57 protein-coding genes and 3 pseudogenes (2 of these 60 cut by a window edge) are annotated in these 55,536 nt (G+C 60.7%); 34 read left to right on the top strand and 26 right to left on the bottom strand.

What is annotated here, in order from left to right:
• A protein-coding gene (locus CQ13_RS17785) for an MBL fold metallo-hydrolase (protein WP_156433731.1) crosses the window boundary here: on the top strand, positions 1-821 show its 3' portion. 328 nt of this gene lie to the left of the window's left edge; 821 of the gene's 1,149 nt are visible here — the last part of the coding sequence; its start codon lies off the left edge, out of view; it ends in the stop codon at positions 819-821.
• A 166-nt stretch (positions 822-987) separates the two neighbouring features.
• Here CQ13_RS17785 and CQ13_RS17780 read toward each other — a convergent pair whose 3' ends face one another.
• The gene (locus CQ13_RS17780; RefSeq protein WP_057844138.1) at positions 988-1,572 is read right to left on the bottom strand and encodes a VOC family protein; all 585 of its coding nucleotides are present in this window, start codon (positions 1,570-1,572) and stop codon (positions 988-990) included.
• A gap of 138 nt (positions 1,573-1,710) precedes the next feature.
• On the opposite strand from CQ13_RS17780, the gene CQ13_RS17775 reads away from it, so the two are divergent.
• The 3 genes from CQ13_RS17775 (at position 1,711) to CQ13_RS17765 (ending at position 4,996) form a co-directional block, all read left to right on the top strand.
• Positions 1,711-2,625, top strand: a complete 915-nt coding sequence (locus CQ13_RS17775; protein WP_057844137.1) for a LysR family transcriptional regulator — start codon at positions 1,711-1,713, stop codon at positions 2,623-2,625.
• Between the two features lie 227 nt (positions 2,626-2,852).
• Positions 2,853-4,214, top strand: a complete 1,362-nt coding sequence (locus tag CQ13_RS17770) for an IS1182 family transposase (RefSeq protein WP_057844136.1) — start codon at positions 2,853-2,855, stop codon at positions 4,212-4,214.
• Between the two features lie 296 nt (positions 4,215-4,510).
• A complete protein-coding gene (locus CQ13_RS17765) occupies positions 4,511-4,996 on the top strand; it encodes an ATP-dependent DNA ligase (RefSeq protein WP_245309214.1) in 486 nt (161 codons plus the stop codon).
• A 552-nt stretch (positions 4,997-5,548) separates the two neighbouring features.
• On the opposite strand, the gene CQ13_RS17760 is transcribed toward CQ13_RS17765, so the two are convergent.
• Both CQ13_RS17760 and CQ13_RS17750 read right to left on the bottom strand, forming a co-directional pair.
• Positions 5,549-5,746: a hypothetical protein gene (locus CQ13_RS17760; RefSeq protein ID WP_057844135.1), complete on the bottom strand. Its 198-nt coding sequence runs from the start codon at positions 5,744-5,746 to the stop codon at positions 5,549-5,551.
• 827 nt (positions 5,747-6,573) lie between these two features.
• On the bottom strand, positions 6,574-6,756 hold the full coding sequence (locus CQ13_RS17750; RefSeq protein WP_057844133.1) for a hypothetical protein: 183 nt from the start codon (positions 6,754-6,756) through the stop codon (positions 6,574-6,576).
• Positions 6,757-7,429: 673 nt separating this feature from the next.
• Between CQ13_RS17750 and CQ13_RS17745 the strand changes: the two genes are divergently transcribed.
• A complete protein-coding gene (locus CQ13_RS17745) occupies positions 7,430-8,857 on the top strand; it encodes a type 2 periplasmic-binding domain-containing protein (protein WP_057844132.1) in 1,428 nt (475 codons plus the stop codon).
• 538 nt (positions 8,858-9,395) lie between these two features.
• Here CQ13_RS17745 and CQ13_RS47150 read toward each other — a convergent pair.
• The 4 genes and pseudogenes from CQ13_RS47150 to CQ13_RS47145 form a co-directional block, all read right to left on the bottom strand.
• Positions 9,396-9,887 carry a helix-turn-helix domain-containing protein gene (locus CQ13_RS47150; protein ID WP_430649694.1) on the bottom strand — a complete coding sequence of 164 codons (492 nt, stop codon included), beginning with the start codon at positions 9,885-9,887 and terminating at the stop codon, positions 9,396-9,398.
• A gap of 261 nt (positions 9,888-10,148) precedes the next feature.
• Positions 10,149-11,645 carry a site-specific integrase gene (locus CQ13_RS17740; RefSeq protein WP_057844131.1) on the bottom strand — a complete coding sequence of 499 codons (1,497 nt, stop codon included), beginning with the start codon at positions 11,643-11,645 and terminating at the stop codon, positions 10,149-10,151.
• A 281-nt stretch (positions 11,646-11,926) separates the two neighbouring features.
• Positions 11,927-12,373, bottom strand: a complete 447-nt coding sequence (locus CQ13_RS17730; RefSeq protein WP_057844130.1) for a hypothetical protein — start codon at positions 12,371-12,373, stop codon at positions 11,927-11,929.
• A pseudogene (locus tag CQ13_RS47145) lies at positions 12,345-12,778 on the bottom strand (SOS response-associated peptidase family protein); the annotation flags it as partial. The pseudogene CQ13_RS47145 and the gene CQ13_RS17730, both read right to left, overlap by 29 nt.
• A 164-nt stretch (positions 12,779-12,942) precedes the next feature.
• On the opposite strand from CQ13_RS47145, the gene CQ13_RS17725 reads away from it, so the two are divergent.
• Positions 12,943-13,404: a hypothetical protein gene (locus CQ13_RS17725; RefSeq protein WP_197427362.1), complete on the top strand. Its 462-nt coding sequence runs from the start codon at positions 12,943-12,945 to the stop codon at positions 13,402-13,404.
• A 572-nt stretch (positions 13,405-13,976) separates the two neighbouring features.
• Positions 13,977-14,324, top strand: coding sequence for an H-NS histone family protein (locus tag CQ13_RS17720; protein WP_245309213.1), 348 nt, complete (start codon positions 13,977-13,979; stop codon positions 14,322-14,324).
• A 106-nt stretch (positions 14,325-14,430) separates the two neighbouring features.
• On the opposite strand, the gene CQ13_RS17715 is transcribed toward CQ13_RS17720, so the two are convergent.
• The 3 genes from CQ13_RS17715 to CQ13_RS17710 form a co-directional block, all read right to left on the bottom strand.
• Entirely contained in the window at positions 14,431-14,658 is a 228-nt protein-coding gene (locus CQ13_RS17715) for a hypothetical protein (protein WP_057844149.1), read from the bottom strand.
• A 76-nt stretch (positions 14,659-14,734) separates the two neighbouring features.
• Positions 14,735-15,019 carry a hypothetical protein gene (locus tag CQ13_RS43100; protein WP_156433728.1) on the bottom strand — a complete coding sequence of 95 codons (285 nt, stop codon included), beginning with the start codon at positions 15,017-15,019 and terminating at the stop codon, positions 14,735-14,737.
• A 525-nt stretch (positions 15,020-15,544) separates the two neighbouring features.
• Complete coding sequence (locus CQ13_RS17710) at positions 15,545-15,829, bottom strand: hypothetical protein (protein ID WP_057844129.1); 285 nt, start codon at positions 15,827-15,829, stop codon at positions 15,545-15,547.
• A gap of 469 nt (positions 15,830-16,298) precedes the next feature.
• On the opposite strand from CQ13_RS17710, the gene CQ13_RS17705 reads away from it, so the two are divergent.
• On the top strand, positions 16,299-17,453 hold the full coding sequence (locus CQ13_RS17705; RefSeq protein ID WP_057844128.1) for a S1C family serine protease: 1,155 nt from the start codon (positions 16,299-16,301) through the stop codon (positions 17,451-17,453).
• Between the two features lie 74 nt (positions 17,454-17,527).
• Entirely contained in the window at positions 17,528-17,977 is a 450-nt protein-coding gene (locus CQ13_RS17700) for a hypothetical protein (protein ID WP_057844127.1), read from the top strand.
• A gap of 486 nt (positions 17,978-18,463) precedes the next feature.
• Here CQ13_RS17700 and CQ13_RS17695 read toward each other — a convergent pair whose 3' ends face one another.
• The 5 genes from CQ13_RS17695 to pdxR all read right to left on the bottom strand — a co-directional run bounded on the left by CQ13_RS17695 (position 18,464) and on the right by pdxR (position 22,383).
• On the bottom strand, positions 18,464-18,811 hold the full coding sequence (locus CQ13_RS17695; RefSeq protein ID WP_057844126.1) for an HVO_A0114 family putative DNA-binding protein: 348 nt from the start codon (positions 18,809-18,811) through the stop codon (positions 18,464-18,466).
• Positions 18,812-18,814: 3 nt separating this feature from the next.
• Positions 18,815-19,093 (bottom strand): toxin-antitoxin system TumE family protein, encoded by a 279-nt coding sequence (locus CQ13_RS17690; protein WP_057844125.1) that lies wholly within the window; start codon positions 19,091-19,093, stop codon positions 18,815-18,817.
• A gap of 586 nt (positions 19,094-19,679) precedes the next feature.
• Positions 19,680-20,309, bottom strand: a complete 630-nt coding sequence (locus CQ13_RS17685) for a LysE family translocator (protein WP_057844124.1) — start codon at positions 20,307-20,309, stop codon at positions 19,680-19,682.
• Positions 20,306-20,554 (bottom strand): DUF1127 domain-containing protein, encoded by a 249-nt coding sequence (locus CQ13_RS46450; protein ID WP_082637527.1) that lies wholly within the window; start codon positions 20,552-20,554, stop codon positions 20,306-20,308. The genes CQ13_RS17685 and CQ13_RS46450 overlap by 4 nt, the downstream gene beginning before the upstream one ends.
• 380 nt (positions 20,555-20,934) lie before the next feature.
• A complete protein-coding gene (pdxR, locus tag CQ13_RS17680) occupies positions 20,935-22,383 on the bottom strand; it encodes a MocR-like pyridoxine biosynthesis transcription factor PdxR (RefSeq protein ID WP_057844123.1) in 1,449 nt (482 codons plus the stop codon).
• Between the two features lie 270 nt (positions 22,384-22,653).
• Between pdxR and greA the strand changes: the two genes are divergently transcribed.
• Positions 22,654-23,160, top strand: a complete 507-nt coding sequence (gene greA / locus CQ13_RS17675) for a transcription elongation factor GreA (protein ID WP_057844122.1) — start codon at positions 22,654-22,656, stop codon at positions 23,158-23,160.
• A 59-nt stretch (positions 23,161-23,219) separates the two neighbouring features.
• Here the strand turns inward: greA and CQ13_RS46810 are convergent, their stop codons facing one another.
• Positions 23,220-24,554, bottom strand: a complete 1,335-nt coding sequence (locus CQ13_RS46810) for a phosphoribosyltransferase family protein (RefSeq protein WP_347337045.1) — start codon at positions 24,552-24,554, stop codon at positions 23,220-23,222.
• Positions 24,555-25,059: 505 nt separating this feature from the next.
• Between CQ13_RS46810 and CQ13_RS17660 the strand changes: the two genes are divergently transcribed.
• Positions 25,060-25,524 (top strand): YbhB/YbcL family Raf kinase inhibitor-like protein, encoded by a 465-nt coding sequence (locus CQ13_RS17660; protein WP_057844121.1) that lies wholly within the window; start codon positions 25,060-25,062, stop codon positions 25,522-25,524.
• A gap of 207 nt (positions 25,525-25,731) precedes the next feature.
• Here the strand turns inward: CQ13_RS17660 and CQ13_RS17655 are convergent, their stop codons facing one another.
• A complete protein-coding gene (locus CQ13_RS17655) occupies positions 25,732-26,172 on the bottom strand; it encodes a CBS domain-containing protein (protein WP_057844147.1) in 441 nt (146 codons plus the stop codon).
• Between the two features lie 136 nt (positions 26,173-26,308).
• On the opposite strand from CQ13_RS17655, the pseudogene CQ13_RS47135 reads away from it, so the two are divergent.
• Together CQ13_RS47135 and CQ13_RS17650 are read left to right on the top strand one after the other, a co-directional pair.
• A pseudogene (locus tag CQ13_RS47135) lies at positions 26,309-26,479 on the top strand (SDR family NAD(P)-dependent oxidoreductase); the annotation flags it as partial.
• A gap of 43 nt (positions 26,480-26,522) precedes the next feature.
• Complete coding sequence (locus CQ13_RS17650) at positions 26,523-27,191, top strand: SDR family NAD(P)-dependent oxidoreductase (protein ID WP_197427360.1); 669 nt, start codon at positions 26,523-26,525, stop codon at positions 27,189-27,191.
• Between the two features lie 45 nt (positions 27,192-27,236).
• On the opposite strand, the gene CQ13_RS45680 is transcribed toward CQ13_RS17650, so the two are convergent.
• Positions 27,237-27,425, bottom strand: a complete 189-nt coding sequence (locus CQ13_RS45680; protein ID WP_057844146.1) for a hypothetical protein — start codon at positions 27,423-27,425, stop codon at positions 27,237-27,239.
• 183 nt (positions 27,426-27,608) lie between these two features.
• A complete protein-coding gene (locus CQ13_RS17640; RefSeq protein WP_057844120.1) occupies positions 27,609-28,097 on the bottom strand; it encodes an Lrp/AsnC family transcriptional regulator in 489 nt (162 codons plus the stop codon).
• A gap of 127 nt (positions 28,098-28,224) precedes the next feature.
• Between CQ13_RS17640 and ald the strand changes: the two genes are divergently transcribed.
• Positions 28,225-29,340, top strand: coding sequence for an alanine dehydrogenase (ald, locus tag CQ13_RS17635; RefSeq protein WP_057844145.1), 1,116 nt, complete (start codon positions 28,225-28,227; stop codon positions 29,338-29,340).
• A gap of 36 nt (positions 29,341-29,376) precedes the next feature.
• On the opposite strand, the gene CQ13_RS17630 is transcribed toward ald, so the two are convergent.
• On the bottom strand, positions 29,377-30,201 hold the full coding sequence (locus CQ13_RS17630; RefSeq protein WP_057844119.1) for an SDR family NAD(P)-dependent oxidoreductase: 825 nt from the start codon (positions 30,199-30,201) through the stop codon (positions 29,377-29,379).
• Between the two features lie 28 nt (positions 30,202-30,229).
• On the bottom strand, positions 30,230-31,066 hold the full coding sequence (locus tag CQ13_RS17625; RefSeq protein WP_057844118.1) for a MurR/RpiR family transcriptional regulator: 837 nt from the start codon (positions 31,064-31,066) through the stop codon (positions 30,230-30,232).
• A 134-nt stretch (positions 31,067-31,200) separates the two neighbouring features.
• Between CQ13_RS17625 and CQ13_RS17620 the strand changes: the two genes are divergently transcribed.
• The 7 genes from CQ13_RS17620 to CQ13_RS17590 all read left to right on the top strand — a co-directional run bounded on the left by CQ13_RS17620 (position 31,201) and on the right by CQ13_RS17590 (position 38,158).
• Positions 31,201-32,496 (top strand): ABC transporter substrate-binding protein, encoded by a 1,296-nt coding sequence (locus CQ13_RS17620; protein ID WP_082637525.1) that lies wholly within the window; start codon positions 31,201-31,203, stop codon positions 32,494-32,496.
• Positions 32,497-32,567: 71 nt separating this feature from the next.
• Positions 32,568-33,488: a branched-chain amino acid ABC transporter permease gene (locus CQ13_RS17615; protein WP_057844117.1), complete on the top strand. Its 921-nt coding sequence runs from the start codon at positions 32,568-32,570 to the stop codon at positions 33,486-33,488.
• A 2-nt stretch (positions 33,489-33,490) separates the two neighbouring features.
• Positions 33,491-34,534 (top strand): branched-chain amino acid ABC transporter permease, encoded by a 1,044-nt coding sequence (locus CQ13_RS17610; protein ID WP_057844116.1) that lies wholly within the window; start codon positions 33,491-33,493, stop codon positions 34,532-34,534.
• The gene (locus CQ13_RS17605; RefSeq protein ID WP_057844115.1) at positions 34,525-35,268 is read left to right on the top strand and encodes an ABC transporter ATP-binding protein; all 744 of its coding nucleotides are present in this window, start codon (positions 34,525-34,527) and stop codon (positions 35,266-35,268) included. The genes CQ13_RS17610 and CQ13_RS17605 overlap by 10 nt, the downstream gene beginning before the upstream one ends.
• Complete coding sequence (locus tag CQ13_RS17600) at positions 35,265-35,966, top strand: ABC transporter ATP-binding protein (RefSeq protein WP_057844114.1); 702 nt, start codon at positions 35,265-35,267, stop codon at positions 35,964-35,966. The genes CQ13_RS17605 and CQ13_RS17600 overlap by 4 nt, the downstream gene beginning before the upstream one ends.
• A complete protein-coding gene (locus CQ13_RS17595; protein ID WP_057844113.1) occupies positions 35,966-36,625 on the top strand; it encodes an ATP-binding cassette domain-containing protein in 660 nt (219 codons plus the stop codon). Before CQ13_RS17600 ends, CQ13_RS17595 begins: the two co-directional genes overlap by 1 nt.
• A gap of 96 nt (positions 36,626-36,721) precedes the next feature.
• Positions 36,722-38,158, top strand: a complete 1,437-nt coding sequence (locus tag CQ13_RS17590) for an NAD-dependent succinate-semialdehyde dehydrogenase (RefSeq protein WP_057844112.1) — start codon at positions 36,722-36,724, stop codon at positions 38,156-38,158.
• Positions 38,159-38,228: 70 nt separating this feature from the next.
• On the opposite strand, the gene CQ13_RS17585 is transcribed toward CQ13_RS17590, so the two are convergent.
• Together CQ13_RS17585 and CQ13_RS17580 are read right to left on the bottom strand one after the other, a co-directional pair.
• Positions 38,229-39,941 (bottom strand): bifunctional protein-serine/threonine kinase/phosphatase, encoded by a 1,713-nt coding sequence (locus CQ13_RS17585; RefSeq protein WP_057844111.1) that lies wholly within the window; start codon positions 39,939-39,941, stop codon positions 38,229-38,231.
• A 33-nt stretch (positions 39,942-39,974) separates the two neighbouring features.
• Entirely contained in the window at positions 39,975-41,234 is a 1,260-nt protein-coding gene (locus CQ13_RS17580; RefSeq protein ID WP_057844110.1) for an MFS transporter, read from the bottom strand.
• 652 nt (positions 41,235-41,886) lie between these two features.
• Between CQ13_RS17580 and nirB the strand changes: the two genes are divergently transcribed.
• Genes nirB through CQ13_RS17565 form a run of 3 tightly spaced genes read left to right on the top strand, consistent with a single transcriptional unit; the run spans position 41,887 to position 47,348 of the window.
• Positions 41,887-44,346: a nitrite reductase large subunit NirB gene (nirB, locus tag CQ13_RS17575; protein ID WP_057844109.1), complete on the top strand. Its 2,460-nt coding sequence runs from the start codon at positions 41,887-41,889 to the stop codon at positions 44,344-44,346.
• Positions 44,343-44,678, top strand: coding sequence for a nitrite reductase small subunit NirD (nirD, locus tag CQ13_RS17570; protein ID WP_028349497.1), 336 nt, complete (start codon positions 44,343-44,345; stop codon positions 44,676-44,678). The genes nirB and nirD overlap by 4 nt, the downstream gene beginning before the upstream one ends.
• A 12-nt stretch (positions 44,679-44,690) precedes the next feature.
• On the top strand, positions 44,691-47,348 hold the full coding sequence (locus CQ13_RS17565) for a nitrate reductase (RefSeq protein WP_057844108.1): 2,658 nt from the start codon (positions 44,691-44,693) through the stop codon (positions 47,346-47,348).
• Positions 47,349-47,431: 83 nt separating this feature from the next.
• Here the strand turns inward: CQ13_RS17565 and CQ13_RS17560 are convergent, their stop codons facing one another.
• Positions 47,432-48,286 (bottom strand): hypothetical protein, encoded by an 855-nt coding sequence (locus CQ13_RS17560; RefSeq protein ID WP_057844107.1) that lies wholly within the window; start codon positions 48,284-48,286, stop codon positions 47,432-47,434.
• A 227-nt stretch (positions 48,287-48,513) separates the two neighbouring features.
• Here CQ13_RS17560 and CQ13_RS43095 point away from each other — a divergent pair, with 227 nt between their 5' ends.
• Complete coding sequence (locus CQ13_RS43095; RefSeq protein WP_156433727.1) at positions 48,514-48,654, top strand: hypothetical protein; 141 nt, start codon at positions 48,514-48,516, stop codon at positions 48,652-48,654.
• Positions 48,655-48,702: 48 nt separating this feature from the next.
• Here CQ13_RS43095 and CQ13_RS17555 read toward each other — a convergent pair whose 3' ends face one another.
• Positions 48,703-49,341, bottom strand: coding sequence for a TetR/AcrR family transcriptional regulator (locus CQ13_RS17555; protein WP_057844106.1), 639 nt, complete (start codon positions 49,339-49,341; stop codon positions 48,703-48,705).
• A gap of 151 nt (positions 49,342-49,492) precedes the next feature.
• On the opposite strand from CQ13_RS17555, the gene CQ13_RS17550 reads away from it, so the two are divergent.
• From CQ13_RS17550 to CQ13_RS17535, 4 genes are all read left to right on the top strand, one after another.
• Positions 49,493-49,702: a ferredoxin gene (locus tag CQ13_RS17550; protein ID WP_057844105.1), complete on the top strand. Its 210-nt coding sequence runs from the start codon at positions 49,493-49,495 to the stop codon at positions 49,700-49,702.
• A 60-nt stretch (positions 49,703-49,762) separates the two neighbouring features.
• Positions 49,763-50,980 carry a cytochrome P450 gene (locus tag CQ13_RS17545; protein ID WP_057844104.1) on the top strand — a complete coding sequence of 406 codons (1,218 nt, stop codon included), beginning with the start codon at positions 49,763-49,765 and terminating at the stop codon, positions 50,978-50,980.
• A gap of 133 nt (positions 50,981-51,113) precedes the next feature.
• Positions 51,114-51,647, top strand: a complete 534-nt coding sequence (locus CQ13_RS17540; protein ID WP_057844143.1) for a VOC family protein — start codon at positions 51,114-51,116, stop codon at positions 51,645-51,647.
• A 94-nt stretch (positions 51,648-51,741) separates the two neighbouring features.
• On the top strand, positions 51,742-52,302 hold the full coding sequence (locus tag CQ13_RS17535; RefSeq protein ID WP_057844103.1) for a carboxymuconolactone decarboxylase family protein: 561 nt from the start codon (positions 51,742-51,744) through the stop codon (positions 52,300-52,302).
• 9 nt (positions 52,303-52,311) lie between these two features.
• Here CQ13_RS17535 and CQ13_RS17530 read toward each other — a convergent pair.
• Positions 52,312-52,650, bottom strand: a pseudogene (locus CQ13_RS17530) (FCD domain-containing protein); the annotation flags it as partial.
• A gap of 171 nt (positions 52,651-52,821) precedes the next feature.
• Here CQ13_RS17530 and CQ13_RS17525 point away from each other — a divergent pair.
• The 5 genes from CQ13_RS17525 to CQ13_RS17505 form a co-directional block, all read left to right on the top strand.
• Positions 52,822-53,793 carry a cytochrome P450 gene (locus tag CQ13_RS17525; protein ID WP_245309209.1) on the top strand — a complete coding sequence of 324 codons (972 nt, stop codon included), beginning with the start codon at positions 52,822-52,824 and terminating at the stop codon, positions 53,791-53,793.
• Between the two features lie 53 nt (positions 53,794-53,846).
• Entirely contained in the window at positions 53,847-54,311 is a 465-nt protein-coding gene (locus tag CQ13_RS17520) for an SRPBCC family protein (protein WP_057844100.1), read from the top strand.
• 4 nt (positions 54,312-54,315) lie between these two features.
• On the top strand, positions 54,316-54,546 hold the full coding sequence (locus tag CQ13_RS17515) for a ferredoxin (RefSeq protein ID WP_057844099.1): 231 nt from the start codon (positions 54,316-54,318) through the stop codon (positions 54,544-54,546).
• Between the two features lie 73 nt (positions 54,547-54,619).
• Positions 54,620-55,045 carry a DOPA 4,5-dioxygenase family protein gene (locus tag CQ13_RS17510; protein WP_057844098.1) on the top strand — a complete coding sequence of 142 codons (426 nt, stop codon included), beginning with the start codon at positions 54,620-54,622 and terminating at the stop codon, positions 55,043-55,045.
• Positions 55,046-55,299: 254 nt separating this feature from the next.
• A protein-coding gene (locus CQ13_RS17505; protein WP_057844097.1) for a DUF2778 domain-containing protein crosses the window boundary here: on the top strand, positions 55,300-55,536 show its 5' end (the start). It continues 699 nt past the right edge of the window; the window shows 237 of its 936 coding nt (coding positions 1-237); it begins with the start codon at positions 55,300-55,302; its stop codon lies beyond the right edge, outside the window.

Below are 55,536 nucleotides of genomic sequence, written 5' to 3'. Positions count from 1 at the left end.
ACCGCTTCGGCCCGAGCATATTGGTCGAGGCAGCCGACAAGAAATTTCTCTTCGATGCTGGCCGTGGCGCGATACAGCGTATCGCGCAAATCAAAGTCAGATGGCAGGACGTCGATGGGGTCTTTTTTACCCATCTTCACTCCGACCATGTCGTTGGATTTCCGGATGTCTGGCTAACTGGTTGGCTAGTTGGGGCTGGCCGAAACCGGCCGCTGGATGTGTGGGGACCACCAGGAACCGGAAATATGGTGTCTCACCTGGTACAAGCGTTTGAGTTTGATATCCGCTTCAGAATTTCGGACGATAAGGCGCGCCCCGAGGGTGCGGTGATCAACACCCACGAAATCAACTCCGGCGTTGTCTTCGAACAGAATGGCCTGAAGATAACGGCGATCAAAGTCGACCATGCACCGGTCGAACCAGCCTACGGGTATCGTATCGACTATGAAGGCCGCTCGGTTGTTTTGTCTGGAGATACCCGGACGTCGGAAGACCTCGTACGCGCGGCCCAGGGCGTAGATTTACTGGTGCACGAGGTCGCGTCCCCAGAGAGCTTTCAACGTGCGGGGGTCAATCCGGAGCGGGCAAAGTCAATAGTCGCACATCATGTTACTCCTGAACAGGCAGGAGAAGTTTTTGAAAGAACAAAACCGCGGCTGGCAGTTTACTCACACATAGTTTTACCCACCGCCACCGCCGATGATCTAGTGCCGCCAACGCGCAAAACTTACAGTGGCCCATTGGAAGTCGGGGAAGATCTGATGGTGATCGAAGTAGGTAAGGACGTTATCGTGCGGCGGCCATCCCTTCCTAAGCAGTAGAGGCTTTCAAGTCGTCGCGGCGTTCGCCGAAAACGAAACACGTCCGCTCCGGGTCATTCGCGTCGTTTCGACTATCGAACGGCGACTTCTGGTTCAACCCGATAAGCGGACACTCCGCCCGCCGGCCGGCATGTCGCAAAGGTGCCGGCGGACGTGACGGCAGGAGTTAGCGATGTTCGCTTGGCAATGGATCGTGGACACCCGACGTAGCTTTGCTTTGGGCTTGGTCCGAGCGAAAGATGAGGTCGTTAATCGGCTTGTCCTGTGCAAGTCGCGTCGCCAGAGCATCCGGATCGAAAGGCTCGCCGATTGGATTGGCGGCGAAGGCAGGCCCTCTCATGAATCTGTTGGCTTCCTCTGCCTCCAACAGATCTACCTGGAACTCCAGCCCGTTGTGGTCCGGATCACGATAATAGAGCGATAACGTCGGCCCATGACGGACCGGGCGCGACGGCATGATGCCCTGGCTTTTCAGCCTGGCATAGGTGTCCATCAGTTCGTTGAGGTTGTGCCAGGCGTAGCCGAGGTGATTGAGGCCGGTTGCCGTCGCAGGCCGTTCGTCCGCGCCCTCTCTTGCAGGACCGAGGTTAACGAAGGCGAAGCGGTGGTGCTCGTCGTCATAGGTCAGGAAGGCCAATCGGTTGTCGCGGTGCTGCACTCGCGCCTCGAACACCCTTGCGTACCAGTCGATCATCTCCTCGAAACGGTGGGTGTTTAAGACGACGTGAGCGAACTTGCTTGGTGCGACCATGGATCACTCCCCTAGCTGGCCCGAGGAGGGCTGCGACATAGATTGCGAAGAACAGGCTTTCGCTACTGGCAAAAACATACTGCCGCAGATCGAAATGAGGTATGATATATTATTGCTAAAAGCTATATCGGCAGTGATATGACATTGGAAATCAGACACTTCCGCTACTTCGTGGCCGTGGCCGAGGAAGGTCACATCACACGGGCGGCCGAGAAGCTCGGCATGCAGCAGCCGCCGCTCAGTCAACGTATCCGCCTCATCGAGGACAAGCTTGGTGCACGCCTCTTCCTGAGACGTGCGCGCGGTGTTGAGTTGACTCGAGAGGGACGAGTTTTCCTAGAAATTGCGCGGTCGCTGCTCAGCCAGCACGAGGGTGCCTTTGAGGCGGTACGACGCGCTGCGCGGGGGCAAACCGGGCGTCTCTGCGTTGGCGCCACACCAACAAGCGTGTTTCATCCCATCGTGCCACTGTCAATTCGCTCCTTCCGTGACGAATTTCCGCAGGTCAGGCTAACCTTGGAGGAGCGATTGCCAGCTGATCTGATCAAGGGCCTGCGGGACGAAAGCATCGATGTGGCCTTCTTGCGGGCGGAGAGGTACGAGGAAGGTTGGCTTTCCGTCAGACGTTTGCTGACTGAGCCGATGATCGTCGCGCTGCCCACCGGACACAGGCTTGCTTGCGTCACAAAAGCCATAGCGTTGCGGGATCTGGAGCGGGAAAGCTTCATCATCTTCGCTCGCCAGACAGGTCCGGCGTTCTTCGAAGCAACAAACGCCGCGTGCCGACAGGCCGGCTTTTCTCCCACGATTGGACAGGAGGCCCCCCGGATTACGTCAGCGCTGAATTTGGTAGCCGCAGGGTTTGGCATATGCGTGGTGCCCTTCTCTGTCAGCCGAATGGACATGGAGGGGATCGTTTTCCGTCAGCTAAAGGGCCCTGTACGGCCGACGGCGCCAATCAATATTGTTTCGCGCCGCAACGATTCAGCGGCCGTCGTCCGCAATTTCCTGATCCGGGTGCAGAAAGCGAAGGCTGCCGCAAATCAGAAATGAGTGTTGGAGATCGAAAGGTGACATTCGCCAAAATCAGCGATGTCCGCTACGGGGTCATTCTCGCAAGTCAGCGCTCGCGTCGACGAAGTCCGCTCCGCCCCTGTGAACGGACATTATCAGGCTGGTGGCTTTGGTCCGAAAAGTGCCGATTGTGTTGAAAAACTCTCCTATTGAAGCGGAAGGAGTTCGCTGATTCATTGGGTCTCGTGGGCGGGAGACCGGAAGCGATGATGGGTCCGCGGCAGGTTGATCAGGCGGCGCTGTTCTACGAGTTCTCACTTGAGCGACACGTTCCGGCCGCCCACTTGCTAAGATCGATCGACCGTTTCGTCGATTTGTCGGATGTTCGGAGCCACTTGGCGCCATTTTACAGCTCTACTGGCCGGCCTTCGATTGATCCCGAACTGCTGGTCCGGATGTTGCTGGTTGGCTATTGCTACGGCATTCGTTCCGAACGTCGGTTGTGCGAGGAGGTTCACCTGAACCTCGCTTACCGCTGGTTCTGTCGGCTCGGGCTCGACGGCGAGGTGCCAGAGCACTCGACCTTCTCCAAGAATAGGCATGGCCGCTTCCGCGATTGCGATCTGCTGCGCAAGCTGTTCGAGACTGTGGTCCGACGCTGCATGTCAGAAGGGTTGGTGGATGGGACGGCCTTCGCTGTCGATGCCAGCCTGATTGCTGCCGATTCCAACAAGCAGCGCTCTGCCGCCGGGTCTGATGATGTTGACTGGGAGGCCATTGCCAGGACGCGCCGATCCGTCCGGGAATATCTCGATACCCTGGATGAAGCTGCCTGGGGCGCAGCCAGCGAGACGATACCGAAGTTCATCTCCAAGTCGGATCCGGCCGCACAATGGACCGGCGCTCACAAAGGGCATGCGTTCTTTGCCTACGCCGACAACTACCTGATCGACCTGAAGGCGGCGATCATCGTCGATGTCGAGGCGACGCGAGCTATCCGGCAGGCCGAGGTCGGTGCGGCACGCACCATGATTGAGCGCACTGAAGATTGCCTCGGGCTCTGTCCCGAACGCCTGGCCGCTGACAGTGCCTACGGGTCAGCCGAGATGCTGGGGTGGCTGGTCAACGAGCGCGCGATCGAGCCGCACATTCCGGTGTTCGACAAGTCGGCCCGCGACGATGGGACGTTCTCGCGCGGGGACTTTAGCTACAATCAGGAAGCCGATGTCTACGTCTGTCCAGCCGGCAAGGTGCTGACCTCCACCGGCACTCTGGTGAATGATGGAGCAACGCTGCTCTATCGCGCCAGCAAACACGACTGCGACGCCTGCGAGCTTAAGCCGCGTTGTTGTCCGAAGATGCCCGCCCGCAAGGTCCCGCGTTCAATTTACGAGAACGCCCGAGACGTTGCGCGCGACATCGCCAAGACCGAGACCTATGTGACGTCGCGGCGTGAACGTAAGAAGATCGAAATGCTGTTCGCACATCTCAAGCGCATCCTACGTCTCGATCGGCTCAGGCTGAGAGGTCCATTTGGTGCTCAAGACGAGTTCCTGCTGGCTGCCACCGCCCAGAACCTCCGAAAGCTGGCAAAGCTGGTCCCGCTATCCGCCCCGATGCCGGCCTGATAGCAAACAAGCTCCCGCGCGCCTGTCTCCTCGCGCCACCCAGAACAGCTAAGGCGCCGACTTCTTCAACACAATCGGCCCAAGGCGGACATGGTCAATAACGCGGCGGATGTCAGCTTCTTGGCTCAAAAGCGGACATGCGATAGTGGTCGATCGATCGCCGCGCGGTCGAAGGCTCGCCCAGCCTCGGTAGTGGCACGTGCCATCACGTCCCCAGATTGTTCCGAATTTTCCCGACCAAGTAAAATGCTCGCCGTTGCCCTCCAAAGGGCGGCGGGCTTTTGTGAGTTTCCTGAGTGTCAAAGCATATTGAGATGCCGGGGTTCATTAAACCCCAGCTTGCCACCCTGAAGACCAAGGCGCCGAAGGGCGACCAGTGGCTCCATGAAATCAAGTATGACGGCTACCGTGTGCAGGTTCACGTAACCAGTGGACGGAGGAAGGTGTACACCCGCACCGGGCTGGACTGGACTAAACGGTTCTCCATCATTGCTGGCGCTCTCGACATTCCCGGCCAAGCGATAATCGATGGAGAAGTTGTCGTAGTCCACGAAGGCCGCACAAGCTTTTCCGAACTTCAAGCCGAACTCGCCGCGGGTAGACAGGATCGACTGGTCTTCTACGCATTCGATCTCCTCTGGCGGAACGGCGATCTTCGCAGGCTGCCGCAGATCGAACGCAAAAAACTTCTGTTAGACCTCCTCGGCGAAAACGATATCGAGTTGCCTAAAGCTATTATAACGCACTTTGCCTGCGATTGGCGCATAGGACGGCGCTCGTAGTCAGCTATTTTTCGGCCCTTAACGCAAAGCGTCGTAACCTCCGCTCCTGGCAGTTCAATCCGGCCGTCGTTTACGCGTCTACACGGGGCGTAGCTCGGGATCTGGCACCTTTGAGACATGCCGACCGGCTCCTGGATTGTCCGCTTATTGGGGGAAGACCGGAAGGGACCGGCGCACGGTCAAAGTGACGCGATGGTGAGAGGGACGGGGTGTCGAGCGCACGCATCTATGCTGGCTTTCGCTGAGGGGCAGATACCGACCAACGTATGACCAGGCGGTGCCGGGCCATCAGTGGTTGTAGCTAATAGTCCCGCAGAGCGGCATAACGCCCGCCGGCTTTTCTCTTTTGAGGATGCGAGGACATTCAGCATTCATGCGAGGAAGGAGAATGGGAAACCGTCGTTGCGAGCCACGTCAGTCCAATGCGAGCTTTCGCAACCGCCAGCACCCTAGTTAGGGCCGGATGGCAGGTGCAGATCACCGACGAGTACGGCAGGATATTTCAGCCTAACAGGTTCGAGGAGCTACTCAGATTTGACCGAAAGCCTCCGATCAGATTTTGAGCTTCCGCGCTGCTTCGGCGTCGCGAGCCAATCGCTCCGCCTTTAACCGCTCGTGGTTTGCATGGAACGCCTTTTGGGTGCGTTCATACTCGGCCATCGCTACCTTGATGTCCGCCTCCTTGAAGGCTTTTCGTGCCTTATGCAAGGCCGCGGTGGGCACCTGACGTTCGTATGTGTAATCCCTCATTTCCTCTCCTTTTGCGTTTGCTTACTACGCAATTTTTTGTCGGTGGGTCGAAAGTCGCATCGGAGTTTCCCGGGAGCTCGAGGCCTAATTTGCCCTTTTGTGTTTACACTTAACTACGTCGGCGAGTGCAAATCGCCTTGAAGCCAGCGTCCAAGAGCCTTGGACTTCATAGGATCTTCATACGCGGCCAGGGCCGTAGCTACGTGATTGCAGACAGCACATTCAAACGTATGCAAATCGACGCCTGGGCGTGCTGGCTCGATGCTGGTGAGCATCATCTCGGCCTTGCACTTCGGGCAGACGGGGCGCCCAAATGCAACCGGCGGAATGGCGGACGACATGCGTTGAGATTGGGGCATATGATGTCTCCCCTCGAATGGCGGGAGCGCAACACTCTCTGTCACCGGTGGATGCCCGTGATGCGGCGGTGATGGAGCTATATGGATCCCGATCGAACCAAATAGCCAGTTAATTCGTGTTCGGTTGCCGAATTAGTGGTTACAGAGCGATTCAAGGGTCAAAACAGGGCCAGCGCGCCATCCGCGGTGCGATCAGGACGCTAGATATTTCAGATTGGGACGGAACGATTCACCTGCGCTGGTCTTGGTCCTCAGCAATCGGCGATCCTATCTCCGAAAGCCAAGCCACCGACCGGTCGACATTTTGCCCAATGCCCGGCGGGAGGTCTCAAACGGCCTCAGATGTGCGCGCACTGAGGCTGTTTTGCTGGTTCAATGACCCATCTGCGACATTGGACAGCACTCAAGAAAGTGCACGATCTCACTTGATCGGCGGAATGGTTCGCCCAGGCGGCGATTGTCCTGAGCCTACGCGCTTATGTTCAACTGCCGCAGCACGTCAGCGATGAGTTGCTTCACGTCCTGATAGCCACCGTTGTTGAAGGTGATGCGCGTGCCTTGTCCGTCGGGCAGTGGTGTGGCGGTCACGATCCTATCCGTGTTGATGACGATGGGCTGATCGTCCGGTTGCGTGAACTGCACGAATGCCATGAAAGATCGATCCTGCCTGTTGGGCGCGCGAGCCTCGCGCGGCGCACCGAAACCTGCGACGCGCGGGCGTCAAGGTCAAGCCTGTGTGCCGAAAACGTAAAGGCGAGGCGCTTCAAATGGCTTGCTGCGTTTGTACCCGCTCCACCCGATGGGCCGCCTCGCTTGCCGGTGAGGGCTGCACTCATCTACGCGGTTGCGGAATGACCGCTGTTGGCCCTAATGCGAAGTTCGGCATGGTTTTGAAATGGTCTGCTTATCGGTGAACACCGGAAGAGGCCGGGAGATGCTCTAATCGGCGCTTTTGACCCGATTCAGACATTCGACATCGGACCAGTGACGGTGTAGCGTTCTCACACAGCCGCGCAGAGCACCTTGGCTGATTGCTGCCCAAAAAAGGCGGCGACGTACCGAAGTCCCCGCTTCCTCAAAATGGCAGCCGTCGGTCGGCACGATTTCAATCTTGAAATCGATCTTGGTTTGTATCGCAGGCGACGCCCCGCAACGCATTCCGCACGCTGCCCCCACGGTGCGGTCTCGGCCTCGCGAGGCCTGCCAGGAAATCAAATGCAGTTTTCTCATCGCTACTCATTAGAGAGGGACCAAAATGAAACCAGGGAGAGCTCTGTCAGCACTGACCGTTGCTGCATGCGGTACGTTTTTCGGTCAGTCCGCAGTGGCGGACGTCATCATTCCATACAACGAATACAGCGGCTCCCCGACAATTGGGCGGGGCAACGGCACTTCGACCGACCCAAACAATCCTGGCTATGGCGCCATGAGGATATTCATCCAGAACGTGATGGATTACACCGATGAGAACGGACCGGATGCATTGCCAACCGGACAGAAGGTCATCTTCCAACGGGATCAGAACACCGGGCGCGCCGTGAATGCGCTCCGGGCCGGCGTACAGTTTGCAAATACCAACGCTATGCCACGTCCGGTGTTTTCAGAACCGAGCTGGGGATTCATCTACAATTCGGTGCCCTTTGGAATGAATTTCGAGCAGACGCTCGAATTTCTTTACAATGCGAAGTTGGACGAAGCCGGGAGAAACGGAATCGAATTGGCGCAATCGATCCTGGATAGCCGAGGGGGGACCCAGATCGTTTTTCCAGTCGTCGGCAGCACAATGCAGGGCTCGGGTTACTTTCCGCAGCCTATTGGCAAGCCCAACTGCAATGCAGGAGACACCGATTGTGATAAAGACGGGAATGGAATTGGCTTGGCTGGTCTTTGCACGGCGGGCTGGACACTCCGATATTTGGCCCCGCCGCAAGATGTCGTGGACCGCGCATGCGACATATTGGTGAAACGAGGCCTTATCCGCGCCAAGACTCTCGTGTTTTATCCGGCTGTAGGCGGCCAATCCGTTCTGTTGCCGATGCAAAGAAGGACAATTCAGGGCTTCGAATACGTCAACCCAAATGACGACCTTCTCGATTTCTTTCCAGTCAAGAATGCAACGCCGGCCCGTCCCCTTGGTGACCCGGATGCCGGAGATCTGGATTGCGCTCCGGCGCTGGCGTTCCCAATTCCGCCCGATACCAAATCCAACTGCACGCAAAATATCGGTCAGATTGGCGCACGATTTGCACATCATCCGTCATGGCATCAGCCGTTCCTGTTATCCTGGATGCACGTCGATAAGGCGGCTTGGAATGGCCTGAACGCCGTCCAGAAAGCGGCCGTTCTCAGAGCGGCGAACGAGTCCGTGACCGAGTCCTTTAGTGCCGCCGAGTCGGTCCAGTGCAAAAAGCTGAAAGATATTCTCGATTTCAATCATGGCATCGATCAGCGGAATCTCGACGGCACCCCGCGATTGATCGCCGGCAAGCCTGTCCCTGCGGATATGACTATCACCCGGTGGCCGGACGATGCGTTGAGGGTCCTGCTTGAAGCTAGAAATGAATATATGGCCTTCCACGAAGGACCAAATAGTCCGAACGAAAAAACGGACGCGCAAAAAGACTTCTCTCTCATATCAATGCCCTGGACGAAGTACGCTGCGAGCGTCGGTGCAGCAAACAATTTTGATCCAGGTAACTTTCCGGCAAAGACCGGCCTGGTCGCAGGCGAGACGTGTAACTTGGTTAAATAGATCAAACTTTTGAGTAGTAGCATTCGGCCTTCGAGCATCACCCGCTCGAGGACCGCTCGCGTGGCCTAGATCATTTCTGACAGAATGTCCGCAAGTGGGCCCTTCTGAGACGCGCGGATCCTCCCGAATGTCCGGTTTGCGGCCCCAAGCGGACCCGACGCAGCAGTTTCTGCATGTCCGCTGCGAGGGGGTGAACGGACTTGAGTCAGACAGAGCCCGAGGTCCGACTTTGACCCAATGTGGATAAAGGCGTTTCAGAGCTGTGTCGGGAACGCGCAAATTCCCGGTGCAGACATTCTTGCCGCGACAAAGGCAAGTTCGAATTTCCATACTTCTGATTTCGATTCACAACACACGACTGGCACGGCGCTTGCGCCGAACATCGCTATTTGTGGGGCGTCCCCAGAGCTCTTCCTTCGATCCTCCTAGGTTCAGCAAACCAGCTTCCGGCTACCAGGGATCAGCCAAACCAGATTGAAGAAGCGGCCCTACTAAAGGGTCAGCGTATTCGGTGTAGATCACTGGAAAGGCGATGATGTCATACACCACAACGCAATCTATTAAGTTGCATAAATCCATCCAGTGGACTGGACTGGTGGTCTGATAGAAAAAACCTCTGAGCCGACTCCAGCATTGCGGCCGTAACGATGCAGGAATTCTTTGGAAGCCTCGGAGCCCTTGGATGTCTATCTGTCATCGAAGTCGCCTTGCCTGGCTGCCAACCTTCTTCGCCCAGGCTTCCACCTTGCGCCGGTGCGGGTTGTTCTCGGATTGTGAGCGGATGAATTGCGATCGCTGCTCGGTCGCTGGAGCTGAACTCGATCTCGTCGCGGCGGAGGAATCCGCGCCGTGTAACGCGCGTCGAATAAGTCAATGAATCGTACACCCGACACGCCGCGATTGCTTCGAGCGTTTGAAGCGTAGGATTGGCACGATTGTTCTCGATCAGGCTGACAGCCATTTGCTCTATCTTCAGCTTGGCTGCTAACTCATCCTGGGTCCAGCCCCTATCTTTGCGTAGTCGACGCACATTGCGCGCAAGCGCCTTTGCCACTTGCGAATTACGTGCGGGAAATCGTTGATCGAATCCTGACCGTGCCGTGAGTGACACGGTCAAAGGCTGATCTCATCCGGTCCATGTAATTGATCATATAATTGCGTGCCAGCCGAGCTTAACAGGACGCGACGTTAGAGAATCGACCACAGCCGCCTGCTATGGGGGGCCGAACAATGCAAAGCGCGGCGTTCGAGCCCGACCGGGCGGGTTCGTTACGGGCGAAATGCGAATGGTCTATTCCGGATAGATTCCTCCCGCGTCCAGAAAGGCCTTGAGCAAGGCGTCCGCCCATAACTCCATGGCCTTGGTCTTCTCTGGAATGCGCTGCGCTTGGAAGTACCAGCGCTTTCCGGTCTGGCCGACTCGGTCGAGCTCGTTCCTGCGGTCGCCGGCGATCTCGTGGCCGATCACGAGGGATGCAGTACCCGGCGGAAGCTCCGTCTCGTCCAGGATATGGTCACCCATCGTGGATCGGATGATGTGCATGCTGAAGGGGGGAATGCCGCGCAATACGTCGCGGTGGTTGCCCTCGCGCAGTCCGCGCATGTTGCGGATGTGGTTGGCGAGCGCCGATCCGGACACGGCGATATCTCCCGTCTCCGACTGCATCACCCGCGATGCAAATACCCATTTGCTCTCGCGCTTCCACAGGCCAGCGCGTTCGGCGGCACGCTTCCAGTCGCGCATGCAGCATCGAACGATGTGCAGCCCGAGCGGCGGGATGGGGAGGGTGAACGGGTTCTGCGTCTTCATCACGTTGGGCTGCCAGGTGGCCAGTCCCCACCCGGGCTCGGCGCGCGGATCCTTGAACTCCACGTCCTCGCGGGCAATCCACGTGCCCGAGCCGCGGCGGTGGCCAGTCAGGCTGTCCCACCACAGTCCCCAGCGCACGCCGGGCGAGATGCGCTCGTTGCCGGCGCGCGAGGCGCAGAACCTCTCGTGCTCGGCGAGCAACATGCCGAGATGTTTGACCGTGAAGTCTTTCTTCTTTCTCTTCAGCGCCTTGTCGCGTTCGATCTTCTTCTCGACCTCTTTGGCCGTGCGGCGGCGCTTTTCGGCGAGCAGCCACCACTTGCGACCCGGGAGGCCGCTTTCCCTGCGCTTGAAAGCCGACGCCCAGTTCAGCGCGGCTTGACCATAGGCTCTGAATTTCCTGTAGCCGTCGTATTTGTGAGTCCTGTGCAGTTCCTCTTGCACGGTTTCGAACCATTCCTCGTTCAGTCCGGAGAGCGGTCTGTCGGCGTGCTTGGCGACGGCGGGCCTGGCGAAGATCTGCCTGACGTCGCTCTGCGTCTCGGCGGAAGGATAGATCGGTCTGCCGGAGGAATCTTCGCGCATCTCAGAGATGTGCTTTTTGTATTCCTCGACGAGCTCACCCCAGGTCCAGCCCGACTTCTCCTCCGGTGCGTCCACCGAACTGCCCATCTTGGCCCATTCGCGCTTTGCCTTGTCGCGTGCCTCCCGCAGTCCGAGGTACTCGTCACCGGATTTGCTGGCGCGCTTGCGCCGCTCCGGAATCCTTGCCTCCTTCGCGGGAGGCAGGGCGCTCCCGATCTTGATGCTATTGGTGCGGGTCTTCACCAGCCAGGAAGCGACGTGACCTCGGACCCGGAGAACCAGATAGGGCTGCAGCTTGTCGCAGAAATCCTCGATTCCTTCCGTTCCTTTGATCGCCAGCGTGGTGGCCTCCTTGACCACGTTGGGGGTCAGGTTGAGCCGTTTCGATGCCATATGTGGATCCTTCGAAGTCACGTTTTCGACGTGATCGTACCACTTCGGTGCCAACGAAACCAAGGATTCGGAGGCGGATGCGACCCCAAGGAATGGGGTCTCCACATTTTTCGCGAAAAAATCGATCGAAAGTGCTGTACGAGGCTCCTGGAGCGTAAGAGACGGGTAATCATAATCCTGGGGTCGGGGGTTCGAGTCCCTCCCCCGCTACCATGGTTAGCCGACATAGCCATGCTCGGAAACAGGGCGGGATTTGCCGCAGAGGGCGGCGATGCGCCCCCTTATTCAATCCGCACACTCCGGTCATCCTCGGCATTTGCTTTGGTCCCTGCGCCGCCCGGTCGGCTGGGGCTGGCGTGCACGATGATCGCCGTCACCAATTCACGGATGGTCGCAAACTCCATTGGCTCGCCGCGCTTCAATTCATCGGCCAATTCTGTTACCGCGCGCTTGTAGCGATCGATGGCCTTCGGATGCAGGACGATCACGTTGTCGCCTTCCCTGGCAGTCTCAAGCCTCTCGCTGAGTATTTTGCGCTCGGCCTCCAGTTCGCGCAGTCGCGGGATGATAGGCTCGGGTGGCGCGCCCTTGGTGATCGCATCGACAGCGCGCTTAATCTCGCGCTCGATCTCGCCTAGGCGACGTTCTGTCCGCGTGCGCTCGGCGTTCGCCTGCTTCTTGAGCTGCTTGCGTTCGGCGTTATAGGCCTCGACAAACTCGGTGATCACCTCGGGGTGCGCTACTGCTGGCGCAATCCCTTGATGGCCAGCGCCTCGATGTCGTCGAGCCAAACGCGCCGCCCGTTAATGCGCGAGCCACTTTCCTTGTAGCTTGAGCATTGAATGCGCATGCCCTTGCGATCGGCGCCCGCATCCAGACATCCTGATCTTCGCCCGTCATGAGTATCACCGGCATCGCCTTGGAATGTTGGCTCGACGACTGCGTTCGGCGACGTCGTCAGGAAACCATAGACCGGGGATCGGCATGGACTTCATGCCTCGCTCCCCATTGAAGATCGTCCACATGCCTGCGAAGGCGAACAACGGTCGGTCCTCGTTGAGTGCGAACCACACCACGTCCTTCTTAGTCTCAGTGTTCGTTTTCGGTGCGTACTCGGCGAAGCTATTTGCTGGACACTCTCCGGGACCACCACGTTGACGGCATGCTGGGCATATCTGAATGCAGTTCCAATGTCTTCCACAATACATAGTGGCTAATTTGAATGGTGGACAACCTGAACATTTTCCTTGACCGTCGTGGCCCTCGATTGTCCCGCAACAGTTTGGAGTCTTGTAAAATGAGTTTTACGGATGAAGTTCTCGCATCGAAGTTTAGCGACATCGAACGCGATATCGGAGACGTGATCCAAAACGGCAATCGCGCATTACCTTCCATTCACATCATTCCAAAAGACGAACATCCGCTTCCGAAAGGCCCAATGCCCGATTACGTCTCGCACAAGGAAGGCGTCAATCAGGTAGGCAAACTCTCCGCCGAAGTCATCGTCCGCGAATATGAAGCGGCGGTAAAAGAGATCGAAGCACTCGGTGCCGAACTGAAAGACGCCGCCAAGAGGTGCGAGGAAACCGTTGCTGGTGTTCACTCAATGGTAAATGAGATCAAGGAACTGGCAGCAAGCTATCGTGAGGAGGGCAAACGCTACTTCTTGCAGATCGAGGAATGCTCGCTGATGACGTCCGAAGTTCGCACGGTCTGCGAAGAACTTAAGAAAAAAATCGCAACGACAATTGCCGCTTAAGTAGACTATTGACGGATCTTCTAAGTGGCCGCGTCATTCATTGTCGCGGTCACCAGCCAATGTTGTCCGTTGCTGTCGGACGGGCTCGGCGAGGGTTGGCTCGGATCGAGCCGAGCAAATGGCAACGCTGCAACGTCGAGCCAACGGTATTGGGGCGCGCCGGGGCGGAAACGAACTCGCTGATCCACTCATTTCGATTACTATCCGGGGATAACTTTGGTGCGAGGGACAATCCTTCGTTTCGCTGCCGACCGATTACCACGCATAATGTTGCGCCTGCGATGAGACGATCTTTTCAGAGGAAAGAGCAGTTCAGTGAGTTTCACTCGCAAACAAAGAAGTTCTTCGTATTGAATCCTCAAGTCCTTATCGGGTGTCTAAGCAGGCCTACATTGCGAGTACGTTTGGACATAGCAACTCCTGCGGAGTGCAAATACCTAGTTAAAAGCAAAACATGTGATGCATTAACTTAGGTTCCAAAACTGCAATTGCTCATTTCGACCGCAGTTTTACCTCACAAAGCTCTCACTCGCCTTTTATGCCCCTCGAAAAACAACCTTCGCACCATTTAAATGATGGAGAATCGCGCGGAACAATTAATGGAGCCGATGATGAAGCGAACTGAATTAGATCAGACGAGTACCGACGAGCTATGGTCGCTGCACGTTGAAGTCTCCGATCTTTTGCAGCAACGTATCCGCGAGGAAAAGCTGAAGCTAGAACAGCGTCTAAAGCTGCTGGAAGCTCCAGCGTCAGGGCGTCGTCGGTATCCTCCGGTTTCCGCGAAATATCGCAACCCTGATCAACCATTTGAGACGTGGTCCGGCCGTGGCAGGCAGCCGCGCTGGCTGGCCACGCAGTTGCACGCCGGTAAGCGGGTTGAGGATTTCAGGATTAAAAAGGCGGCAGGTGGACGATAATCGTCGGCGCTGTAATCGGCGCGCAGGCGGTTTGATGAATTTTTCCGGCGGATGGTGACGTGCCCCAGCTTGGGGTCGGCTGGAGACGCCAAGGTCGCACCGTACTTCAGCGATGCTTGTCAGGCTCGCCATTTGGACTGCCGTCGCTGCCGCCGTTGCCGTAGCCGTTGTTGCCCCTGGGCCCGCCGCCCGCGCCAGAATGCGCGATTGCATCGGAGGTCAGAGAGGTCGATAGCGGCAGCGTTATTACCGGAGGCGTTACCGCTGCGAACCGGCCAGCCGAAATCAAAAACTTGCGGCGATCTTCGATCTCTCCTTGTTGGCGCTCGTCCATGCTTGCCTCAAGGTCCTTGTAGAAATAATATGAGAACCGCATTTAAGATCGTACATTTGGTCCCAGCCCTGACCACTCACGTTTTGTTTCTAAATGATAGGGCTCCTCGGTCAGCTAGGAAGCTATCGAGGAACTTGCGAGAATTTTCCGGAAGCTCATCCCGTGAAACCGTTTGATTGTGAGGCAGCGAACTTTGGCTTGACGGCGACCCACGTCTAACTTCATCGATTTCTGTGTTGAAGGCTTTTTCTTTATCCGCAATCAAATGCTGAAGATAATCGAGTTCCAACGTTTTGCGACTGAGAAGTCTATCGGACCCGAGTTCCGCAATACGGTCAGTTGCCTGCGACTTGGTAGCCATGTTTTTATCCTCCCTACCTGAGAGTAAACGCGGGATCGGGAAAAAGTTGCTATTTTGTTTTCGGCGAGGATTGCCCCGCTCCCAAGGCGGATTCGAATGACTTGCCGAGCGACATAGGCCCAACCTCAAGAATGCCTGCGCATGTACACGCATATGGCATTTGTGGACGGCCATAATTCTTCGGCGTCAACTACGGGCGGCTTGCTGCAAGAGCGCCAGCCGCCCATTCATTCTCAATATATCGCGTCACGAGCAATGCGTTTTTCTCGATCGCGAAGCAGGTCTGTCGAAGCACGCAAGCAGAAGCTGACCAACAACAGCAACACCGTAAGTGAAAGTAGCATTGGCAACACATCTACCGGTCACCAAATTCTAGTAAAATGAGACTGGTCGATTGTAGCCGGAGCTTGAAGAGCGCTACTGCAATGCAGATCGATGAAGCGACGACCAATATCGTGCCGCGCGCATTGTCTATGTCTGCAATGGGTCGCCGTACAAACCCTCTATAAGACACTTGCCCACTTTTCAGGATTGAGAGAGGTAGCGTGGCAGCTCGCGCTCGAACTCGGGAAAGTAGCGGGAGATCACGGTGATGTCGAAACGCCGCAGGATCGATCCTTGGGGTTCGCGATCAAGCAGGAATCGGAACGCCGCCTCGATGCAGCCCTCGGGCGTGTGCGTGCCCATCGTCAGCCGTTCGCAAGTATCTCTTGCCATCGTGACGTGATGGCGAGTCTCGCCGTTTCCCACACTGACGGTGACCTCGAATTCAAGTGGATCGCCTTCGCCGGTTCGCTCGACCTTGATCACAGCCTGGTCTCACCGTCGTTGCACGGATTCATGCTAACACGGCACGGCGGTTCAAAGAAAGTTGCGAAGGCTCGCCGCAAGTTTCGTTTAACGCCTCTGCGAACGGATGAAAGTGGAGCCGAGCGCACGCTTCCTGATGGAACTGCGACCGCACGGAAGATCACGTTGGGAGCCATGTCTTGGGAGCGGAGCTATGTCGGATTTTCCATGTGAGATTTTCGGTGGCGAGGCGATCGATCGTCGGCGGTTTGCCGGCAATTGGGAATATCCACGGTGGGCTCGAGTGGAACTGCCGGCGCGGCAGATTGTTGGGCCCATAATTGCCGCGAGCGTCTGAGCGCCTCTCACAGGAATTGACGGCGAGCTAGCCCCAGCGTCTGACGTCGGAACCGCGGTGAGGCAATGACAAGCTATGGAAGCGGAAATGGCTCATGGAAGTGTAGCTTTGAGCTGCCGTCGGATTTCGGTCATGGGCGGCACCATCGCCGCGATCGTGGTGATCGCGAGCATTGCACAGGCACAGACCATCAATACGCGGGGTCAGACTGCTTTCGCGGGCGAGCCCTCGACGTTGATGCATCGGGTTGCCGATCGTACAGGTGGCGGTGGACCTGGCGGCTTCGCCGATCTCGCCGAAAGAGTTGAACCGGCCGTGATTGGGGTCAGCTCTAAAGCTGCTGCGAACTCCAAAGGCCTTCCCGACCGATTGTTCGGTACACCTGATCAGGGGCCTCCAAACAAGCAGATTCCAGCGCCGAACGCCCGTGATCAACTGGTCTCGTTTGGCTCTGGCTTCTTCATCTCCGCGGACGGTTATGCCGTGACGAACAGTCACGTCGTGGAAGACGGCGATACGGCCGAGATCCGCACCAATGACAATAAGACCTACTCTGCAAAAGTCATAGGAAAGGATTCATTGACTGATGTCGCCCTGATCAAAGTCGATGGGCGCAGCGACTTCAGTTATGTAAAACTCGTCGATGAACTGCCGCGCGTCGGCGATTGGGTGTTGGCTGCTGGCAGCCCGTTCGGGCTGGGAGGCACGGTCACGGCCGGCATCGTTTCAGCGCGCGAGCGCGACATCGAAACGGGCTCCGCGACTGATTTCATCCAAATCGATGCGCCGATCAACCAAGGCAATTCTGGCGGCCCGAGCTTTAATGCCAGCGGCGATGTCGTCGGCGTCAACAGCAAGATCCTTTCATCCTCGGAAGGCTCGGTGGGCGTTGCTTTTGCGGTCCCCGCAGACACAGTCAAGGCCGTGGTATCGCAACTGAAAGACAAGGGCGCTGTCACGCGCGGATGGATAGGGGCCAAAGTTCAACCGGTCACTCCGGACATTGCCGACAGCCTCGGCGTGAACCATCTGCACGGTGCGATCGTGGTCAGCGTTCAGGACGACGGTCCGGCTGCCAGGGCCGGATTGAGACGCGGGGACGTGATCACCGCGGCGGAGGGGCAGCTGATCAAGAACGCCAAAGAATTGACCAAGAAGATCCACGCGATGGCGCCAGGCTCCTCGATCCGGCTCGCCATGCTTCGCGAAGGAAGGGAGAACTCATTGAATGTGGCCTTAGGTCAGATGCCTGATCAGCCCGAGGTCCCACCGGCCATTCGCAGGTAGTGGGACCGGAATCTTTCAGTCATCATCCCAGCAGGTCCACACAGAGAACAGAAATGCAAAAAGGGAGCGGTTCAATGTGCGACTACAGCCTGCACTGTGTCGAATCACGTGCTGCAACGTCGGGAGAATTGCTGATAACGAGCGAATTTCCCAATACCGTGACACGCGGCTTCGCCGCGGTCGGAGAGCCAGGAATTGCCGTGTGCCTCTCGCCGGGTACTGAGCTTGTGTTCAGCGAAGACGCAGTCAGTGATCATCCGTTCGCGGAGCTATTTCCCAGCATGCGGTTCGGCAGCATTGGGGCGCGGCTCGCGCGCTTCAGGCAGATCAATCAGGAACTGAGCGATAGGCACCACGATGCGCTTGAGTTTGCGAACGGCAGGGTCGTGCCGCTTACAAGGCTGCGCCCCGGTCAAACGGCAACCGTGCTGCAGCTTCCTGCACAATACAAACCCGACAAGAAGCCGTTGGAGGCGGAAGCACAAAAATCGCTTGTCACTCCCCCGGAAGAGCGGACCGTTTGAATTTGCCGGCAACTAAGCCGATCGTGATTACATAGTGGTTGCATCGTGGTTACCTGGGCTTGGCTTTCCGGTCCGTCGGTGCCTGCCGTCGCGCTCAGTGTCGTTCGATGAACAAACGTGCGGCCTTGAGCAGCCGCCGGCCCTGGTCTTCGGTGCTCTCGCGAAATGCCCAGCAGCGCAAGGCGCGTTGGGAATGCCCGCGACCGAAATAAAGGACTGCTCGATCATCAACTGCGGATGCGGCAGCTCGATTTCGCCGCGATCGGTATAAAGGTGAACACGCGTTCGACCTTCTCGCGTGCTGTTACAGGATGGTCTGAGCAAAAGGCGAACCAGGATGGCCTTTGCAGGACAGGTCACTTCATCTCTTGCAGCAACTTCCTCGCCTCACCCAACAAGGCCTTAATCTGCTTCCGCTCGGCGACCGTATTTTTTGTGAAGCGGCCGTGCTTGCACGCGTTCTGGTTTCCCTTGGGCGCGGCGACGTCACGCCGCCATCATGTCGAACTCGACATGAACGCGGTCATAGGGAAATTCCACGCCGCCACTTTCCGTCCGCTCCAAAATCCCCGCGCCCAGTAGCAGCGTCACGTCGGAGTGGACCCCCTTGAAGTCGCGATCGACCCGACGCGCGACTTCCCGGATCGTCAGCGGTCCGGCTCCAGTCATAACGCGCACAATTTCCATGCGCTTGGGCGCCAGCACCCGCCAAAGGTCGCTGACGCTCTCGAACGAAATTCGGTCGTCGCCAGCCTTACGCTGCCCGTGTGCAGTCGCCAGGATGCGGCGCGTCAGGTCGCTTTGTGTCTCGACGCCGAGGATAACCGTCCGCATGCTCTATCTCCGTTTATTCACGTCGCGCCAAAAGTCCGCGAGCAGCCGCTCCAGCCCACGAAACGTGTAACGGCTTTCCTTGCCATCCAGGTGGCGATGATCGCCCTTTCCACGCTCATTGTCGTAACGCACGCGGCAAACGCCGTTCACCACATAGGCGAGCCGGTATTTGTAGCTGTGCGGACTGCCCGGGACGCGCTCGGGAACTTCCCACACAACCAGCTCCGCGAAGCCGGGGCTGACGACAAGCCGGCTTCGCGTGATCTTACGTGCTTTGGCCATTGATGGAATTCGTTACATCAAGGGTGTCGTGATGTCAATCAATACATCAACCCTGACAATTTCGACGGATTTGCTTGTTTTTCGCGAGCGGAAGTATCGCCGTCCTGGGCAGTCATGCTGCCCATCGAGCATCATCCCCGCTTCCGCATCAGGGGATCCATCGCCTCATCGGACACAGCGATATCGTTTTGCGATGCGTGAGGGCTTTCGAGGCGACCAGGCCGCTGGGGTGAGCCGGTGCAACTTCAACTCTCAAAAGGATTTTTTGCGCGCAATCGCGCCCAAGGGCCCATTGTTTGGGGCGGAGCACGGCTATTCTTGCCGATTGCGCGATGATGGAGTAGTGCCGCTGATTTGCCCGACGACGTGTCAAATGTTTTCGCGCCATCGCTCGGGCATCATGCCAGCGACTACCTGCTACTTTGCATGGGGTTGTTTTCCGTATTTTAGTTGGGAGGCACCGCGATCGCGGTCGCCACGATGGGGATTGCCATCGAGAAGCGTGGTGCCCACGTTCCTTTCCTCTTTTCATCGAGACGAAGAGCTACGTCGTTCGATGGCGCCAGCTCTTTCTCTGCTGACGCCGTCAGACGATGCGGGCACATAGCGAAGCACCCAAGGCTATCAGGAGGATCCCGGTGAGTCTGTTGAACCAATCCAGCGCGGCTTTCTGCAAGCTCCGAAACATGGTGTTCGTGCTGAGGGCGAGGAAGAGATACCAGGATGCACTGCCGAGCATCACACCGATGGGCATCGCCAGCGCGCGTTCCATGATCAGCGGTTTGCCGGTTTCCAGCGCGGACGCGACACCCAGGTACGGTAGTATCGTCATCGGGTTGGCGGCGGCGATCAACAGGGTCGATGTATAGGCCGAAAGCAAATCTGCGCATGTCGGATCTCCGCATGTCGAGCCGTGCGCCGCGTCCGTGGACACGAGAATGGTTCTGAGGCCCATCAAGACCAGCACAATCCCTCCCGTGATGCGCAGCGGCGTGTGCAGGGCGAGCGTCATCTGTGTCAACACGGTCCCGCTCACCACGGCCAGGCAACTGAACATCCCGTGGGCTGTTGCCGCACCCATGCCGCTCGCAACTCCTATCCAGCTTCCGAATGCCAGCGTCCGCTGCACGCACATCAAGCCAATCGGGCCGAACGGGATAGCGACGAACAAGCCCAGCGCCGCTGCCGGCAGCAAGTCCGCGATGAACGGCGTCATTTCCAGAACGGCTTGGCTGCTTCGGCCATGGCCTCTTGCCGCGTCTTGCCGATGTCCTTGAGAAAGTGGTCATCGAGCTCCGCCAAGGCTTGTCGCTGCCGCGACCGCTCTGAACACTGGACACACCAGCTAAAGAACTGTGTTGCCCATCCAGGTCGACACGTCTCAGCGCCATCATGGTGGCTGGACGCTGCGGCTGCTTTCCGACTCGTGAATGAATTGACGCCTGCGATTGAGAAAATCATAGGATGCTTCATGTGAAACCTCCTGTTCGATTTCGATAGGTCAGCTTGCAGCAGCGTGATTAGGTCGAGCTGCGACCCGCGGCCGTGAATTGCTTCACAACTCACGCGCTCGTGTCTCCAAGTTGTGAGTTCGCGATTCTGCAGGTCGGCGGAAGTCCGCTTTAATGTGATTTGCGGTGATGATTGATCTGCGATTTGGAAAGTGCGTGCGGGTGCGAAATGGAACGCGCCCGCCCTGCATCAGTCCGTCGACCTTTTCAGCGGCCCAACATTAGAAAAGCGAAGCGGTATGACGGAAGGTCCAATCCGCGGATAGTCAATCAGTCCAATTCAGGCGGCGCCTCAGGACTGTATTTGTCGGATTGATCTGAGCGCGTCGCTCACGCCGCTTTCGAGCGTCGGGACATACGTTCATCGAAGCAACTTCGCAGCCGCCTCAGTCCTTCGGCAATCTGCGCCGTTTCGATCGCCCCATATCCCAGCATGATGCCGGCCTGAGGCTCTCTCTCCAGCGGGAAGGATTGAATGGCAACGCCGAGATCAAAGGCCCGTGATGCAATCGCATCGATATCATCAGCCGACGCTGTTCGCGCGTAGGCGGCGATATGCAGCCCCGTGCTCGATGGAACAAGATCGAGGTATTCGCCGAAGTTCCTCTTGATCCCCGCCGTCAGCGCCTGATGCCGTTCGCTATAGATGCGGCTTACCCTGCGAATGTGGCGCGCAAACGCGCCCTCGTCGATGAACTGCGCCAGCGCATTCTGCGCCATTGTCGCTGTATGCCAATCGGTGACAAACTTCGCCTTGTACGCCGCCTCTCGCAGCGACGGCGGCACGACCATGAAGGCCAGCCGGAGAGTCGGCAGCAACGTCTTGGAAAACGTGCCGACATACACAACGCGACCGGTCGTATCGAGAGTTTGAAGCGGCTCGAGCGGACGTCCGCCGAAGCGAAACTCGCTGTCATAGTCGTCCTCAACGACAACCGCATTGTAGCGCTCGGCCCATGCAAGCAGTGCACGCCGACGCGGCAGGCTCATGGCCATGCCGAGGGGAAACTGATGCGAGGGCGTTACGTAGACCACCCTGGCCTCGGCTGGCAGCGCCGCCACGACTAGACCTTCGCTGTCGACCGGCACACCAATCACGCGCGCGCCCAGCGCCTTGAACAAGTCCTTTGGAGGCCGATAGCCCGGTTTCTCCACCGCAACGACGTCGCCGGGCTCGAGAAGCACGCGAGCGATGATGTCGACTGCCTGCTGGGTGCCATTCGTCACGATGACGTCGTCGGGCGATCCGGAAACGCTTCGCGAGATGCCGATGTGGCGAGCGATCGCCGTGCGCAGGTCGCAATTGCCCGCGGGATTCTCGTAGATGCCTGCCGTCATCTCGCGCGAGCGCAGCGCACGGGCGACGACCCGCCGCCAGGTTCGGTACGGAAACAGCGAAGCGTCCGGAAGCCCGGCCCTGAAGTCGAAACGCGCCGAGCGGCGAAAGAACGCCGGAAGCGGTATCGTCTCCCAAACTCCACGCACCCGAATTGCGTGGGCCGTCGATCGCCCTGTTTTCGACGCCGGACGTTTTGCCTCAAGGTGATGGCTGACGAACGTTCCGGAGCCCGCATGGGATGTCGCGAATCCTTCCGCAACTAGGGTTTCATAAGCAATTGCCACCGTCGATCGTGCAACCGTCAGCGCGGCGGCTAGTTCTCGCGTAGGAGACAACGGCTCTCCAGGCCGAAGGCGCCCGTCCAGAATTGCCTGCCGGATCTGACGATAGATCTCGCCACTGAGGTCACTTCGACCAACAAGACTGACATGAAAAGCCACAGTACCGAGCCCTCTCTGCTCCGCATTGGACTGGCAACCTTAAATAGGGGTGTACGTTCCATCATACCGCTCTGCAGGTTCCACCGGGGACTGTCAGAGCCGCGCAGCGGGCGAGGCGCTGTGGCGCCCACTATGGGAAACCGGCAACCTCGCTAATTGGAACCCGTGTCCTCGCACGGCGTTCCCCACCACAGGTACGCGACCGCTGGTGGCGCGTGGCGCGAACGTATGAATGCATGCTTTGTCGATTAACTCGGTATAAGAGTCGCGATGACAAAACTTCCCATGACGGCCGCGGGCTACGCTGCCCTTGCAGATGAACTGAGGCACCGCATTCGCGTCGAGCGGCCCGATCTTGTTCAGCGAATTCAGCAGGCAATCGCCGACGATCCAAATCTGGTTGAGAATTCGGAATATCAGGTTGCGCTTGCAGAGCAAAGTGTCAACGACACTCGAATTGCCGAGTTGGAAGACAAACTCGCGCGTGCCGATATCGTCGACGTATCCAAGCTTTCCGGCAATACCATCAAGTTTGGCGCCACGGTGACGCTGATTGATGAGGACACCGGCGAGAAGCGGGTCTGGCAGATCGTCGGCGAACCGGAAGCCGACGCGAGCAAGGGCAAGATCTCGATAACTTCACCGATCGCCAGGGCGTTAATCGGAAAGAGCAAAGGGGAAACCGTGGCCGTCGAGACGCCAGGCGGCCGCAAGGCTTTCGGGGTCCGACAAGTGGAGTGGTTTGAGGCAAAGCGAAAAAGGCGCGAACAGGCGTGAAACGGCGTTCGATCTTCGGGTCGGGCACAGCATCGCATCGGATATTGTTATCGCGATCGTCACGCACGCGCCTGGTTCGGGCCGCTCGCCTTTGAACGATGCAACAGCTCGGTAACTTCCTGATCGGAAGTCTGGCAGAAATCCCTGTAGTGCATACCGACCGCAAAGAACGGATCGGGGCTCTTGAGGCAAATGATTTCGTCTGCCTCCGCACTCAGCTCGTCGAGCGAATCGCGTGGCGCAACCGGCACCGCAAGGACGAGGCGGCCCGGCTTCGCCCTTGCAAGCGCTCTCAGCACGGCTTTCACGCTTCCGCCGGTGGCGATGCCGTCATCGACGACAATGGTCGTACGGCCGGCAATCTCTGGCGGTGGACTCTCGTCGCGGTAAAGGCGCCGTTGACGTTCGATTTCGGCAAGCTGGCGGGCAGTCTCAGCTTCCAGGTAGGCCACGCCCGGCTGGATCTCGCGAACGATGTCCTCATTGAGCACGACCTGCGGATGGGCGCCATCGACGACCGCACCGAGCCCGAGCTCCTCATGACCCGGCGCGCCGATCTTGCGCACGAGCGCTACGTCGAGCGTGGCGCGCAGCGCTTGCGCAATCTCGAATGCAACAGGAACGCCGCCGCGCGGCAGCGCAAGCACGACTGCGTCCCTGTCCCTGAACTTCATGAGCGCCGACGCCAGCCGGCGTCCGGCGTCCCGCCGGTCGGCGAAAACCGTATCGGCGTCGATCGCCTCTTCGGAGAGGGGCGACGCCAGAAATTGGCGGAACCAGCGCGTGGCATATTGCGTCACCTGCTCGAGCGCGCCGGGTTCTTCGAACAGATGCGTCGCCTTCGGCACGATCACGAGGTCCTTCTCGCAAGAGAGCTCCGCAAAAGCCGAACGGTTGAGCGGAATCACCGGTAGGTCGGCTCCACCAACGATCAGCAGCGTCGGCGCCCTGACGGCGTGCAGCGCATTGCCGGCCAAATCCGGGCGACCGCCGCGCGAAACCACCGCAGCGACGTTTTGCCGGTCGGCAGCCGCGACCAGCGCGGCCGCTGCACCGGTGCTTGCGCCGAAATAGCCAATCGGAAACTTCGCGAGCTCTGGCTTGTTGCGGGTCCAGTCTGCGGCGTCTGCAAGCCGTGATGCCAACAGCGGGATATCGAATACGTTGCCGCGGTCCCGCTCCTCCTCCGGGCTGAGGAGATCAAGCAGCAGCGTGGTGAACCCGGCCTCACGGAGAGCCGCTGCGACCTGGTTGTTGCGTGGGCTTAGCCGGCCGCTACCGCTGCCATGCGCAAAAATCACAATGCCGGTTGCATCGTGAGGCACGCCCAAAATGCCCGCAAGGTGGTGCGGACCGACCAGGAATTCGCTGATCTGTTCCCGTGCACTCGCCATGATCAGAACCCAAAGGAATAGGTTTCTGCCGCGCCCGCTCCGGCTCTTGTCGCAAGCGGTGTCACCGCCTTGGTATCTTCGAACCAGACGAACGCGTCGAACTGTTCGGGCAATACCGCCTCGAAGTAGGCCGGTCGAAATAGAACGCGAAATCGTCCTGCTCCGGTGCCCCGAGATGCTCGCCTGCCTCGTGCAGGAGATCGATCAGCTCGCGATTGGTCCTCTCGCGAACTTGTTCGGCTTCCGGTGAAAGGGCCATGCGCCGGGTTCCCTAGATGGTTGCTGCGCCTGTCCAGCATCGGCGTACCGACGCGCGGCTTGCAGGGATCGTCCTGAGCGCACGCGGGAAACGCCGATCAGCGTGCCTTGTTGAAGCAACTCAAGCGCCGGTCCGACGTTCCTTTGTATCGGCGGAATCGACCGGTAAGGCGTGTAGTTGCACCCCGGGGACCGAGCGAGCCCGCCGCTGCGACCTTTCGCATTCCATGAGCACGGGAGTCTGCATATGGTGTTCAAGTTGACGAGTCCTGCATTCGACGACGACCAGCCGATTCCGGTCAAGTACACTTGCGACGGCCAGAATGTGTCTCCGCCGCTTCATTGGTCGGATCCCCCGCCGGGTACGAAGAGCTTCGCCCTTATCGTTGAGGACCCGGATGCACCGTCCGGCACGTTTCGGCATTGGGGCATCTACAACATCATGGGTGAGCGGACGATGCTGCCGGAAGCCATCGGTCACGGGCCAAAGACGGAGCGTCTCGGCAAAGGCGTGAACGATTTCGGCGAACTAGGCTATGGCGGGCCGGCGCCGCCCAAGGGTCATGGTACGCATCACTATCACTTCAAGCTGGCGGCTTTGGATGTCGACGAGCTATCGCGCTCGCCGAGCATGCCGGTAGTCGACATCTGGAAAGCAGCCGAGAAGCACACAATCGGCCAGGCTGAGCTCGTCGGGACGTACCGCAGGTAGCGGCGACGCGCTGCATTGAACGAGCGGGTGTCGAGGTGCGCCTGTGGCATGCCCGCTCCCGCTCGACATCCTATTCCTTCCGTTGGCATCGATAGAAGGTCGTGCGATTACGTACCTTGCCGCTCCGTAGCTTGGACTGTATGGCTTGAGCCGTTGGTCCACAGGCTCAGTGACGCGAACGCTCCTGCAATCCTCCGACTGAATGCCTCAGCCGGTAACCGCGCCCGCGTGTTGGCCGCCCGGCCGCGAAATCCCATGCAGCGCGGTAGCGGCGCCGTCACCCGGCTTGGAAACCGCGATATCGCCGAGCGCAATGATGCCGACCAGCCGCTTGTTTCGAGTGAGCACCGGCAACCGCCGCACCTGAATGTCGGTCATGTTGCGAGTGACTTCATCGATATCCTGGTCTTCGAAACAGTATTTGACATCTGCTGTCATGACGTCGCGCACCGGCGCATCCGGACCTCGACCCATCGCAATTCCGCGCGTGGCAATATCACGGTCAGAGATCATTCCCACCAACCGATCATTTTCAGCGACGGGCAACAGCCCGATATTGAGCGTCGCCATCGCCTCGGCTGCATCCCTGATGCTGTCCTGCGGAGTGCAGAGCTGCACGTTCGTGGTCATGGCATCGCAAACTTTCATCTCGAGTCTCCTCTTTTGCTGATAGGCCGCCAACGAAATTTGCAAGCGGACGTTCCCTCTATCGACCGGAAATCGAGATGTGGAACATCGCGCGTATTAGCGTGTTCAACGCTTGGACAAGAGCAAAGCGGAGCGGATGACGATGGCGGGACGGCTGAACGGCAAATCATCGATCGTGACAGGTGCGGCGACGGGAATCGGCGAAGCTATCGCCCATAAATTCGCGCGAGAAGGTGCGAAAGTCATTGTTGCCGGACTGCCCGCCGATCCGGTGGAGGACGTCGTCCATGCCATCCGGGCGCGCGGCGGCGTGGCCGAACCTTTTCTTGGCGATGTTGCAGACGAGGTGGATGCGCAAGCCTGCATCGCCCTGGATCGATGCATTCGGCAGGCTCGACATCCTGATAAACAATGCCGGCGTCTTTCCCGAAATTGCCGAATGCGAGGATCACTCGGTCGAGGTGTTCGACTACATCGTGCGTAACAATGTCCGATCTGCATTCCTGATGACGAAGTTTGCGCTGCCACATCTGAAGCGCTCGCGGGGTGTCGTGATTTCGACGGGATCAGAGGCCGGCGAAATGGGTGAGCCGACGGCGGCGCCCTATGGTGGTTCGAAGGGCTTCCTTCACGCTTTCATGCGCGGCGTGGCCTGCGAACAGGGCAAGCACGGCGTGCGCGCCCTCTGTGTGTGCCCCGGCCCTATCGATACGGCCTGGACGCACAAGGAGACCGGGCCGATGAACGAGCAGATGGAGAAGCAGACTCTCGCCGGTACTGTGCTTGGTCGGCGCGGCACCCCGGAGGAGATGGCCAATGTCTTTGCGTTCGCCGCGTCGGATGAGGCGAGCTTCGTAACGGGAGCGCTGATATTTGCTGACGGCGGCACCACGATTGCAAAGGGCGGTCCGGGGGAGATGGCGCAGAGCTTTGTGAGGGAGCAACCCAAGCCGACGCTCGATCTCCGGCACTCGCACGACGGTCTCAAGGGCAAGCCTGTCGAGAACCGCACGCACTAGATGAAGCTGCGAGCAGAATGCCGGTCGCCATCGAGTCGCTGGTGGTCAGAGCACTGGTACCGCCCGGAGCAAGGCCTTTCTGCCCGAGTGCGCCCCTTGGCTGAGGCGAGCATCCGGATGCTCGCTGACAGCATCGGTCGGCGGGAATATGCTGTCATATATTGCGCGCGCCTCTTGAATTAAGCGAGCCCGCTCAAGCTCTGGCTTCGGAACAAGCCGAACGATTTCGCCCATGTAGGGTCCCCGTCGGAAAACATTCTTGATTTTCAGGCGCGTTATGTTATAACGTAACATACGGTGGATTAGCGTCCTGTCAAGTCGCGTTTGGTCCGGTCGGCAGCATCGGGACGCAACACGCTTCGCCGTCGCATCTATGCGTTGGTAGGCTGGATGTGCCGATTGCGTCGATCGAAGAGGCTAGCGCCGCAATGCCGTCTCGGGGATGGCCCTGCGCACCACCTCGCGCATCGCAAAGCTCGAGTGGATGCGCGCCACCCCGGGCATCCGTGAAAGATGTTGCTTGTGGATGCGCTCGAAGTCCGCGATGTCGCGTGCGATGACCTGCAAGTGATAATCGTCGCTGCCCGACATCAAGTGACAGGACACGACATCCGGACAGCGGGCGATCGCCGCTTCGAATGCGGCCAGGTAATCCTCGCTCTGTTTTTCCAGCGTGATGGTGACGACGACGGTCGTGACGAGCCCGAGCGCAGTCGGCTCGAGATCGGCGCGATAGCCCCTGATAATTCCACCTTCCTCGAGTTGGCGGATGCGGCGCGCGCAGGCTGTCGGCGACAGTCCGACCTTTTCAGCGAGCTCGATCTGGCTCGCCCGGGCGTCGGCGAGGAGCTCGCTCAGAATCCGATAATCGATGCGATCCAGTTCATTCACGCTACAAGTCACCATTTTATAGGGCTAACATGCAGAATATATGCGCAAATTTCTCCCAGCAAGCCGCAATTCGCCGAGAAGCGCTGCCGACTCAGCAGTACTTTATTTGCAGGCAGATGGCCTCGAATGCAGGAGCAAGCCCATGCGGATCGGTGTGCCCAAGGAAATCAAGGTCGAGGAATATCGGGTGGGCCTGACCCCGGCTTCGGTGCGGGAATATGTGACGCGGGGACACGACGTGATCGTCGAGCAGGGCGCCGGGATCGGCATTGGCGCAGGCGATGACGTCTACCGTTCGGCCGGCGCTGCAATCGTGGATACGGCCGCGGAAATTTTCGCGACCGCTGATATGGTGGTCAAGGTCAAGGAGCCGCAGCCGAGCGAATGGCGCCAGCTTCGCGACGATCAGATCCTCTTCACCTATTTGCACCTTGCGCCGGATGCGGCGCAGACCAAGGGGCTTCTGGCATCCGGCTGCACTGCGATCGCTTACGAGACGGTGACGGATGCCCATGGAGGGCTTCCCTTGCTTGCGCCGATGAGCGAAGTGGCGGGACGGTTGGCGATCGAGGCGGCCGGCGCTGCCTTGCGGAAATCGGCGGACGGAATGGGCAAGCTGATCGGCGGGGTACCCGGCGTGGCGCCAAGCAGGATCGCGGTGATCGGCGGTGGCGTGGTCGGCACGCATGCCGCGCGGATGGCCGCAGGGCTAGGCGCCGACATCGTTATACTGGAACGGTCGCTGCCGCGCCTTCGCGTTCTCGACGAGATGTTCCAGGGACGCGTGCGCACGCGCTATGCAACGCTGGAAGCGATCGAAGAGGAGGTCATTGCGGCCGACGTCGTCATCGGCGCCGTGCTGGTGCCGGGCGCCAGTGCGCCGAAGCTCGTCTCGCGCGCGCATCTCGGCCGCATGAAATACCGTGCCGTACTGGTCGACGTTGCGATCGACCAGGGCGGCTGCTTCGAGACGTCGCGGCCGACGACCCATCAGGCGCCGACCTATCTCGTCGACGAGATCGTGCACTATTGCGTCACCAACATGCCGGGCGCGGTGCCGGTGACGTCGAGCCATGCGCTCAACAATGCCACGCTGCCGTTCGGCCTTGCGCTGGCTGAAAAGGGCATTCGCGCGCTGATCGAGGATCCGCATCTGCGCGCCGGACTCAACGTGCACCGCGGACAGATCACCAATCGCGCGGTCGCCGACAGCCAGAATTTGCCTGCAGCGGCACCCGAAATGATTTTGGCGGCGTGACGCCGACTCGCCTTACGAAGATTGTTGGCCCCGCCTTCACGCCGCCCAGCACTGTCCTCCGCCGTCCACGCGCAGCACCTGGCCTGAGACGAACGCGCCCAACGGACCTGCGAACACTTCGACGACGCGCGCGACTTCGTCGACGGTCGCGATGCGATCGAGTGTGCCGGCTTCCACCATCCGGTTCTGATCCACCGCGCGCGTGCCCATGAAGCGGCCGGTGCGGGTGTCGCCGGGGGCGATGCAGTTCACTGTGATGTCATAGGATCGGAGCTGATCGGCGAGGCAACGCGTGTAATGCGTCATGCCGGCTTTCGCAACCGCATAGATCGAGCCGTTTGTACGGCCCTTGAAGGCTGCGACCGAACCGATGGTGACGATGCGGCCCTGACGCCTCGGCATCATTTCCTTGGCCACCGCCTGGCAGGTCAGGATGGTTGAGAGCAGGTTGCGATCGAGCACCGCGCGAACATCCTCTTCGCGAATGCCGACGGCGTCGTTCGGATCCGGCTTGCCGCCTTTGGCCGCGATATCGCCACCTGCATTGTGAACCAAAATGTCGATCGGACCCAATTGCTTCGTCGTGGTCTCGACGACACGCGCGATGTCGGCGCCTTGCGTAAGGTCGCCGAGTACGCGGATGGTGCGTACCCCATGCGCCGCGGCCACCGCTTCCGCGACCGCCGTCAGCGTCGATCCCTCGCCATATTCGGCTGGGCCGTGTTCGCGCATCCCGTGGATGGCGACATCGGCCCCCATGGCCGCCAGCCGTTCGGCGAACGCGCGGCCTAACCCGCGGCCAGCACCGGTGACCAGCGCAACCTTTCCCTTCAGCGACCGCGCGTCGTCCTGTGATGCCATGACGTCCTCTCCCTATTTTCCCGAAATGTCAGTCTGCGGCGAGATCGAGGCCGATCGCGAGCGCCTGCACGAGGCACATCGGCGCGACCAGAGTGCGCAGCGCCGGCTCCGGCATGTCCTGAATTTCGAACACGACCGAGGCGCCCTCAACGATCGGGCTCAGCAGACTATCGGTGATGGAGATCGCCGGCACGTTGCGCGCCACTAGTTCGGGAAATAGCCGCGCCGTATCAGGGTAATAGTTGCGGAAGCTGATCGCGACCAGCGCATCTTCGGAAGTGGCTGGATGCGATTGTTCGTGGATGCTGCCGCCGGTCCCGTCCAGCAACACCACGCGCCGCCCCAGTTTCCGCAGCACGTAAGCCAGATGCGTTGCTACTGGAAACGAGCCGCCGAGGCCCAGCAGATAAATGTCGCGCGCTTTCGCCAATATCATGATGGCAGCTTCGAGTTGGCGCTCATGGGCGGATTGGCTGAGCGTTACCAGAGCCGATTGCGCTTCCGCCACGAAGCGCCCCAGCACTGCCGCGGGCTTGCGGCCGAGGGCGGATTTCTCCTCGCTCTTCATCCGCGCCAGCCGCGCCTTGTAGCTGGGCGCCACGCCTGCCACGAGGCGCGAGCGGAACACTTCCTGCATCTGAGTAAAGCCGCCGAAGCCGAGCGCATGCGCGAAGCGGACGATGGCCGACGGCGGCACGCCGGAACGCTCCGCAATCTCCGCGACCGTGCCCAACGCGACATCGATCGGATGATCGAGCACGAATTCCGCGATCTGCTGCAGGCGTCCAGACAAGGCGCGATGCCGTTGGGCGATCGCCCCGCGCAACTCTTCGTAACTCATGGCCGTACCGGCAGGTTTGTTCATGGTGTCAACTTTACCCGATTACGGCCGTTTCGCCGCTTGGTTCTAGACTCTGGTTCAAATATTCCACTTTACATTTAGAATAGAACGTTCATTCTATGGACCGCAACAACAAAATAAGCGGTTGGGAGGGAGCCATGAAACGACGTGAAATTTCGCGGCGGAGCGTTCTGAAGGGCAGCCTGATGGCCAGCGCCCTTGCCGGAACGGCGAGTTACTTCGGACCGTGGAAGGAAAACCGTGTCTGGGCGCAAGGCGCCGCCAAGCCGATCAAGCTCGGCCTGACCTGCGATGCCAGTGGTCAATACGGTAACAGCGGGCAGGACGATTTGCGCGGAATCCAGATGGCGATCGACGAGGCCAACGCCAAAGGCGGCGTGCTTGGCCGCAAGATCACCTGGATCACGGCTGATACCGAAACAACGCCGGCCACCGGCAGCCGCCTCGCCGAGCGGTTCATCACAAGGGAAGACTGCACCATCTTGATCGGTGCGGTGCATTCAGGCGTCGCCAATGCCATCACTCAGGTCGCTGCCAAGAATGGCGTCATCTACCTGAACACGAATTCGTCCGCCCCCAGCGAGGCAGGGGAGAACTGCTCGCGTATCAAGTTCGTCTGGGACGGCAACGGCACCAATTTCTCCAAGGCGTCGGTCGCGAACGCCGTCAATTCGATCGGCAAGAAGTGGATGCTGCTCACGAATGATTATGTGTGGGGCCACACCACCTCGGCGGCGACGAGAGCGCAGGTCGAAGGTGCCGGCGGCAAGGTCCTCGACAATCTGCTGGTGCCGCAGAACACCCGCGATTTCACGGCCTATCTCTTGAAGATTCAGCAGGCGAAGCCGGACGTCGTGGCGACCGCGATCGGCGGCGACGACATCAAGGCGCTGCGCGAGCAGGTCGCCCAGCTCAAGCTCGACGGTAAACCTGCCTGGATCAACAACCAGCAGGACTGGCCTGACGTCTGGGGCTCGCCCGACAGTCTGTTCGGCGTGTTCGGCACCACCTGGTATCACAAGCTGGCGCTGCCTGGCGTCGCTGATTTCGTCAAGAAATGGCAGGCCACCAACAAGGAGGGCTCGATTCCGGTGCCCGGCAATGTTTCCTACAACGGTTACATGGCCACACGGGAATTGCTACGCGCGATCGAGCGCGCCGGCTCGACCAACAACGTCAAGATCATCAAGGAGCTTGAGAATCTGAAGGTCTCGGCGACTGACCGCATGCAGCATTTCGATGCCTATATGGATCCGGTGACGCACCAGATGCAGCAGACGATCTATCTGGCACGGCGCAATCCCAAGCCTGCGGACAAGACCGATCTGTACGAAATCATCAGTTGGACCGAGCCAAAGGCGGCGGCCGATACCGATGCGCAGGCCAAGTGCAAGCTGGTCCCCTACGAGCAGGTTCCTACGGTTGATTCCTGAGTTCGCCGCTTGAATTCGCAGCGGGTGCGTCGTGTGCCCGCTGCTCTGCAACAGCAATACGAGAATTCGGCTTGTTCGATCTTCTGCCGCACATCCTCAACGGCCTCACGCTCGGCCTCCTGTTCGCGTTGATCGCGCTCGGCTTCATGCTGATCGTGGGCCTCATGGAGCAGATCAATCTGGCGCACGGCTCGCTGTTCGCGCTCGGCGCCTATTTCGCCATGCAACTGATGGGGCCGCGCCCGCCGTTCCCGGCTGACCTTGCACAGTCCTGGCTGGCATTGCCGCTCGGCTGGCGCTACGCCGCGACGCTGATCCTGGCGCCGGCTGCGGTCGGCCTCGTCGGGATCGCCATCGAATTCTGCATGCGCCGGACCTACGGCAAAGATCCGCTTTACGGTTTGCTGCTGACCTTTGGCGCTGCGATGGTGATCGAGGAGATGATCCGCCTGACCTGGGGCACGCGCGACTACGTGTTGCAGGTGCCGCAAGCGGTCAATGGCGGTTTTATCTTCGGCGATCTGATCTGGTCGACCTACCGCTTCTATGCCGCGGGCATTGCAGTCGCGGTCATCGGCCTGGTCTGGCTCCTGATCGAAAAGACCTCGTTCGGCGCCACCGTGAAGGCGGGTGCGCATGACAGCGAAATCGTGCGCGCGCTCGGCATCAACCTGACGCGGCTGCGGCTGCTCGTCTTCGTGTTCGGCACTATGCTGGCGGCCATCGCCGGCATTATCGTGGCGCCGATCTGGGGCATACGTCCGCATATGGGCGTCGACGCCGTCATTCCGGCATTCCTGGTAATCGTGCTCGGCGGCGTCGGCAGTTTCTGGGGCGCGGTCGTTGCCGGCCTTCTGGTCGGGCTCGCCGTCGGTCTGTCCGGGGCCTACGCCTCCGAGTGGTCGTTGCTATCGATGTACGTGTTGCTGGTAGCGGTCGTGACGTTCAGGGCGCGCGGGCTCTGGGGCAAGAAAAGCATGCTCGAGGCCTGAAGATGATCCCAACACCGCAATCCGATTCCGCGCGGCTCATCACGCCGACCATGCTGGTGCTGTGGCTGGTGCTGGCCACCGTGCCGTTCTGGATCGCGCGCGTCGGCCTCTATCCCTATCTCGGGATCGAGATCCTGATCTGGTCGCTCTATGCGCTCGCGTTCAATCTCGTGCTGGGCACCGCCGGCCTGCCGTCGTTTGGCCACGGCGCCTATTTCGGCATTGGAGCCTACGCTTTCGGCCTCTGCCAGTTCAATGTCGTCGCCAATCTCTGGGTCTGCCTTGCGGCTGCATTTGCCGTCGCGGGTTTGGCCGGCGCGCTGGTCGCGTTATTCATCTCGCACCGGCGGGGCATCTACTATGCCTTCATGACCATCGCCTTTGGCCAGATTTTCTGGACGGTCGCGATCAAGTCGCACAAGGTCACGGGCGGCGAGGATGGGCTATTGAAGATCGCGCGGCTGCCCGCCGATTTTGGGTTCGCGTCGTTCGATCTCGCCGGCAATGTGGCATTCTACTATTTTGTCCTCATGGTCTTCGGAATCGCTGTTATCGCGCTGTGGCGGCTGGTGCATTCGCCCTATGGCCGGGTTATCGCGGCGATCAAGCAGAGCGAAACCCGCGCTGCGCATCTCGGCTATAATGTGTGGCTCTACAAGGCGTCGATCTTCGCGCTGTCGGCGGCAGTATCAGGATTTGCCGGCGGCCTGTTCGCGATGGCGCAGCTTGCGGCGTTCCCTGATGTAATGAGCCTGCATCAGTCCGGCTACGTCGTGATGATGACGTTGGTCGGCGGCGGCCTCGTCAGCTTCTGGGGTCCTGTCATCGGCGTGTTTCTGTTCCTGATCGCGCGCGACGTGATCGGCGCCATGACGAATGCCTGGATGCTTTACTTCGGACTGCTGTTCATCGCGGTCGTGCTCTTCCGGCCTGAGGGGGTTGCCGGAGCCATCATGGCCGCGTGGCAGAACCGGTCGCTGAATTCGATGCGGCAGCAAGGCGGCACTGCGCTGCGTCTCCTGTTCGGAGGCGGACGATGGCGCTGATCGAAGTTTCCGGCGTTCATGTTCGCTTCGGCGACCGCGTCGTGCTTGAAAGCATCGACCTGACAGTACCTGAGGGGGAGTTCCACGGCCTGATGGGGCCGAACGGCGCCGGTAAGACCACATTCTTCAACGTGCTCACCGGCCGCGTCAAGCCGAGCCGTGGCTCGATTCGGTTCGACGGCGAGGATGTGACGGGGCTGAGTTCGCATCGCATTGCAGCCAAAGGCGTTGCCCGCTCGTTCCAGATCATGACACTGTTCGACGAGTTTTCCGCGCGCGAGAATGTCATGGTCGGCCTGCCGGGCTTTCGCGCCCGCGGATTCGATATGCACCACGCCGCTGCCGGCGATCGCGGGTTTGCCGAGAAGGCTTCCGAGATACTTGTTACCGTTGGTCTTGCCGACAAGGGCGATACCCGCGCCAAGGATCTCAGCTATGGCGATCGCCGTGCGCTCGAGATCGCGGTCGCGCTGGGGCAGGGACCCCGCGTGTTGTGCCTGGACGAGCCAACCTCCGGGCTTGGCTCCGACGGCGTACAGCGCCTCGCGACGCTGGTTGGCCGGCTCAAGGGCAAGCTCACGATCGTGGCCATCGAGCACGACATGGAATTCCTGTTCTCGCTGGCCGACTGTATTTCCGTGATCCATTGGGGCCAAGTGGTCGCGCGCGGCGCGCCGCACGAGCTGCAGCAGAACGAATGGGTCAAGCGCTCTAACCTCGGGCGGTTCGCATGATTCTCCAGGTAGAGGCGGTCGATACGTTTTACGGTGAGACGCAGGCGCTGTTTGGCGCATCGCTATCTGTCGAGCGCGGCAAGGTATTTGCGCTGTTAGGTCCTAACGGCGCCGGCAAGACCACGATGCTGCGCTCGATCTTGGGATTGACCCGTCCGCGCCGAGGCGCCGTCAGGTTCGACGGCCGCGAGGTGACGCATAGCCCGACGCATGAAATCGCGCGCGGCGGGATCGGCTGGGTGCCCGACGACCGGCGGCTGTGTCCGACGCTCTCGGTGGCGCGCAATCTCGGCATCGCGCAGAAGCGGACGAAATTCCGGAGCTGGACCGTCAAGGAGGCGTGCGAAATCTTCTCGCCACTCGAATACCTGATGGAACGCGAATGCGAGAACCTGTCGGGCGGCGAGATGCAAATGGTGGCGATCGCGCGTGCGCTTGTCGGATCGCCCGGACTGATCCTGTTCGACGAGCCGAGCCAGGGGCTGGCGCCGAAAATCGTTGGTGACGTGCTTGCGACCATCCGCAGGCTGCGGAACGAGGGCGTCGCCTCGCTCGTGGTCGAGCAGAATGCCGAGATCGCGCTATCGGTCGCCGACCAAGCCGCCGTCATCGACCGCGGCCGGATCGCCTGGAGCGGAGAGGCCGCAACGCTTCGTGACGACCGCGGCTTGCGCCAACGCCTGCTTGGAGTTCACTGATGGCCTCGCCGCTGCTCGTCCTCGATCAGGTCCGCAAGGTCTACACGCGTGGCCGCGTGGTGCGCCGCCCGACGTTCACACTTGAAGCCAACCTCGTGATCGACCGACCCGCTGTTATCGGCGTGGTCGGCCCGAACGGGGCCGGCAAGACGACGCTGTTCGAAATGATGACCGGCTCGAATGCGCCATCGTCCGGCCGCGTTTACGTCGTCGGCACAGACATCCATAAGGTCAAGTACCGCGAACGCGACCGCCTCGCGATCCATTATCACCAGTCCTATCAGGTTCGCCGCTTCCGCAAGCTGGTGCCATCGATACTCCTCGAAAAATCGCCGACACCGGCGCCGATGGTGCATCTGTTCGACGAGCCGCAATTCAATCTGCAGGACGGCTATATCGGCTTTATGCTCGATTTCTTCCGCAAACTGCGCGCGGAGGGGCGGCTCGTGGTGGTGTGCCTGCACCCGACTGCGGCCTGGCACCTGGAAATTCTGGCCGAAATCGCTGAACAATATCTGCTGGTCGCGGACGGTGGAGTCACGCGACAGCCGGATTTTGCGACGCTCACCCGCGAGCCCCGGTTCCGGAGCTATCTGGGCCCGGAAATGACGCGGGCCGCGGAGGCGCTATGCGCCGGTCGCGCGGCCGCACATCGTTGAATCGGCTTTGCAATTCGATCGGGCTTCCATCATATAGGCGCCTGATTTCCGCCGCGCGCGCCATTTGGCGACTAATAAGCTCAGGGAGAAAGTCTCGTGGCATATTCGAATACCCAACTCTTCATCAACGGCAAATGGCGTCCGAGCCAGTCGGGCAGGACCATCGCCGTGCTCAACCCGGCAACCGAGGAGACGATCGGCACCGTTGCGCATGCCGATCGTGCCGATCTTGATGAGGCGCTGGAAGCCGCCGCCAAGGGTTTTAAGGTCTGGCGCGCGGTGGCGCCGTTCGACCGCTGCAAGATCATGCGCAAGGCGGCCGCGATCATGCGCGAGCGCAATGACGAGATCGCGCCGCTGTTGACGATGGAGCAGGGCAAGACGCTGGCCGAGGCCAAGATGGAGGCCATGGCCGCCGCCGACGTCATCGAGTGGTTCGCCGAAGAAGCCAAGCGCGCCTATGGCCGGGTGATCCCGGCGCGCGGCCCCGGCATCTACCAGATCGCCGTCAAGGAGCCGGTCGGCCCGGTCGCGGCGTTTACGCCGTGGAATTTCCCGATCAACCAGGTGGTTCGCAAGCTCTCCGCGGGGCTCGCGGCCGGCTGTTCGATCATCGTCAAGGCGCCCGAGGAAACGCCGGCGTCGCCTGCGCAACTGATCAAGGCATTCGTCGATGCGGGCGTGCCTGACGGCGTCATCAATCTGGTCTACGGCGTGCCGTCGGAGATTTCGGAATATCTCATTCCGCATCCGGTGATCCGCAAGATTTCCTTCACCGGCTCCACCGTAGTGGGCAAACAGCTCTCGGCTTTGGCGGGCCTGCACATGAAGCGCGCCACCATGGAACTCGGTGGCCACGCGCCGGCCATCGTGTTCAAGGACGCCGACGTGTCGTCGGCGGCCAAGATTCTGGCGGCGGCGAAGTACCGCAATGCCGGCCAGGTCTGCATCTCGCCGACGCGCATGCTGGTGCAGGACGACGTGTTCCGTGAATTCGTCGACAAGTTCGTCGAAGGCGCCAAGTCGATGAAGGTCGGCAATGGTCTCGATCCCGACTCGAAGATGGGGTCGCTCGCCAACCCACGCCGCGTCACCGCCATCGAGGGCATGGTGCAGGATGCGGTCGGCAAGGGCGCCAAGCTCGAGACCGGCGGCCACCGCGTCGGCAACAAGGGCTACTTCTTCGAGCCGACGGTCGTCAGCGATGTGCCGAAGGACGCCCGCGCCATGAACGAGGAGCCGTTCGGCCCGCTGGCGCTGATCTCGCGATTCTCCACCTTCGACGAGGTGGCTGAGGAGGCCAACCGCTTGCCGTTCGGTCTCGCGTCCTATGCCTTCACCAGCTCGACCAAGACGGCGACCGCGATCGGCGCCGCGATCGAAGCCGGGATGGTCTCGATCAACAGTTTTGGTCTGGCCCTGCCCGAAGTGCCGTTCGGCGGCGTCAAGGATTCCGGCTATGGCTCGGAAGGCGGCACCGAGGCGATGGAAGGCTATTTCAACACCAAGTTCATTACCCAGACCGGGGTGTGAACCAGGCCGGCGAAGCCAGCCCGGTTTGCTTCGCTCATGATATGGCCCGACGCACCACCCGAGCGTCGGGCTAATTTTTTACGATCCATGCAAGCAGCAGGGTGACGAGCACGATCAGGCCCGCCGACAGGCTCTTCCAGAACACCAGCGGATCGCGCTCGTAAAGCGAGCGCCGTGACGTGACGGCGGGCTTTGCCCACATCGCGCCGTTTTCGAGCTCGTGCGAGAACTCGATGACATCGCCATAGCGTTGCGTGCGATCGACGTTGAGCGCCTTGCCGACTACCGCGTCCAGCCAGGCCGGCAGATCGGGGCGATAGCGCGAGAGGTAGGCTGGCTTGCCGAATCGAGGCCGCGAGAACGGTTCGATTTCGCCATAGGGATAGGCAGCCGTGAACATCCGGTACACCGTGACGCCGAGCGCATAGAGATCGGAAAACTCGTCGCCGGGCCGCCCGCCGAACAACTCCGGCGCCATGTAGCTCGGCGTGCCCGGGATATCCTCGGCCGGGAAGTCCTCGAGCAATGGCACGCGCGCGACGCCGAGATCGACCAGCCGCAATCCGCCGGCTTTCAACAGGATCACATTGTCGGGCTTGATGTCGCGATGGATGATGCCGGCACGATGCAGGGTCGCAACCGCGCGCGCCAGCTTGGTCGCGATGCCGATGCCTTCGGCGAGCGAAAGCTGCGGCGAACGATTGAGACGCTGTTCCAGCGTCTCGCCCTCGTAGAGCGGCATCACCGAATAGAGACGAGTCTGCCGTTCGGCAGGCAGTTCGATGATCTCTCCGATCCACAGGCTACGCACGCGGGCCGCGACCCATGCCTCGCGGACGAAGGCGAGGCGGTAGGAGCCCTCACTCGCAACCCGCGGATGCGGAAACTTCAGCACGACTTCGCGGCCCTGCCGCTTGTCGATCGCCTTGAACAATCGGCTGTAGCGGCCGTCCGACAGTATTTCGCCCAGCGTGAAATCATCGATCACGTCGCCCGTCGCAGGCAAATCCAGAATTGGAAGCGTCGCGATCGAATGGGTGAGCTCGTCCCGGTCGGCGGGGGGCAGGTCGACGACATCGAGCACCAACGCGGTCATGTTGTCGGTGGAACCGGCATCCAGCGCCGCGTCGACGAGCGCGCGAGCGGATTCTTCCGGCGAGGTGCGCTCGCTCAATAGTAGCTGCAGGCGGTGGTCGGCGAGCACGCCATGGACGCCGTCGCTGCAGATCAGCAGCCTGTCGTGCTGCCGCAACCCGACGGTCGCGTAGTCGAAGCGGGCAAAATCCTCGAAGCCGATGGCGCGGTTGAGCAGGTGAGCCAGATCGCCGCGTCCGGCGATGTGGTCGGTGGTCAGCCGCTCCAGCCGCCCCTCGCTCAGGCGATAGGCGCGGGTATCGCCGATGTGAATGATGTGGCAAAGCCGCCGCGACAGGATGATCGACGAGAAGGCGCAACTCATGCCGCTGAGGCGAGGATCGGTGCGGCCTTGCGTATAGATCCAGCTATTGGCGGCTTCCAGCGAGCGCGACGCCCGGCGGCGTACGCCGAGCGTCTCGGGGAGGGAGTAATAGGCGTCGATGAAGCAACGAACCGCAAGCTCGGCGGCTTCGCGTCCGCCCTTGTATCCACCGACACCGTCAGCGACGGCGGCGACGATGTCGCGGTTGCTTACACCAGACCGGCCGAGACAGGTCCCGACGTAATCCTCATTGGCGGAGCGCTTGCCGGTCTCGCTGACGAAGCCGACACGAACCCCGAGATTCCGCTGCGAACCGATTGTCACCCGCGCGACCTGTCAATTTGGCAGCGCGCGCCGTCAGACCCGCGCTCCCGATGCGGCGCCCCATGTGGTGCGCCAGCGCACCTTGACCATGGCAAGTCCGAGGAAACCAAGCAACGCCAGCAGGCCGAAAAACAGGAAGCCTGCGCCGAAGCTGCCGGTCGTTCCCTTGGCAATGCCGAGGGCCTTGGCAAGGAAGAAACCGCCGATGCCTCCGGCGCAACCGACCATGCCGGTCATCAGGCCGATCTCCTGGCGGAAGCGGAGTGGAATGAGCTGAAACACGGCGCCATTACCCATGCCGAGCGCGAGGACTCCGATCGAGAACAGCAGCACCGACAGCCAGGCGATCCGCGGCATTTCGGTGAGCGCCCAACCCGCAGCCGCTGGCGCGGCCGGCCCCTCCGGCATGAAGGCGATGACGAGATACGCCGCCACGACGACGCCAAAGAACATCGACAATGAGCGGATGCCACCGATGCGGTCGGCGATCAGGCCGCCGACCGGGCGGAAACCCGAGCCGAAAGCAACGATCAAGGAAACCAGCAGACCCGCCGCGACGCCTGATACGTGATATTGCACCGTGAAATACAGCGGCAACGCGTTGGCCAGTCCGACGAAGCCGCCGAAGGTGATGAAGTAGAAGAACATGAACCAGCGGCTGTCGGGATCGCGCAGCAACGTGCCATAAGCCTTCAGCGAGATCGGTTTGCGCTCTCCGGGCGCGTCCTTGGCGGCATAGGCGTAGTAGGCGAGGATCAGCACCATCGGAACGAGCAGCACGCCGAACACGGCTTGCCAGCCCCAAAGCTCGGCAATCGTCGGCGCGAACATCGTGTCGAGCACGACACCCATGTTGCCGGCGCCGGCGATCCCCATCACCACGCCTTGATATTGCGGCGGATACCAGCGGCTCGCCTGCGGCAGCGCCACCGCGAACGAGGCACCGCCGATGCCGAGCGCGAGACCGAAGATTTCCACCGACAGCTTGCTCGGGAGTCCGAAATAGCAAACCCAGGACGTCGCGGCGATGACGACGAGTTGCGCGACAATTCCGGTCCGCTTGGCGCCGAACAGATCGGCGAGAATACCCATCGGCACGCGCAGCAATGCGCCGGCCAGAACCGGGATGGCGACGAGCGTGAACTTCTCGTCGACGGCCAGGTTCATGTCATGCACGATGTAGACGATCAATGGACCGAGCGCGACCCAAGCCATGAAGCTTATGTCGAAATAGAGAAAGGCGGCGAGTAGCGTGGGCCAATGGCCGGCCTTCTTGAATTCAGCAAACTTCATCGAGCAGCCTCGAACAGCGGCGTGTGACACCGCGCGGGCCGCGCGGTAATCTCGGCACAAGGAGACGGAATTTGGGAAGCGAGTCGGCTCGTCGTTGAGACGCACTCTAGGTCTCAGTGTCAGCAATTCACGTGCCAGACCAAGAAGCGCGCCACTTACCGTGTAATTGCAGTACCTTGCCAGGTGCGCCCAAACTGCCGCGAATGCGGCCGCTGCTCCGTTTGTTGGCAAAACCAGCCGCTCGAACGTGCAGTGTGGTGTTTTATTATGCTGTGCGAAGTATTAACGGAGAAGGCTCTCCTGAAACCCGCCAGTCGGCGCCGCGCTGCTTCCACGGGCACATTGCCATCGAGTCATGGTGAAGTATTCGGGTTGTGCACAATGGATAGCCCTTACGGGTGATTTTTTGGGCATCCATGCACGCGAAGGTGCAGCCAGTTCACGATTTATCGGCTGAAGCGCTGTGTTGCGCCCGAAGAATTACGGGTTCGGCGTTGGCACGTCTCTTGAATACGCAAGATATCGATCGTCATAGTCGACGATACTCTGCCCGCCGATGGGCGCTCCTCAATCATCAATAATTCTCGCCGATCGACGATGCAGGGCTGCGTCGCCGAGCGGGGCCATCGGAACCTGAATTAGAAGGCAGAGCATGCTCGACAAAGTAAACAAGCCGAAACTGGTGGTGATCGGCAACGGCATGGCCGGCATCCGCACGGTAGAATTGCTGCTGGACCGTGCGCCCCATCTCTATGACATCACCGTGTTCGGCTCCGAGCCATACGGCAACTACAACCGAATTCTGCTGTCGCCCGTGCTTGCCGGCGAGAAGACAGTCAACGACATCATGCTCAACACGGAGCAGTGGTACGAGGATAACGGGATCACGCTGCGCAAAGGCGAGATGATCGAGATGATCGATCGGCGTACCTGCGAAGTCGTGACGAGAGAGGGCGCGCGGGTACCCTACGATCGCCTGCTGATCGCCACCGGCTCGAACCCGATCATGTTGCCGCTTCCGGGCAAGGATCTCCGGGGCGTCATCGGCTTTCGCGATATCCAGGACGTCGAGCACATGGTCCAGGCCTCGACGAGCTTCAAGAACGCCGTCGTGATCGGTGGCGGTCTGCTCGGCCTCGAAGCGGCCAACGGCTTGATGAAGCGCGGCATGAACGTCACCGTCGTGCATCTGCTCGACACGCTGATGGAGCGCCAGCTCGATCAGGTCGCGGGCGGATTGCTGCGCAAGTCGCTGGAAGAGCGCGGCATGGTGTTCAAGATGCCGGCGCAAACGGAGGCAATTCTCGGCGAGGATCGCGTAACCGGTGTGCGCTTCGCGGACGGTGAGGAGATCCCTGCGGATCTGGTCGTGATGGCGGTCGGCATCCGCCCGAATATCGAGTTGGCGCGCAAAGCGGGCCTCTATTGCGAGCGCGGCATCGTGGTCTCCGACACCATGCAGACCTACGACGGGCGAATCTACGCCGTCGGCGAATGCGTGCAGCACCGGCGCCAGACCTACGGGCTCGTGGCTCCCTTGTTCGACCAGGCCAAGGTCTGCGCCAACCACCTCGCCATGAAGGGTTTCGCCACCTATGACGGGTCGGTGGTTTCGACCAAACTGAAGGTGACCGGGATCGACCTGTTCTCCGCCGGCGACTTCGCGCCGGGTCCGGACAAGGAAGAGATTGTCATGCAGGACGCCTCCCGCGGCGTCTACAAGCGCATTATCCTGCGCGACAAGAAGATCGTCGGCGCCGTGCTCTATGGCGATACCATCGACGGCCCGTGGTACTTCCAGCACCTGCGCGACGGCACCGACGTTTCGCAGATGCGCGAGCGGCTGGTATTCGGCGCCGCCAATCTCGGCGACGGCGGCCATAGCGGCAAGAACTCGGTCGCCGCCATGAGCGATGATGCGGAAATCTGCGGATGCAACGGCGTCTGCAAGGGAACGATCGTCAAGGCAATCAGCGAAAAGAAGCTCTTCACGATCGACGACGTGCGTGCCCACACCAAGGCGTCGTCGTCATGCGGCTCCTGTACCGGCCTGGTCGAGCAAGTTCTCGCGTTCACGCTCGGCGGCGACTATTCGGCGGCGCCGAAGGTCAAGCCGATGTGCGCGTGCACCGATCACAGCCACGATGACGCGCGCCGCGTCATCGTCGAGAATGGATTGAAGACCATCCCCGATGTCATGAAGTTCATGGACTGGAAAACGCCGAACGGGTGCCACTCCTGCCGGCCTGCCCTGAACTATTATCTGCTCGCCACCTGGCCCGGCGAGTATCGCGACGATCAGCAGTCGCGCTATATCAACGAGCGCGTCCACGCCAATATCCAGAAGGATGGAACGTACTCTGTCGTGCCGCGGATGTGGGGCGGCGTCACGACGCCGGATGAATTGCGCGCCATTGCCGACGTCGCGGACAAGTTCAAGATTCCGACCGTCAAGGTGACCGGCGGACAGCGCATCGATCTTCTGGGCGTGAAGAAGGAGGACCTGCCCGCGGTCTGGGCCGATCTCAATAATGCAGGCATGGTGTCGGGCCATGCCTATGCCAAGGGATTGCGCACGGTGAAGACCTGTGTCGGATCGGAATGGTGCCGTTTCGGCACGCAGGATTCGACCGGCCTCGGCATCAAGCTCGAAAAGTTCATGTGGGGCTCGTGGACGCCGGCCAAGGTGAAACTCGCGGTCTCGGGTTGTCCGCGCAACTGCGCGGAAGCGACCTGCAAGGACGTCGGCGTCGTCTGCGTCGATTCCGGATTCGAGATCCATTTCGCCGGCGCTGCCGGTCTTCACATCAAGGGAACCGAATTCCTGGCCAAGGCAGCGACGGAGGAGGAGACGCTCGAAATCATCGCCGCGCTGACGCAGCTCTATCGCGAACAAGGCTGGTATCTGGAGCGCATGTACAAGTGGTGCGATCGGGTCGGTCTCGATGCGATCCGCAAGCAGGTGGTCGACGATGTGGCCAACCGCAAGGCGCTGTTCAGCCGCTTCGCCCATTCGCAGCAATTCTCGCAGAGCGATCCTTGGGCGGCGCGCGCCCAGCGTGGCGTCGACCGTAACGAATTCACCCCGCTGGCGGAGCTCGAACTCGCATGACCAAATGGATCGAAATCGGGGCGTTGAACGACATTCCCGTTCTCGGCTCGCGCGTGGTGAGGACGGCCTCCGGCGACATTGCGGTGTTCCGGACCAGCGAGGACGAGGTGTTCGCGCTCGACGACCGCTGTCCGCACAAGGGCGGACCGTTGTCGCAAGGCATCGTCCACAACAAGCGCGTCACCTGTCCGCTGCACAATTTCGTCATCGAGCTCAGAAGCGGCATGGCGGTCGCGCCCGACGAGGGATGCACGCGCGCGCATCCGACCAAGGTGGAGAACGGCATGGTCTGGCTTAGCGTCCAAACGGCAGCGGTCGTGCCCGCCGAGTGAGGGTGATCGCCCGTGCCAGTGAAGACAACCTGTCCGTATTGCGGGGTCGGCTGCGGCGTTATCGCTGACAGGGGTCCCGCCGGCGCCGTGACCGTCCGGGGCGATCCGCTTCATCCCGCCAATTTCGGGCGGCTGTGCGCGAAAGGCTCGGCGCTCGCTGAGACCATTGGCCTCGAGGGGCGGCTGCTCGCTCCTGTGGTCAACGGGCAGGAAACGAACTGGGATACGGCGCTCGACCATGTCGCGGAGGGTTTTGGCAGAATTATCCGCGAGCATGGACCGGATTCGATCGCGTTCTATGTCTCCGGCCAGATTCTCACCGAGGACTATTACGTCATCAACAAGCTCGCCAAGGGCTTCATCGGCACTGCGAACATCGACACCAACTCGCGGCTGTGTATGGCCTCGAGCGTGGCGGGCCACAAGCGTGCGTTCGGCAGCGACACCGTTCCGGGCTGTTATGAGGATCTCGAAACCGCCGATCTCCTGGTCCTGGTGGGCTCCAATGCCGCCTGGTGCCATCCGATCCTCTACCAGCGCATGGTGGCGGCCAAGGCCAGCAACCCCGCGTGCCGCATCGTCGTGATCGACCCGCGGCGGACCGCGACATGTGACGGCGCCGATCTGCACCTGCCGCTTCGCTCGGGCAGCGACTCCGTGCTGTTCAACGGGTTGCTCGCGCATCTTGCATCGCGCAATGCCATCGATCGCGCGTTCGTGGATGGCTTCACCACCGGAGCCGAAGCCGCGCTGCGGCAGGTCGCCGGCCAGACGGTCGCACAGACGGCCGACATCTGTGGGCTGGGCGAGGGCGCAGTGGCGTTGTTCTTCGACTGGTTTGCCAAAACCGAGCGGGTCGTCACGCTCTATTCGCAAGGTATCAACCAGTCGAGCAGTGGCGTCGACAAGGTCAACTCGATCATCAACTGTCACTTGTTGACCGGCCGCATCGGGCGGCCCGGCATGGGGCCGTTCTCGCTGACTGGACAACCCAACGCCATGGGCGGCCGGGAAGTCGGCGGGCTGGCCAACCAGCTTGCCGCCCATATGGAGATCGAGAACCCGCGGCACCGCGACATCGTTCAACGCTTCTGGCAATCGCCCGTGATCGCGGACAAGCAGGGCCTCAAGGCCATCGACATGTTCGACGCGATTGCCGATCGGCGCATCAAGGCGGTCTGGATCATGTCCACCAATCCGCTGGTCAGCCTGCCGGATGCCGATCGTGTACGCCGCGCGCTCGAGGCATGCGAGCTCGTTGTCGTGTCCGATTGCATGCGGCATACCGACACCACACGTCACGCTCACGTATTGCTGCCGGCGCTCACCTGGGGCGAAAAGGACGGCACCGTCACCAACTCCGAACGCCGCATTTCCCGGCAGCGATCGTTCCTGCCGACGCCCGGCGCTGCAAGAGCCGATTGGCGGACCGTCTGCGACGTCGCCCGGCGCATGGGCTTTTCGGGGTTCGACTATCCGAGCGCTGCGGCGATCTTCCGCGAGCACGCCGGGCTTTCGAGTTTCGAGAATAACGGGACGCGCGATTTCGACCTGTCCGCTCTGAACACGCTCGACGACCGCGCTTACGATGCGCTTACTCCGATCCAATGGCCAGTGACGAGGGAATATCCGACCGGCACGCCGCGGATGTTCGAAGCGCGCGAATTCTTCACTGTCGACCGCAAAGCCCGTTTCGTGGCGGTGACGCCGCGCGCAGCCGTCAACGCGACCAGCCGCGACTATCCGCTGGCGCTCAATACCGGGCGGGTCCGCGATCAATGGCACACCATGACGCGGACCGGGAAGTCGCCGCGGCTGCTGGCGCACATCTTCGAGCCCTGTGCGGAATTTCACCCCGATGATGCACGCGCAGCCGGCGTCGAGAATGGCGGGCTCGCGCGGCTGACCAGCCCCTGGGGCGAGATGGCGGCGCGCGTCGTCGTTACCGCCGAGCAGCGGCGCGGCTGCGTGTTCGTGCCGATGCACTGGAATGGCGAGTATGCCGGCGAGGGCCGGGTCAACGCGCTGGTCAATCCGGCCACCGATCCGATCTCCGGACAGCCAGAGTCCAAGCACACGCCGGTCAAGGCGGCGGCTTACTTGCCGAGATGGCATGCCTTCATCCTGAGCCGCCGGGAGATCGAGCATCCCGCCGCGGGTTACTGGGTCGGCGGGCTATCAGGGACCTGCTGGCGGATGGAGCTTGCCGGCGACGAGCGGCCGCCGAGCTGGCGCGATTGGGCGCGGGCACAACTCCGCGTCGGGCACGACATCGAGTGGATCGCCTATCGCGATCCGAAGGTTGGCCGCTTCCGCTATGCCGCTGTTCGCGACGGCCGGCTGGAGGGTTGCGTGTTCATCGCACCCGATCACCGACTGGTTTCGCGGTCGTGGCTCTCCGGCCTGTTCGCGGAACAGGAATTGTCACCTAGTGCGCGGATGTCGCTGCTGACGGGGCAGCCGCTCGATACAGGCGACGATATCGGGCCGATCGTCTGCTCGTGCTTCGGCGTCGGGCAGCACCAAATCTCGGCCGAAATCCAAAAGGGAGCGGCTGGCGTTGACGACGTCGGCCGGCGCCTGAAGGCCGGCACCAATTGCGGCGCCTGCAAGCCGGAGATCGGGAAGCTATTGCGCGGCGCGGCTGTGCGGGATCCGCACCCGGCATGAGAGTAGACCGATCGTAGGCGGTTCCGATCCGGTCAACGCCCGTTGTCGGACCATCGGCTGACGTTCCTGCCGCGGCTTCGCTGCTAATTCTTGATCGCATAGAGCGGCGTTCGAAGCGTTAGCTGGTAGGACGGTTTCGGCGTCCACGCAATCTGCGCGGTGATGCCGAATAGCCTGTTGTCGTCGTCGTCCATGCGGTCGAGATCGAACCGTACGATCGGCTGCGTGAACGCGGGAAACGGCGTCAGGTTCAGAAGCTGCGCGCCGCCAAAGGATTGCACGCCGAAGCGGCCGGTGAACTTCCAGTTGTTGTCCCACTGATAATAGCCGCCGACATAGCCCATGACGTCGGGACTGACACGGGCGAGCGGGGTATCGACCAGAACCCTGGTGTATTGCATCCCCGCCAGCAACCCGCGCGTCTCGTCCGCGTCCAGCGCGTAGCCCGCCTCGAGGATGGTGTTGTAGGCCGTCGTGGCCAGCGGCGCGTCCGAAATCGATCGCGTCGCGTTGGCTTGGATGGTGATGGTCGGGAACGTTCCGCCGTTCTGCTGATAGAGGTCGGCCTGAAATCCGATGGTGAAGGCGTAGATCGAGAACATCGTCCAGGGATCGGTACCCGCCTGCGAGGTGGCTCCGCTGACCCCGCCATAGACCGAGAGCCGATCGTTGACATCGACGGTCAAGGGCAGGTCGACCGAGACGCTTTGGCTCGACGGCGAGGTAGGGGTTCGGAGCGAGGAAAGGTTCGCCAGCCTCGATAACAACGGAGGCGCGCTGAATCCGATCGAGAGCGAGCCGGCGGGCAGCGTCGAGTAGATGGTTCTCATATCGAGGTAGAAGTTCGGCAGGGCTGGTTTTGCCTTGGCCGCATCCTCCTCACCGTCGCCTTCGTCTTTTCCAAGCGCAAGGCCCGTAACGCAAAACGACACCAGCATGCCGAGCGCTACGCTTCTGACGGATCGCGCTAGCGCGAGTTTCAGACGGCGCGGTGCAGTGGATCTGGTAAAACTCGTGCTCAACCGGCGTTGCCCTTGACTGGACAAGCTAGATCATTTGCCCATGGCGAATACAAGCAGCGGCTGCCATCCGGGCTTCGATCTCATGAAGGTGTGGCGCGTTTGCTCCGCCCTATCGGGAAGCCGGAACTTCGTTTGATCGGCCGATGGCCGCAAAAAGCAGCGCGGCGACGATGCCGGACAGCAGCGAAGCCACAAGGAACAACGAGCTGGACCTGTTTCAGCATCGCCTCGAACGCGAGCGTTTCGATGAAGAGGCTCATGGTGAAACCGATGCACCGCCATAAAGGTCGGTATTGTCGGCAGTGTGAGGTTCGGCCGTCGGAGCCTTGCCGTCATGAACCAGCCTTGCCGGCCTTCTCGATGGCAACGGACAGCGCGAGCTTGGTTTCCGCCACGATATCCTCGACCAGTTCTTCCCGGCTGACATGGGCAGCCTGGCCGGTGAGCAATCCCTGTTCGGCGAGCATGACCACGCCGTGTAGCGAGGCCCAGATCTTCAGAGCGCTCCGCTCGCGCAACAGTTCTACAGCGGGCGCCTCCAGCGCCTCTACCAGGAGTTCGAAGGTCTCCATTGCTGCACTATGCAGCTCGCTGCCTTTCGGCGCGCATGCCATGGTTCGAGACGCGAACATCAGGCGATAGATACCGTTGCGGCGCAGGCCGAAATCAAGCGTGAGCTGCGCGAAGCGTGACAGCTTCGACTGCTTCGACGGCTTTTCAAGCGCCGCACGCATCATGGCGCTGAACTGGCGGAACGCTTCGGCCGTCACAGCCGTCAGCAGCGTCTCGCGATCGGCAAAATGCTTGTACGGCGCCGGCTGCGAGACACCGAGCTTCTTGGCCAGTGCGCTGATGCTGATCGCTTCGGGACCGCCTAGTTCCACTTCGTGCAACGCGGCCTGAACCAGGGCATCACGAAGATCCCCATGGTGGTAGGCATTCAGCGCTTTACGTGCGGGTCGAGGCGACATTCAGTTCCATGATCTATAACTTTTGCCTTGACAGCACAACGGCAACGCGAATGTAATATGATATAACTTCGCGGTGCTGCGGCAATCTGTGCCGCTGCGCCGACGAAAGGCAGCGCGAGATAATGCGCGCCACAAAGAGGGGAACGCTGCGATGGCTGCAAAGCTGAAGATCCGCGTCGACCAGGATAAATGCCAGGGACACGCGCGCTGTAAATCACTGGCCCCCGAACTATTCGAGCTCGACGAATTCGGCAACGCGCACGAAACAGGCGACGGTTCTGTGCCTGCGAGCCTGGAAGACAAGGCCTGGCTCGCCCAGAGTAACTGTCCGGAAATTGCCATCGAGGTGACCGAAGAATAATCCGGTCGCGGATCTTTCATCCATTACGATCTGAACGAACCAAGCAGAGGAATTGCTCCGATGTCCGATTCCGCCAGCATCATGCCCGAGCATCCGCCAGTCACCGACTGGATCAACGATTTCGACCATACCGACCCCGTGTGGACGGAAGATCCGTTTCCGATTTGGGAAAAGCTGCGCGCCGCTTCGCCGGTCGTTCACACCGAGCGCTTTCTCGGCTGCTACATGCCGACCACGTACCAGGCGGTGAAGGAAATCGCCTACGACACCGAGCACTTTTCTTCCCGACGCGTGATCGTGCGCGACGTGCGCCCGGAGATTACGGCCCGCGCGCCGCCGATCACCTCCGACCCGCCCGAGCACAAGCCGGCCAAGCAAATTCTGCTGCCGCCTTTCACCCCGGATGCGATGAAGAAGCTGGAGCCGCGGGTCCGCGCGATCTGCAACGAGCTGATCGACGAGTTCATTGCCGAGGGCAAATGCGACGCCGCTGCGCGCTACACCAAGCACGTTCCGGTGCGTGCCATCGCACACATGCTCGGAATTCCCGAGAAGGACGGCGACCTCTTCATCAAATGGATTCACGGCATCCTCGAACTCGGCATCAAGGACGACAACGCGCTGATGGACGCGGTGAAGGAGATGACCGGCTATTTTGCCGGCCACCTCGAGCAGCGCAAGAAGAATCCGACCGACGATCTGATCTCGACCTTGATGAAGGCAAAGGACAAGGACGGAAACCCGCTCACGGACGAACATGTGCTGGGTTCGCTGCGGCTGCTGTTGATCGCCGGCATTGACACCACCTGGAGCGCGATCGGGTCCTCGCTGTGGCATCTGGCCAAGACGCCCGCGGACCGCGAGCGCCTCGTCAAGGAACCGGCGCTGATGCCGCTCGCAGTTGAGGAATTGCTGCGCGCCTACTCGCCGGTGACGATGGCACGTGAGGTGATGAAGGAGACGACGGTCAGTGGCTGTCCGGTCAGGCCCGGCAACATGGTGCTGCTGTCGTTCCCGGCCGCCAACCGCGACCCCGCCATGTTCCCCGATGCCGACAAGGTGGTCATCGACCGCAAGGAGAATCGCCACGCCGCGTTCGGCCTCGGCATTCACCGCTGCGTCGGCTCCAACCTCGCCCGCATGGAAATGACGGTTGCGATCGAGGAATGGCTGAAGCGGATTCCTGATTTCAGGCTCGATCCGGCCGGCAAGGTCACATGGTCGGAAGGCACCGTTCGCGGCCCGCGTCAGTTGCCCCTGCTGTTCGGGACGAACTGAGTGCAGTACGGGCGCGGCTTCATCTCTCCCGCTTGCGGGGGAGGTCGGATCGCATCATAGATGCGATCCGCGTGGGAGCTCTCTCCATACGAACGGTGTGACTCGCGGCGCCGGCAGCAGACTGGAGGTCGTGATGAGCCGTATCTTTGGTGCAGTCTGCCAGAACGGATATGTCGTCCGCGATATCCGCGCCGCCATGGATCATTGGGTCAATGTGATGGGCGTCGGGCCCTGGTACTACATCAACAGAGTCAAGACCGATTACTTCCGCCACCGCGGCCAGGACTCCGCCATGGAGATGAGCGTGGCGCTCGCCAATTCCGGCGATCTCCAGATCGAGTTGATCCAGCAGCGCAATGACGCGCCCTCGATGTACAAGGAGTTTCTCGATTCCGGCCGCGAAGGCTTGCAGCACATGTCGTACTGGACCCGCGAATATCAGGCCCTCTACGACCGCGCGCTGTCGCTGGGCTACAAAGTTGGACACGAGGGCCAGATCGGCGGCGAAAAAGGCCGCTTCGCCTATTTCGATACCCAAGCCCATCCCGGCACCGTGGTGGAGATTTCAGACATCAGCGGAAGCAAGGGAAGTTTCTTCGAGCACATCCGCCGCGTTGCCGCCGATTGGGACGGCTCCGATCCGATCCGCGAAGTCGGCGGCCGCTGAGCGATGCGCGGTCCGGCAACCGTGAAGTGAGTTACGACCAGAGCGCGGAAGCGTCCGCAACGGCAACAAGAACGGCAAGCGCAAGGAGAGCCGAATGGCCAGACTTCCCCTGATCGATCCGGCGACAACCAGCGGCGACGTGCGCGCGTCCTTCGATCGGATGCCGGTCGTATTGAACATCTTCCGCATGATGGCGCATGCCGAGGCCAATTTCATTCCGGCGATGCGGTTCGCTAATTCGATCCTGCACCGCCAGAAGCTCAGCCACATCAATCGCGAATTGCTGATTCTTCAGGTCGCGCAATGGGAGCACGGCGAGTATGAGTGGCGGCAGCATGTTCCGATCGCGCTCGGCGTCGGCGTTAGCCAGCGGCAGATCGACTGCATCGAACAGGGCAAATACGAGGACGCCGCCTTCAATGCCGCCGAACAGGCGCTGCTGGCGTTCGGCCGCGAAGTGATCGAGAACGTGCGCGTCGCTGAACCGGTCTTTGCCGCCATGCGCAGGCATTTCAGCGAGCAGGAGATCGTTGAATCGATTCTTGCGATCGGTTTCTACATGACGATGGCCCGCCTGACGGAAGCGACCGAGGTTGACCTCGACCCCGCTGCTGGGATGACCGTCTTCGAGGGCGGCCAGAAGCGAACGGGTTGAGAAGGTCCTTCAGCAGGCGGTCACGCTAGACTGACCGACGCGGCTCTCGACATAGCGCAGCAGCCGCTCGGTTCCAGCCAGTGCGGCCTTGGCGTCGCCGCGCGACAGCGCGAGCGCGATCTCGATGTGCGCCTCGACGCCTTCCTTCGACAGTGTCCGGCCGTGATGGGTAAACCAGAAGCGGCGATTGAGGGGTGCGATCACCTGCATCATCGAGCCTGCAAGCTCGTTCCGGCAGGCGGCAATACAGAGGCGGTTAAATTCGGCGTCCAGCCGCGCAAAGGCATCGAAATCCTGTGTGCGCAGGGCAGTCTTCATCCGGCTGGCGATCTCGCCAAACTGTCTGCGCTCGGCGTCGCCCCCGCTTGGCCGCTCTCTCCACCACCAGCGTCTCGATCGCGCGCCGCGTTTCGATCAGCATCACCTCTTCCTCGGGCCGGAGCGGCGTGACGATGCAGCCGCGGCGAGGCAAGACGAGCAGAAGCCGTTCCCGCGCCAGCCGCTTCGTCGCGCCGCGTGGTGGTCCGCGAGAGCGACTACCGGGTGAATTCGCCGCCGATCACGTCGGATCCGCCTGACCACCGCCCGATGCGGATGGTCCTGATCCCACCCTTCACGCCGCAGGCCGTCGCCAGGCTCGAAGCAAAGGCGCGGGCAGTTTGCAATGAGCTGATCGACCGCTTCGTCGCCAATGGCATGTGCGACGGCGCGGTCGACTACGCCCAGACCATTCCCGTGCTGATCAACAGTCAGATGCTCGGGATTCCGGCCCAGCACGGCGATCAGTTTCGCGAATGGATCACGATGGCGCTGCAGACCGGCGTCACCGACGAAGCGGCGCTTCGGCAGGCGGAGGAGGCGATCGCCGCCTATTTCGAGGTGCAAATCAAACCACGCCGCGAAAATCCGGGCGAGGATCTCGTCGGCTTCCTGATCGCAGCGCGTTCGCCCGATGGCGAACCATTCTCGGACCGCCAGGTTCTTGGTGCATTACGCCTGCTGCTTGTGGCCGGCATCGATACCACCTGGAGCGCGATCGGATCATCGCTATGGCATTTGGCGACGCACGAGCAGGATCGGGCGAGGCTCGTCGCGGAGCCGGAATCGATTCCAACCGCGGTGGAAGAACTATTGCGTGCCTATGCGCCGGTGACGATGGCACGGGAGATTGCGAAAACGGCCGATATCGGCGGCTGCCAACTGCGGGAAGGGCAGATGGTGCTGCTGTCGTTTCCCGCCGCCAATCGCGATCCCGGAAAGTTTCCCGATGCGGACAAGGTCGTAATCGATCGCAAGCACAATCCGCATGCCGCCTTCGGGCTCGGAATTCACCGCTGCATCGGCTCGAACCTTGCGCGGATGGAAATGGTGGTGGCGTTGCAGGAATGGCTGAAGCGCATTCCTGTCTTCAGCCTAGATATTTCGAAGCCCACCACCTGGTCGCAAGGGACGGTTCGAGGCCCGCGCAATCTGCCGATTAGGATCGGATGAGCCGAACGCTCGTCCGTTTGCATACAGCAAAGAACTTGAGAGAAGGACCAGCCATGGGCGTATCGTTTGAACGAAGCCACGATATCATGATCGAGACTCCGCCCCCGGCGGTCTACGACTATGTCTGCAATCCGAATTCCTGGCCGGAGTGGCTCGCCGCCTCCCATCACATCGACGGCGAAAACCGCCCCCTGCTGCGCGGCGAGACCTTTCGCGAGAAGTGGCACATCAAGCGCGGCGAGGTGAATCTGGCGTGGGTCGTGACCGAAAGCGATCCGTCCAGGGCCTGGACCGTCGAAGCCGATACCGATTTCATCGGCAAGATCGTCATCCGCTACACTTTCGAGGCGACCGCAGCCGGCACGAAATATACGCGGACGTTATGCAACCCCGACCGGCCATCGGAGCCAAGCCCTGCGCAGATCGCCCGGATGGATGAAGAGGCGGCGATCGGACTTCAAAACATCAAGCGCAACGTCGAGAAGCGTTTCCTTCTTTCCGAAACCGGCCGGGCGTAACCGCATGAGCGAAAGCCGCGTTCTCATCGTGAAAATCGATCCGGAAAAGTGTCAGGGCCATGCGCGCTGCCATGCCCTGGCGACTGAATTGTTCGAGCTGGACGAATTCGGCAACGCACGCGTCCGCGGCTCTGGCCAAATTCCACCCACGCTCGAAGACCGGGCATGGATTGCGAGGGCCAATTGTCCCGAACTGGCGGTCGAGATCGTCGAACAGGCGAAGGCTCCGGACTGATAGCTGCATATTGACCACGCCTCCGGTTGTAGCGATCATCGGCCGGGTCCAACGATGGCGTGGAGCGAAGGCAATGACAGGTGAGCCCGGTTCGAGCGGTCCGCGACCACTAGGCGAAATCGCCAGCTATCACGCCCACATCTACTACGATCCGGCGACCACGCGGGCCGAGGCCGAGCAACTGCGCACGTGGATCGGCGAGCGCTTTTCGGTCACGCTCGGACGGTGGCACGACGTCAAGGTCGGCCCGCACGATCAGGCCATGTACCAGGTCGCCTTTGCCCGCGAGATATTCCCCGAACTGGTGCCATGGCTGATGCTCAACCATGGCAATCTGAGCGTTCTGGTCCATCCGAATACGACCAATCCGCGCCGGGATCATCTGGCCGATCCGATCTGGATCGGGCCGGCGCTGGCCGTACATGGCGATAAGCTGCCGGAGCACGCCGAGATGGAAGAGGCGCCGGCACCGAATACCAATCCAATTCTCCGGCCTTGAGCACGGCTCTGCTGGTCGAAAACCCCGGCCCGTTTACCAATACGAGGCTTGAACCTGTGAATTCGGCCGGTCATGATAGCCGTGAGCGATTGTCTCGATTATGCCTTACTTTGGTTTGCATTATGGAGGGACTTATTCGGTGAATCCCTTGGGAATCATTCTATTCCGAAGCGCCGATCCGGGGACGAATGGATAGAGCTAAGACCAGCGCAGCCGGGCTTGCGTCAAGCCGCGGTACCCGATTGCTCCGTGAGATGGCATTCGGCACGGCGGCGCTCGCCATGGCATTGGGGTTGGCTGCATGGGTGGCCGATTTCGATGTGATCGGCTTGGTCAAGCCTGCATCCGCGAACGTCGGCAGCACATCCTCGTTCGACGAGCGCTTCGGCCACGCCTCGGTGCGACGTTCGCTGGCCATCAACTATCCCTGGCGCGCCGCCCCCCGCCCGCAGCGCGCGGACTTCGATGCGGAGTTCGCGTACATCGAAATC

Origin of the sequence: Bradyrhizobium retamae, from assembly GCF_001440415.1 — a bacterium.
Classification (GTDB): domain Bacteria; phylum Pseudomonadota; class Alphaproteobacteria; order Rhizobiales; family Xanthobacteraceae; genus Bradyrhizobium; species Bradyrhizobium retamae.
This window is presented reverse-complemented; position numbering and strand designations above follow the sequence as displayed.

What these genes read in the sequence shown, in the direction of transcription:
- CQ13_RS17780 (WP_057844138.1), bottom strand. Translation starts at nt 1,572, where the DNA reads ATGGTCGCACCAAGCAAGTTCGCTCACGTCGTCTTAAACACCCACCGT.
- CQ13_RS17775 (WP_057844137.1), top strand. Translation starts at nt 1,711, where the DNA reads ATGACATTGGAAATCAGACACTTCCGCTACTTCGTGGCCGTGGCCGAG.
- CQ13_RS17770 (WP_057844136.1), top strand. Translation starts at nt 2,853, where the DNA reads ATGATGGGTCCGCGGCAGGTTGATCAGGCGGCGCTGTTCTACGAGTTC.
- CQ13_RS17760 (WP_057844135.1), bottom strand. Translation starts at nt 5,746, where the DNA reads ATGAGGGATTACACATACGAACGTCAGGTGCCCACCGCGGCCTTGCAT.
- CQ13_RS17750 (WP_057844133.1), bottom strand. Translation starts at nt 6,756, where the DNA reads ATGGCATTCGTGCAGTTCACGCAACCGGACGATCAGCCCATCGTCATC.
- CQ13_RS17740 (WP_057844131.1), bottom strand. Translation starts at nt 11,645, where the DNA reads ATGGCATCGAAACGGCTCAACCTGACCCCCAACGTGGTCAAGGAGGCC.
- CQ13_RS17725 (WP_197427362.1), top strand. Translation starts at nt 12,943, where the DNA reads ATGAGTTTTACGGATGAAGTTCTCGCATCGAAGTTTAGCGACATCGAA.
- CQ13_RS17720 (WP_245309213.1), top strand. Translation starts at nt 13,977, where the DNA reads ATGATGGAGAATCGCGCGGAACAATTAATGGAGCCGATGATGAAGCGA.
- CQ13_RS17715 (WP_057844149.1), bottom strand. Translation starts at nt 14,658, where the DNA reads ATGGACGAGCGCCAACAAGGAGAGATCGAAGATCGCCGCAAGTTTTTG.
- CQ13_RS43100 (WP_156433728.1), bottom strand. Translation starts at nt 15,019, where the DNA reads ATGGCTACCAAGTCGCAGGCAACTGACCGTATTGCGGAACTCGGGTCC.
- CQ13_RS17705 (WP_057844128.1), top strand. Translation starts at nt 16,299, where the DNA reads ATGGGCGGCACCATCGCCGCGATCGTGGTGATCGCGAGCATTGCACAG.
- CQ13_RS17700 (WP_057844127.1), top strand. Translation starts at nt 17,528, where the DNA reads ATGTGCGACTACAGCCTGCACTGTGTCGAATCACGTGCTGCAACGTCG.
- CQ13_RS17695 (WP_057844126.1), bottom strand. Translation starts at nt 18,811, where the DNA reads ATGCGGACGGTTATCCTCGGCGTCGAGACACAAAGCGACCTGACGCGC.
- CQ13_RS17690 (WP_057844125.1), bottom strand. Translation starts at nt 19,093, where the DNA reads ATGGCCAAAGCACGTAAGATCACGCGAAGCCGGCTTGTCGTCAGCCCC.
- CQ13_RS17685 (WP_057844124.1), bottom strand. Translation starts at nt 20,309, where the DNA reads ATGACGCCGTTCATCGCGGACTTGCTGCCGGCAGCGGCGCTGGGCTTG.
- CQ13_RS46450 (WP_082637527.1), bottom strand. Translation starts at nt 20,554, where the DNA reads ATGATTTTCTCAATCGCAGGCGTCAATTCATTCACGAGTCGGAAAGCA.
- greA (WP_057844122.1), top strand. Translation starts at nt 22,654, where the DNA reads ATGACAAAACTTCCCATGACGGCCGCGGGCTACGCTGCCCTTGCAGAT.
- CQ13_RS46810 (WP_347337045.1), bottom strand. Translation starts at nt 24,554, where the DNA reads ATGGCGAGTGCACGGGAACAGATCAGCGAATTCCTGGTCGGTCCGCAC.
- CQ13_RS17660 (WP_057844121.1), top strand. Translation starts at nt 25,060, where the DNA reads ATGGTGTTCAAGTTGACGAGTCCTGCATTCGACGACGACCAGCCGATT.
- CQ13_RS17655 (WP_057844147.1), bottom strand. Translation starts at nt 26,172, where the DNA reads ATGAAAGTTTGCGATGCCATGACCACGAACGTGCAGCTCTGCACTCCG.
- CQ13_RS17650 (WP_197427360.1), top strand. Translation starts at nt 26,523, where the DNA reads ATGCGCAAGCCTGCATCGCCCTGGATCGATGCATTCGGCAGGCTCGAC.
- CQ13_RS45680 (WP_057844146.1), bottom strand. Translation starts at nt 27,425, where the DNA reads ATGGGCGAAATCGTTCGGCTTGTTCCGAAGCCAGAGCTTGAGCGGGCT.
- CQ13_RS17640 (WP_057844120.1), bottom strand. Translation starts at nt 28,097, where the DNA reads ATGGTGACTTGTAGCGTGAATGAACTGGATCGCATCGATTATCGGATT.
- ald (WP_057844145.1), top strand. Translation starts at nt 28,225, where the DNA reads ATGCGGATCGGTGTGCCCAAGGAAATCAAGGTCGAGGAATATCGGGTG.
- CQ13_RS17630 (WP_057844119.1), bottom strand. Translation starts at nt 30,201, where the DNA reads ATGGCATCACAGGACGACGCGCGGTCGCTGAAGGGAAAGGTTGCGCTG.
- CQ13_RS17625 (WP_057844118.1), bottom strand. Translation starts at nt 31,066, where the DNA reads ATGAACAAACCTGCCGGTACGGCCATGAGTTACGAAGAGTTGCGCGGG.
- CQ13_RS17620 (WP_082637525.1), top strand. Translation starts at nt 31,201, where the DNA reads ATGAAACGACGTGAAATTTCGCGGCGGAGCGTTCTGAAGGGCAGCCTG.
- CQ13_RS17610 (WP_057844116.1), top strand. Translation starts at nt 33,491, where the DNA reads ATGATCCCAACACCGCAATCCGATTCCGCGCGGCTCATCACGCCGACC.
- CQ13_RS17605 (WP_057844115.1), top strand. Translation starts at nt 34,525, where the DNA reads ATGGCGCTGATCGAAGTTTCCGGCGTTCATGTTCGCTTCGGCGACCGC.
- CQ13_RS17600 (WP_057844114.1), top strand. Translation starts at nt 35,265, where the DNA reads ATGATTCTCCAGGTAGAGGCGGTCGATACGTTTTACGGTGAGACGCAG.
- CQ13_RS17595 (WP_057844113.1), top strand. Translation starts at nt 35,966, where the DNA reads ATGGCCTCGCCGCTGCTCGTCCTCGATCAGGTCCGCAAGGTCTACACG.
- CQ13_RS17580 (WP_057844110.1), bottom strand. Translation starts at nt 41,234, where the DNA reads ATGAAGTTTGCTGAATTCAAGAAGGCCGGCCATTGGCCCACGCTACTC.
- nirB (WP_057844109.1), top strand. Translation starts at nt 41,887, where the DNA reads ATGCTCGACAAAGTAAACAAGCCGAAACTGGTGGTGATCGGCAACGGC.
- nirD (WP_028349497.1), top strand. Translation starts at nt 44,343, where the DNA reads ATGACCAAATGGATCGAAATCGGGGCGTTGAACGACATTCCCGTTCTC.
- CQ13_RS17560 (WP_057844107.1), bottom strand. Translation starts at nt 48,286, where the DNA reads ATGCTGGTGTCGTTTTGCGTTACGGGCCTTGCGCTTGGAAAAGACGAA.
- CQ13_RS43095 (WP_156433727.1), top strand. Translation starts at nt 48,514, where the DNA reads ATGGCCGCAAAAAGCAGCGCGGCGACGATGCCGGACAGCAGCGAAGCC.
- CQ13_RS17555 (WP_057844106.1), bottom strand. Translation starts at nt 49,341, where the DNA reads ATGTCGCCTCGACCCGCACGTAAAGCGCTGAATGCCTACCACCATGGG.
- CQ13_RS17550 (WP_057844105.1), top strand. Translation starts at nt 49,493, where the DNA reads ATGGCTGCAAAGCTGAAGATCCGCGTCGACCAGGATAAATGCCAGGGA.
- CQ13_RS17545 (WP_057844104.1), top strand. Translation starts at nt 49,763, where the DNA reads ATGTCCGATTCCGCCAGCATCATGCCCGAGCATCCGCCAGTCACCGAC.
- CQ13_RS17540 (WP_057844143.1), top strand. Translation starts at nt 51,114, where the DNA reads ATGAGCCGTATCTTTGGTGCAGTCTGCCAGAACGGATATGTCGTCCGC.
- CQ13_RS17535 (WP_057844103.1), top strand. Translation starts at nt 51,742, where the DNA reads ATGGCCAGACTTCCCCTGATCGATCCGGCGACAACCAGCGGCGACGTG.
- CQ13_RS17520 (WP_057844100.1), top strand. Translation starts at nt 53,847, where the DNA reads ATGGGCGTATCGTTTGAACGAAGCCACGATATCATGATCGAGACTCCG.
- CQ13_RS17515 (WP_057844099.1), top strand. Translation starts at nt 54,316, where the DNA reads ATGAGCGAAAGCCGCGTTCTCATCGTGAAAATCGATCCGGAAAAGTGT.
- CQ13_RS17510 (WP_057844098.1), top strand. Translation starts at nt 54,620, where the DNA reads ATGACAGGTGAGCCCGGTTCGAGCGGTCCGCGACCACTAGGCGAAATC.